Genomic DNA, 57,671 nt, shown 5'->3' with positions numbered 1-57,671 from the left:
TTACGAGGAGGTCGGCCACGGCGCGGCGTACTTGCCTCCGGCCATCCGTGAGCTCATTGCGGTCGATATGGGGGCGATGGGCGACGATCTGAGCTGTACGGAGACGGACGTGTCCATCTGCGCCAAAGATTCCTCCGGTCCATACGACTACGGGATGACGACGAGACTGATCGAGCTGGCGAAGCGCGAGGGTATCGCACATGCCGTCGATATTTATCCGCACTATGGCTCAGACGCTTCGGCGGCGCTAAAGGGCGGCAGCAATATTCGCGCGGCGCTTATCGGCCCGGGCGTGCACGCTTCCCACGGGATGGAGCGGACGCACGAGCTGGCGATCGCCGGTACGGCGGCATTGCTTCTGGCGTACGTGCTGGACTCGTAGCGGTCCGTTTGGAAGCCAATGTACAAAGGGGAATATGCATCAGGCGAGGAGAACAGGAGGGGAGCGGTAGAGATCGCTCCTCTTTTTGTTGTCGCGCGCAAGTCAGCAAAGGCGCGATCATACCGCCGAAGGCGGAAAAAGCAAGCGCCGCCGCGAAAATTAGTCGTAAAACAGGGCCCAATCGGAGAGCGGCTGAATATGCTGATAGCAAAAGGGACGTTTACGATCGGAGGCTGGTTTCATGAAGCGGGAACTCGTTTATTTGGCGTTGGGGGATTCGTTGACGGCGGGCAATGGAGCGCCCCCGGAAAGCAGCTTTGTGAGCCAGTACAGCCGGCTTGCCGAATCGCAGCTGGGCTTGTCCGTGCTGACCGAAAATGCGGGCAAGAGCGGGGCGACGACAACAGAAATTTTGCAGCTTGTTTTAACGGACGAGCAAGTGCGCGACGCGGTCGTTCGATCCGAGTTCATCACGCTCACCGCCGGGGGCAACGACCTGATTCAGGCGGCCAAACGGTTTTTTTTCGATAGCGACAAGCGGCATCTGACGTTGGCTTTGAAGCAGTACCAGCGCAATATGTCGCATATTTTGGACGCCATTCGCGGCTTGAAGGCGGGGAGCGGGGATTACGCCGTGCGGGTGCTCGGGCTGTACAATCCGCTCCCCGAATTCGAGGAAGCCGTCTTCTGGGTTCACAAGTTCAACGAGCATCTGCATGCGCTCCATGCCGGTCCGGTCCACGTCGTCGACGTATACGACTCGTTCCTGGGTAGGGAGGACGATCTGTTGAGCGAGGACCGGTTTCATCCGAATGCGGAAGGCTACCGCCTCATGGCGGAGCGGGTCCATACCCTTGGCTACTTGTTTAACGGGATGCCGGGAGACGCCTGATTTCCTCGGTCAGCAAAGGGACGACCTCGAACAAATCGCCGACGATGCCGTAATCGGCGATTTTGAATATGGGCGCCTCCGGATCTTTGTTGATCGCGACGATGACGCGCGAACCGCTCATGCCCGCTACATGCTGGATCGCCCCGCTGATGCCGCAGGCGATGTACAGCTCGGGCGTCACGACCTTGCCGGTCTGCCCGATCTGCAGCGAATAATCGCAGTAGCCGGCGTCGCAGGCTCCGCGCGAGGCACCCACCGCGCCGTTCAATGCCTCTGCCAGCTCGGCCAGCGGCTTGAAGCCGTCCGCCCCGCGCACGCCCCGCCCGCCGGAGACGATCACCTTCGCCTCGGCGAGATCGGTCTTTCCGGCGGCGCGCTTCATCACCCCGCGCACGACCGTGCGTAAGTCGGGTTTCCCCGCAGTAGCCAGCAGGGCCGCTTCTCCTGCTGCGACGTCGGCGGAAGCGGCACCGGCGCGCGCGAGCGGCGGGAAATTGTTCGGACGAATCGTGACGACCCATGGCGTCTCCGTGAACATGCGTTTCTCGAACGCCTTGCCGGCGTAGATCGGTCGGGTGAAGGCGAACGATTCGCCGTCCGGTTCGATGGCGATGACGTCGGCGATTTGTCCGGCATTCAGCCGGGCGGCCAGCCGCGGGGCGATATCTTTGCCCAGCGCGGTATGGCCGAGCACGATTGCGTCCGGGCGAAGCTGCCCGACCGCCTCGGCCGCGGCCTGCAAAGCCCGTTCGGTATGGGCCGGGCCGATATCGTCGCGCTCCGGCGTATGGACGACGCGGTCCGCTCCGGCGGCCAGCAGCGCCTGCCCGTGCGAATCGGGCGGCCCGGCCAGCAGCGCGGAGACCGTCCCGCTCGCTCCGGCGAGCAGGCGGGCGGCAGCCACCGCCTCCAAGCTCACCTGGCGCAGCACTCCTTCCCGCAGCTCGGCGACGACCAGAATATGTCGGCTCATCGATTGTACCTCCTCGCGCAAGCTTTATCGTTCACAGCAGCTTCGCCTCCTCGCGCAGCGACTTCACGAGCGCGCGGGCCCGTTCGGCCGGACTTCCGCCCTCGATCAGCCGGCCAGCCTGCCGCGGCGCCGGCGGATACAGAGCGGTTGCGCGCGTCAGCGGCGCCAGCTCCGCTGCAGTCAAGCCCAAGTCCTCCGCCGTCAGGCGGGAAAGCGGCTTTTTTTTGGCTTTCATAATGCCCGGCAACGTCGGATATCGCGGTTCGTTCAGCCCTTGCTGCGCAGTAAAACAGGCGGGAAGCGGCGTCTCCACGGAAGCCTCGTCGCCCTCCATATCGCGGACGGCAACGGCGATCCCCGCCGCCTCGTCGGCCTCGATCCGTATTACCGTCGCCACGTGCGGGATATCGAGCAGCTCGGCGACGCGGAGGGCGACTTGGCCGCCGCCGCGGTCGACAGAGACATGTCCGGCGAGCACGATGTCGAACGGCTGCGAACGGATATAGGCGGCCAGCAAGCGGGACAAGACCGCCTCGTCCGCGCCTTCCGGCGGCTCCTCCAGCAGCACCGCTTCGTCCGCTCCCATCGCCAGAGCGGTGCGCAGCGCCTCGGCGCAGCGCTCCGGTCCGACGGAGACGACGACGACGTGTCCGCCATGCCGTTCCCTCAGCCGCAGCGCCTCCTCGACGGCATATTCGTCATACGGGTTAATGACGAACTTCACGCCATCCTCCTCGAAAGCTCCGCCGCGTATCCTCACCTTTTCCTCCGTATCGAACGTCTGCTTCAGCAATGCCACAATACGCATCGGCTATCTCCTTTCTGAGCCGGGACTGGACGGGAATATAGGTATGGGACCAGCCCGGTCGGTAATACAATGCAAGTAACGCGAAATGAAACGTGCCGCAGCCAAGCAGGCGTACTGATGTATATGACGCGGGCGGCGGGAATAAACCGGCGGTCCGGGTGCCGGGCATAAAAAGGAGCGGATCGCCATGGCGGGCTTCGTCGTCAATCTCGTTCTGTTCATCTGCGCGACCGGCTGCGCCATTTGCGGTTTTGCATTGGCGGTCAGCCGCCGCGCTGCATACATCCGCCTCGGACGGACCGAGGAGCGAGCCCGCTTCGACCGCGCCCGGCTGCGCGAATGGGCGGCTCAGACGTTCGGGCACCGCAAGCTGCTGCGCGACCGGAAAAGCGGTTGGATGCATGCGGCGATCTTTTACGGCTTTATCGTCGTTCAATTGGGGGCGCTCGATATTGTGCTGAAAGGCTTGTTCGGCGTTCATATCCCGGTCCCGGCTTACGACTGGTTCGTGCTTTCCCAGGAAGTTGTAGTCGTCGTTATCGTTCTGGCTATCGGCTATGCCGGGTACCGGAGATACGGCGAGAGGCTGAAGCGGTTGAAGCGGGGCTGGAAGCCGAGCCTGGTGCTGTTTTTTATCGGCGGGCTGATGCTTTCGGTGCTGCTCGTATCCGCCTTCGAGCGGATTTGGCGCGGCGAGCCGTTCTCCCTGCTTGCTCCGATCGCTTCGTCTCTCGCGGCCGCCTTCCAAGGCATCGTGGGGCCGGTACTCGGGAAAGCGCTTTATTATGCGTGCTGGTGGGCGCATTTGCTGATCTTGCTCGCTTTTCTCGTCTATGTGCCGCAATCCAAGCATTTTCATCTGATCACGGCCCCGGTCAATCTGGCATTGGCTCGTCAAAGTCCGCCGGGCAAGCTGCGTACGCTCGATCTGGAGGACGAGGACGCCGAGTCGTTCGGCGTCGGTGCCGTGGAGCAATTCACCCGCAAGCAACTGCTCGACCTGTACGCTTGCGTCGAATGCGGGCGCTGCACGAACGTATGCCCGGCGGCTGGAACCGGCAAGCTGCTGTCGCCGATGCACCTGATCGTCAAGCTGCGAGACCATCTGACCGAAAGAGGGGCGGCGATTACGTCGAAGACGCCGTGGATACCGGCGTTCGCCTTTGCCGGCCAGTCCGAAGCCCCGACCGTATTCGACCCGGAAGACGAATCGGTCCGGCAGCGCTGGCAGGGCGAGGGGGTGACGGATATCGGTCCGACGATGGAGTGGCAAAAGCACGGCTGGGGCCGCAGGAGCAGTGCTGCGAACGCGCAGAGGACGGCCGGAGCCGGAACGGAGCGAGACGGGGGTGTCCGGTCTGCTGGCGGTCCGGGGGCGGGCGTGGACGAGACCGATGAGACGGCTCTGATCGGCGGAGTCATTACCGAGGAGGAGCTGTGGGCGTGCACGACATGCCGCAACTGCGAGGATCAGTGTCCGGTCGGCAACGAGCATGTGGATAAAATTATCGACATGCGCCGCTATCTCGTTCTGACCGAAGGCCGACTGCCGGTCGACGGGCAGCGCGCGCTCCAGCAGATCGAGCGGCAGGGCAATCCGTGGGGGATCAGCAGGGCGGATCGGACCGGCTGGCTGGACGAATTGGATGGGGTCCGCGTGCCGACGGTGCGGGAGCAGCCGGATTTCGACTATTTGCTGTTCGTCGGCTCCATGGGCTCTTACGATAATCGGACCCGCAAAGTAACGATCGCCGCCGTCCGGCTGCTCGCCCGGGCCGGCGTTCGCTTCGCCATTCTCGGCAACGAGGAGCGAAGCTCCGGCGACACCGCGCGTCGCATGGGCAACGAGCTGCTGTTCCGGCAATGCTGCGACGACAATATCGCGTTATTCCGCCGGTATAACGTCCGTAAAATCGTGACGGCGTGTCCGCATACTTACAACACGCTGAAAAACGAATACCCCGATTTCGGGCTGGGGGCGGAGGTGGTCCATCATACCGAGCTGCTGGCGCAGCTGCTCCGCGAAGGGAGGCTGGCCCCGCGGCACCCGGTGCGGGAGAGGGCCGTATTCCACGACTCCTGTTATCTTGGCCGGTACAACGGCGCTTACGATCCACCCCGGGCGATATTGCGCGCCATTCCCGGCCTGGAGCTGGCCGAGATGGAGCGGTCGGGCGCCGACGCGATGTGCTGCGGCGCGGGGGGCGGGCTGATGTGGCTGGAGGAGAGGGCGGGCAAACGAATCAACGCGGCCCGGGTGGAACAGGCGTTGGCCGTCGCACCGACGGTGATCGCGAGTGCCTGCCCGTACTGCCTGACCATGATGGAGGACGGCACGAAGCTGCTCGGCGCGGAAGGGCGCACCGGCGCGAAAGATGTTGCGGAGCTGCTTGCCGCGGCCGTATTCGGGCCTGACGGTCCATCCGACGAAGGAGGATGAAGCGATGAGAACGATCCGTACGGCGGCGGTAATCGGCTCGGGCGTCATGGGCGCCGGCATTGCCGCGCATCTGGCGAATGCGGGCGTCCGGGTCCGGCTGCTCGACCGCGTGCCCGAACGTTTGACTGCGCAGGAGGAAGCCGCCGGCCGAAGTCTGGAGCATCCGGATGTCCGCAACCGGCTGGCGGCCGATGCGCTGGCGCGTCTATCCCGGACGAATCCGGCGCCTTTCTATGACGAACGCTACGCGTCCCGCATCGAGCCGGGAAACGTCGAGGACGAATGGGAACGGCTGGCGGAGGCGGACTGGATCATCGAGGCGATCACCGAGCGGCTGGAGCTGAAGCAGGCGCTTCTGGCCCGACTCGAAGCCGTATGGACGCCTGGCGCCGTCGTCAGCTCCAATACGTCGGGCATCTCGATCGAGGCGATGGCGCAATCGGTCGGCGAGCCGATGCGGCGCCACTTTCTGGGTACGCATTTTTTCAATCCGCCGCGCTATATGCCGCTCGTCGAGCTTATTCCGGGCGCAGCGACGGAAGCGGGCATCGTGGCCGAGATGAAGGAATGGCTCGAAATCCGGCTCGGCAAAGGGGTCGTAGTGGCCAAGGATACGCCGAATTTCATCGCCAACCGGATCGGTACGTTCGGCCTGCTTGCGACGCTCTCGCTCATGGCGGAGAAGGGCTATTCGGTTGAGGAGATCGACGCCGTCACCGGGCCGGCGCTCGGCCGCCCGAAGAGCGCGACGTTTCGCACGCTCGATCTGGTCGGTCTGGACACGTTCGTGCATGTGGCGGACAACGTGGCCGGCCGGGCGGTTGATCCGGAGGAGAGGCGGGCTTTTGCCGTCCCGGCGATTTTGACCGATCTCGTAAGTCGGGGATGGCTCGGGGAGAAGAGCGGGCAGGGCTATTACAAAAAAGTGAAATCGGACCAGGGCAGTCGTATCCTCGCCCTCGATCCGGCCGCGATGGACTACCGCCCGGCGCAGACGATCCGTTCGGCTTCGCTCGACGCGGCGAAGGCGGCCAATGGCGCCGCCGCCAAATGCAGGGCGCTGCTGTCCGGCGGCGACCGGTATTCGCAGCTCGCTTGGGACGTGCTCAAGCGGACGCTGGCGTACGCCGCCGACAAGGCGTTCGAGATCGCGGATTCGATCGCCGACGTAGACAAAGCGATGCGGCTCGGCTTCAATTGGGAGCTCGGTCCGTTCGAATTGTGGGACGCGATCGGGCTGCGGCAATCGGCGGCGAGGATGGACGCCGAAGGCGTGGCGCTTCCGGAATGGGTAACAAACTGGCTGGCGGAGGGCAACGAGACGTTCTATTCGCGTCGAGAAGGGGCGCTGCTTTACGCTCATAACGGCGACCGGGCAGTATGGCGCGAGCCGCCGGAGCACCTATCGCTGCGCGCGCTCAAGTCCGCGGGCCGTACCGTCCTGTCCAACGGAGGAGCGAGTCTCGTCGATATCGGGGAGGAGGTCGCCTGCCTGGAGTTCCATTCGCCGAACAATGCGATCGGAGCGGACATTCTCGGCTTGATCCGCAGCAGCGTCGAGGAGGTCAGGCGCAATTACCGGGGGCTCGTCATCGCCAACGAAGGGCGCAACTTCTGCGTCGGCGCGAATCTGATGCTGCTGCTGATGGAAGCGCAGGAAGAGGAATGGGACGAAGTGGACCGCATCATCCGGCTGTTCCAGACGGCGATGCTGGAATTGAAAAGGCTGGAGAAGCCGGTCGTAGCCGCGCCGCACCGGATGACGCTCGGCGGCGGGGTCGAGGCATGCATGGCGGCGGACCGGGTCGTCGCCCATGCCGAGACGTATTACGGGCTCGTGGAGGCGGGCGTCGGCCTGATTCCGGCCGGTGGCGGCACGAAAGAGATGGCGCTGCGCGCCGCGTTGTCGGCCGGCGCGGACGGGGAGCTGCAAACGGCCGTGAACCGGGCGTTTGAGACGATCGGGATGGCGAAGGTGTCTGGCAGCGCCCCCGATGCGCAGTGGCTCGGGCTGCTGCGGGGGACGGACCGCTCGGTCATGAGCCGGGACCGGCAGCTGTATGAAGCGAGGCGCGCTGTGCTGGAGCTGGAGCGGGACGGCTTGGACGCCCCCGGGGACAGCTTGATCCGGGTCGTCGGCCGCGAAGGCAAGGCGGTACTGCAACTGGCGGCTTTGACGATGCGGGAGGGCGGGTATATCAGCGAGCACGATTGCAAAATCGCCGGCAAGCTGGCCCATGTGCTGTCCGGCGGGGATGTCCCCGCGGGGGCTGCCGTATCCGAACGGTATTTGCTCGATCTGGAGCGCGAGGCGTTCCTGAGCTTGTGCGGCGAGCCGAAGACAAGGGCGCGGATGCAGCATATGCTGGCCAAGGGCAAGCCGCTGCGCAATTAAAGCCGGACTGTCGGAGCGGCGGTTCGCGCCAGGGCGGGATTGTCATACGTATCCCCGGAACTTCGACGGGGATACCGTAAGCTACGGGGCGGCCGGCAGTCGCCAATAGCTGCCGCTACCGTTCCCGGGCGCGGGAGAGGAGGCGATGCGTGATGGAAGAAGCGGTCATCGTGTCGGCGGCGCGGACCGCCGTCGGACGGGGAAAGCGGGGCGCGCTGGCGCATACGCGGGCTGAGGATTTGGGCAAATGCGTGCTGGAGGCGGCGATCGAGAGGACTCCGGGACTCGGGAAGGAGCAGATCGACGATATCGTTATCGGCTGCGCCATGCCGGAGGGCGAGCAGGGGCTCAATTTCGCCCGGACAATGGCGCTCTACGCCGGCTTTCCGGTTGCGGTCCCGGCGATTACGGTCAACCGGTTTTGCTCCTCCGGCTTGCAGGCGATCGCCTATGCGGCGGAGCGGATCATGCTCGGTTATGCGGAGGCCGTCATTGCCGGCGGGGTGGAGAGCATGAGCCATATTCCAATGACCGGCTTCAAGCTGTCCCCACATCCGGATCTTGTCGAGCGGATGCCGGAAGTGTACATGAGTATGGGGCATACGGCCGAGAAGGTTGCGACGCGCTACGGCATCACCCGCGAAGAGCAGGACCGGTTCGCTCTGGAAAGCCACCGCAAAGCGCACGCGGCGCAGGCTGCCGGGAAATTCGCCGCAGAGATCGTGCCGGTACGGACGAAGATTGACGGCTACGATGCGGAGGCGGGCGCGTGGACCAAGCCGATCGTCTTCGAGGCGGACGAATGCATCCGGCCGGAGACGACGCTTGACGCTTTGTCCCGGCTCAAGCCGGCATTCTCGGCCGGGGGGACGGTTACGGCCGGCAACGCCTCGCCGGTCAGTGACGGGGCGGCCGCGCTGACCGTGATGAGCCGCAGCGGGGCGGAACGGCTCGGCTTGAGGCCGCTTGCGGCTTTTCGCGGCTTTGCGGTAGCGGGGGTGGAGCCGGAGGTGATGGGCATCGGTCCGGTGGAGGCGATTCCGAAAGCATTGAAGCTGGTGGGACTCGGCAAGGACGATATCGCCTTGTACGAAATCAACGAGGCGTTTGCCTCGCAATGCATCCAGGTGATTCGCCAGCTCGAGCTCGATCCGGAGAAGGTCAACGTGAACGGCGGGGCGATCGCGCTCGGCCATCCGCTCGGCTGCACGGGCGCCAAGCTGGCCGCCACGCTGATCGGCGAGCTGGGGCGGCGGGGAGGCGGCTACGGCGTGGTGTCGATGTGTATCGGCGGCGGGATGGGCGCGGCCGGCGTATTCGAAGTATACGGCGAATGAGGGGAGGCTGACGGGATGACGGCGTGGGTGAAGGGCGGCAGCTTTGTTGTGGAATCGATCTCATGGGAGTCGACCATGACGCCGGAGGATTTGAGCGAGGAGCAGGTCATGATTGCGGACGCGGCCGAGCATTTTATCGACAGCGAGGTGCTGCCGCGCGACGGTGAGCTGGAGAAGCTCGATTACAAGTTGACCGTGGAGCTGATCGGCAAGGCGGGGTCCTTGGGGTTGCTCGGCGTGGACGTTCCCGAACGGTACGGGGGGCTCGGTCTCGATAAAGTCAGCTCGACGCTCATCAGCGAGAAGCTGGCCAAAGGCTCGTCGTTCGCCTTATCGGTCGGCGCCCACGTCGGCATCGGCACGCTGCCGATCGTGTTTTTCGGAACGCCCGAGCAGAAGCGGACCTATTTGCCGGACTTGGCCGACGGCACGAAGATTGCCGCCTATTGTCTGACCGAGCCTTCCTCCGGTTCCGACGCGCTCGGCGCGAAGACGACGGCAACGCTGTCTGCCGACCGGACGCATTATGTGCTGAATGGGGCGAAGCAGTTTATTACGAACGCCGGTTTTGCCGATCTGTTTATTGTCTATGCGAAAATCGACGGCAAGCAGTTTTCCGCCTTTATCGTCGAACGAACGATGGAAGGGGTGAGCATCGGGCCGGAAGAGAAGAAGATGGGCATTAAAGGCTCGTCCACCTGCCCGCTCATTCTCGATCAGGTGCGCGTCCCGGCGGCCAATCTGCTGGGAGAGCCGGGCAAGGGACACGTTATCGCTTTCAATATATTGAATATCGGACGGTTCAAGCTGGCGGCGGGCTGTCTCGGGGCGGCCAAGGAGGCGATCGGGCTTAGCGCCGCATATGCCGCGGAACGGACGCAATTCGGCAAGCCGATCGCTTCCTTCCCGCTGATCGGGGAGAAGCTGGCGGATATGAACATTGCCGCTTATGTGCTGGAGAGCATGGTGTACCGCACGGCGGGTCTGATCGATTCGGCGCTGCAAACGATCGATCACGACAGCGAGCAGGCCGGCATACAGTCGGCCAAAGGCATCGCCGAATATGCGCTGGAATGCTCGATCAACAAGGTGTTCGGCACGGAGGCGCTCGATTTCGTCGCCGACGAAGGCGTGCAAATTCACGGCGGCTACGGATACATTCAGGAATACAAAATCGAACGGATTTACCGCGATTCGCGCATTAACCGCATTTTCGAAGGGACGAACGAAATCAACCGGCTGCTCATCCCCGGAACGCTGCTGAAAAAAGCGATGAAGGGCGAGCTGCCGCTGATGGAGCATGCCGGGAAAGTTCAGGCCAAAATGCTCGAGCCGATGGAACGGGACGCATCAGGGGAGCGGTTTGCGGCCGAACGCCAGCTTCTCTCCACCGCCAAGCAAATCTTTTTGCTGGTCGGCGGGCAAGCGGTGCAGACGTACGGCTTGGCGCTGGAAGAGGAACAGGAGGTGCTCGCCCGCTTGTCGGATATGATGATCCGGCTGTACGCCATGGAGAGCGCCCTGCTCCGAGCGGAGAAAATATCGGCTCGCTCCGGGTCCGGAAAGGGTGAGCTGGCGGCCGCCATGGCGAGCGTCTACGCGCACGAAGCGTTTGCGCTGCTCGAGCTGGATGCCAGGCAGGCCGTGGCGGCGATGGCGGACGGGGATCTGCTTGCCCTTCAGCTATCCGTTCTGCGGAAATGGACCCGCCATACGCCGCCGGACACGATCCGGCTGAAGCGGCAAATCGCCGACAGGGTGAAGGACGCGGCGCGCTACGTCGTGCAATAGACTGGAAGTGACGCGGGAACCGGCCGCCACAAGGATGGGCGATCCGGCCGGGCCGGCGGCAATTGGAGGGAACGAAAAGCATGACGGACAGCGATCTGGAGCGATTCGTGAGCAGGCTGGCGCAAGCGGCAGCAGGCACGTTTTGGGAGGAGCTCGGCTGCGAGCTGGAGCATATCGAGCCCGGCAGGACGGTCATCGTTCTGGAGGCCGGGGCCCGTCATCTGAACGGTATCGGCATGCTGCATGGCGGAGTGCATGCATCCTTGCTGGACCAGGCGATGGGCATTACGGCCATGGCGGCCAGGCCGGACGACAAAGTCGTCACGAGCCATTTGAACATCCACTATTTGTTTCCCCTGGCACCGGGTAAAGTGACTGTTTCGGCTGAGCTGATCCATCAAACGCGGCGGATGCTGACCGTTTCCGGCAAAGTCGAGGATTGTCAAGGGCGGATTGGCTCGTGGGGCAGCGGCTCCTTCCGCGTATTGGCCGACGATGCGCCGAAGGACGGGAAAGGACCGCAAGTATAACCGTGACCGTGCCGTCGGCGCGGTTTTTTTCTATTTGACGGGACAAAGGCGGATAGGGGCAAAAAATGTTTCGCAATTCCAAGAATGTTGTTATATAATAATGATACAAATAATAATCTGTAATAGTACAATGCGAGGAAAGGTGTGAACGGCCCGATGCTGCCCAAGGTTAACCAATTTTTCGACACGCTCCCGCAGAAGCATTGCTGTAAATGCGGTTCCGCGATGGAGGAGCTGTCGGAGTGCTACACGCACATCTGTCAGGAATGCAGCAGGGATAGCGTCTACCCGCTGTCGTTCAAGCCGGACCCGAAGTATAGTCCGCAAGCAAGGTATACTTCCTGATCAAGCAGCGGAGGGACATTCGTTCCTTCGTTGTTTTTTTAATCCCTATTAAGTTGAACGAAGTAACTTCAAGGAAAGGGCGAGTGCAATGGAGAAAGGGAATGGCCTTGCAGCGAGTTTTGGCTTTCAACTCCAATCCGCTGAATCTTTTTCCATCCAGGAGTTGAAAACAACATGTCTGAGCAGCAAGGCCATCCCTTTCGGAATGTAACGGACTTCCAATCATGCGTTCGACTTAAATAGACCGGACGATCCGCATTTTTCTTGTTGCTCCGATGCCCGACATGTGTTACCATCGTTGTGCCCCTTATTAAATACATGTATAATACAGATTATAAACATGCCGGGGCGATAGCCGCTCGCATGCGTCGGTCAAATCGAGGAGGAGAAGAATGTCATGACATCGTTAGCGAAGATTGCCGTACTGTATGATCGGGAAGCCGTTTCGACGCTGCACCGGTTTGGTTTGAATGCGTTCGGACATTATGCGGGCGAGGTGTTGGCCCACGCGGGAATGAGTTATGCGGCGTACGAAGACATCGCTGAGGCAACGGCGAGCGATTGCGACGTGCTGCTTGTCGCGGCAGCCGCGGAAGACCGCCAGACGGTTGACTATTTAACCGCTTACATGGAACGTGGAGGGCTCGTATTCAACTGCGCGGGCTTGAACGCTCTGGGCGTCAAGCTCGGATACGGCAAAGCCGCGGAATTGTCCGCCGGATATGCCGGGGATGCGGGTGCGGCCGGCAGCGATGTGCCGCTGCGCTTTTTGCGGGCAGTTCCGTGGCAGCCGGTCCGGGACGATCGCACGCTTCCAATTGCCGAGAAAGGTGTCATAACCCGCTTCTCCCCCGACGGAGCGCAGGCCGGAGCGGCGCTTCAATCGTTCCCGGTCGGAGCCGGCAAGCTGTACCGCTGGTCCGTCGATATCTGGGATACGATCGTACGGATGCAGCAGGGTAAAGGCCCGGTGCTCGAGGACGGAGAGCCGGCGCCGGACGGCACCGGGGCGGTGAACGACGATATTCTCAAGGCTGACGATCAGGCGGCGATGGATTGGGACTTGGACCGCCGGACGACGGAGACGGGGATGCTTTATTTTGCCCATCCGTATGCGGACCTATGGAGGGAAGCGTTCCTTGGGTCCCTGCTGGAAGCGATCGTGGCGACCGGAAAAACGCTGCCGTTCGTCGGCCCGTATCCGGACGGAATTACGCACGTGTTCATGATGTCCCACGATAGCGATATAAACCGGGACGAACATGCGCTCCAAACGCTGGAGCTGATGAAGGAACTGGATATGCGGACGACGTGGTGCATGCTGGAGCCTGGATATGGAAAACCTATCTACGATCTGGTGAAAGCGGCCGGTCACGAGCTGGCGTTTCACTATAACGGCCTGCAGGCCCAGCAGGGCGTCTGGTCCGAGGAAGCGTTCGCGCGGCAGCTGCAATGGCTGAAGGAGGCGGCCGGACTGACGGAAGTGACCTCCAACAAAAACCATTATACTCGCTTCGAAGGCTGGGGCGAGCTGTTCGAATGGTGCGAGCGGCATGGCATCGCCGCCGACCAGACGCGCGGACCGAGCAAGAAGGGCAATGTCGGGTTTCTGTTCGGCACGTGCCATCCATACTTCCCGATCGCTTGGGCGAACGACGGCAACCGGATGTACGACGTGCTGGAGACGAGCTTTCTGACACAGGATCTGGAGCTGCCGACGTTATCCGACAATTCCGTCATCCGGCCGTTTCTGGAGCAGGTGAAGCGCGTAGGCGGGGTGGCTCACTTCCTTTACCACCAGGTGCATATCCATACCAGGGAAGCGGTGCGGGATTCGATCCGGCTTTTGGTGGGAGAAGCGCGTCAACTCGGTTTTGAATTTTGGACAGGGAAAAAAGTGAACGATTGGGAGCGGTACCGGAGAACGTTAAGCGCTACCATTTCCCAAGATGGAACCCTTCGTTTGGAAGGTCCTTCGTCCAGTCACGACATCGTCGTCTATATTCCCGCAGTTCCAGACGCCACAGGCGATTGCGGCGATGGGACGGTTGAGCTGCACGGCATCCCCTGCCACAAAAAGGTAATGCGGATATGAGTTCGCCAAGTTCGCAGCCCATGTCGTAATAAAGACCAATTAAAGACGTATTTTGCGTCATGCAAGTCTTGTAATCGGAAATCATTACGAATATCATTGTAAGTATGGGGTAGTCTTGTAAACGCTTAACCGTTTCGACATGAAATTACGACCAAAACAGGAGGAATGCAGGAGTGAAGACTGGTCATGTTGCAACAGGTAGCGCGGACAATGGCTTGAAACATCGTTTTCGACTTATAGGCAAGGCGCTGAATCGCTACAAATGGTTTTACCTGATGATGCTGCCCGGCGTGCTGTACTACATTATTTACCAGTACATCCCGATGGGCGGTCTGATGATCGCTTTTCAGAAGTACAATTTGAGCAAGGGCATTACGGGAAGCGATTGGGTCGGATTCGACAATTTCCGAACCGTTTTTTCGTCTCCGGATTTTTTCAGCATTATCCGCAATACGCTTCTGATCAGCTTGTACCGGATTTTATTCAATATGATTCCGGACGTGCTGCTGGCGCTTATCTTGAACGAAATCCGGCTGGAATGGTTTAAACGGGCGATTCAAACGATTACGTACGGTCCGTACTTCTTGTCGTGGATTATCGTATACGGTCTCGTATTCTCTTTCCTGGCTCCGGATGCCGGATTGATTAGCACCTGGTGGCGCGATCATACCGGCGAGACTCTGAACCTGCTGACCGATAAGGATTGGTTCAGACCGATTTTGATTTTGACCGATATTTGGAAAAGCACCGGCTACGGCGCCATCATTTATTTGGCAGCCCTCGCTACTATCAACAACGAGCTGTACGAGGCGGCCGTCGTGGATGGAGCGGGGCGTTGGCGGCAAATATGGCATATTACGCTGCCGGGCATCCGCGAAGTTTTCGTTCTTCTGCTGATTTTGCGCATCGGCCACATTTTGGACGCCGGCTTCGAGCAGGTGTACATTTTCTTGAACGCACGGGTGTACGAGGTTGGGGATATTATCGATACGTGGGTATTCCGACGCGGTATCGAGCAGCTCGACTTTAGCGTCGCTTCGGCAGTCGGCTTCTTCAAATCCGTCATCGGATTTGCATTGGTCGTTTCCGCGAACAAGATTTCCAAAAAACTCGGCGGGTCCGGAATCTGGTAGGAGGTCCAAAACAATGTCATTTATACTCAAAAAAACAAAATCCGACTATGTCGTCGATTTTCTCATCTATTTGGCCATGACTTTGTTCGGGCTTGCTACGCTGTTCCCGCTCTATTATGTATTCGTCATGTCCATTACGCCGATCGCGGAAGTGCTGCGCAACGGCGGGTTCGTCATCTGGCCCGAGCAAGTGACGATGGATGCGTACAAGTTCGTATTCAGCAGCAACCGGATTCCGACCGCTTTGTGGGTATCCATCCGGGTTACGCTGATCGGCACGTTCTGTAACTTGCTTATCACCACCTTTTTGGCTTATCCGTTGTCCAAACGGTTTCTGCCCGGACGGAATATCGTCCTGATGGGCATCGTCTTCACGATGCTGTTCTCCGGAGGACTGATTCCGCTTTATATCGTGGTGAAGGAGACCCATTTGCTGAATACGATCTGGGCGCTCATCATTCCGGGACTCGTCTCCTCCTTCAATATGCTCATCATGAAGACGTATTTCGAGAACTTGCCGGCCGAGATCGAGGAAGCCGCGAAGGTCGACGGCTGCAGCGACGTGCAGACGCTGTTCCGCATCGTGCTTCCGCTGTCGATGCCGATTATGGCTACGCTCGGCTTGTTCTACGGAGTCGGCCACTGGAACGCCTACTTCAACGGGATCATGTACTTGACCGACAAGGAATTGATGCCGATCCAGGTCGTGCTGCGGAATATGATCGTCTCGCCGAGCGTCAGCTCCGAGCTGAACGTCAACGCCAGCGAGATCAACCAACTGCCGCCGGAAACGATCAAGATGGCGACCGTGGTCGTGGCGATTTTGCCGATATTGATCGTGTATCCATTCCTGCAAAAGTATTTCGTCAAAGGAATGCTGCTTGGCTCCATTAAAGGATAAGGGAGTCGCCGCAAAGCCTGTTCGGTACCTTTTGGTGCCGACAGGCTTTTTTCTATTTAGAAAAAGTTTTTCTTGATGTGAAAGTTTCGCTGTGATACGATGATCGCGAAAAGCGTTATTCGACTCGAAACGAGCCGGAGCGCGTCAACCTATTGGGGAGTGGATCGAAGCCATGGAGCAGTGGGATACTCCATCCGTCCTGATCGATTTGGACGTCTTGGACCGCAATTTACGTGAAACGGCAAATGCGGCGGCTAGAGCGGGAGTGCGCTTGAGACCGCATACAAAGACGCATAAAAGCGTCTGGATTGCCAAGGAGCAGCTCCGTTACGGAGCCTGCGGCATTACGGTGGCGAAGCTCGGCGAAGCGGAAGTGATGGCCGAAGCCGGCATCGAGGACATTCTGATCGCGTTCCCGGTAATCGGCGCGCCGAAGCTGGAGCGGCTCGCCCGCCTGCTCGACAAAGCCAAGATTACGCTCAGCACCGACGATCTCGACGTGGCCCGGCAGCTTTCCTCGTTCGGCACGAGCATTAACCGCGACATTTTGCTGTACGTCGATGTGAACACCGGTCTGAACCGCTGTGGCAAGGAGCCCGGCGAGCAATCGGCGGAGCTGATCAAGCAGATCGCGCAGCTGCCGAACATCCGCGTAACGGGCCTGATGACCCACTCCGGACACGCTTACGGCTTTAACGACGACGCGGCTCTCCGCGAGATCGCCAAGCAGGAGGCGGAAAGCCTGCTGCTCACCAAGCGCAAGGCCGAGGAAGCCGGCATCGTCATCGAGGAGGTCAGCGTGGGGTCCACGCCGACGTCGAAATACGTAGCGGATGTTGCGGGCATGGGCGTTACGGAAATGCGTCCGGGCGCTTACGTGTTCGGCGACGGCACGCAGTGGACGATGGGCCTGATCGGGCAGGAGCAGCTGGCGATGACCATCGTTGCGACGGTCGTCGGACGTCCGCGTCCGGGCACGATCATCATCGACTCGGGCACGAAGACGCTCAGCAGCGACGTAAGCAAGTACCATGCCGGCTACGGACATATTCTCGGTCACGAGGATGCGATCATCGAGCGGCTGAGCGAAGAGCACGGCATCGTGACGGTCCCGGACAACAGCGTTTTCGAGATCGGGCAGCAGGTGCAGATCGTGCCGAACCATTGCTGTGTCGTCACCAACCTGCACGACCGTTTGCTCGGCGTGCGAGGCGGACGTTTCGAGAAATGGATGACCGTCGATGCAAGAGGACGGGTACGCTAATAACGCGCTTGTACGGAATAATATCAATTCATTACTTATACGACGAAGGGATGTTAACCTATCATGTCTATTGAAATCAAAGCTCCCAAAGCTCCGCAATTTCCGCTTCCGTTCTCGCACGCGCTGCGCGCCGGCGATTTCGTTTACGTCTCCGGCCAGGTCGGAGTCAATCCCGAGACGCTCGAAATCGTCGGTTCGACGATCGAGGAGCAGACGGTGCAATGCATCCGCAACTTGGAGACGATCCTGGAGGCGGCGGGTCTGACGCTGGATCATGTGATCAAGGCGAACGCCCACCTGTCCAACGGAGCCGACATTCCCGCCTACAATAAAGCGTACGAAACGATGTTCAGCAAGCCGTACCCGACAAGAACGACCGTCGTAAGCGGCATCGGCACTTATTTGATCGAGATCGACGTCATCGCTTACGCTCCAACCCGCAGAGGAGAAGGCTAACATGGACCGCAGCGCGATCTCTGCACGAATCGGGCAATGGATCGAGGGGCACAAGGCGGAATCCGCCGCCTTGGCCTCGCAGCTGGTCCGGATTCCGAGCGTGAATCACCCTCCAGTTGGAAATGAACTCGCTTACCAGTCTTTTTTTGCCGATCGATTGCGTGATCTTGGGGCGGACGTGACCATGTACGATCTGGCCGATATTGCCGGATTGACCGAGCATCCCGCTTATATGAAGGGGCGCGACTATACGAACCGTCCCAATGTGCACGGACAGTTCCCGGGCAGCGGGGAAGGACGTTCGCTCGTCTTCTCCGGTCATGGCGACACGGTATATGAGGGCACGGAGCCTTGGCAGGACGGCCCGTTCGAAGGGACGATCCGCGACGGCCGGTTGTACGGCCGTGGCTCTTACGATATGAAGGGCGGCATGGCGGCAGCGATGGAGGCGGTTCGCTGTCTGCAGGATGCCGGAATTCGGCTGAAGGGCGACGTCTTCATCGAGAGCGTCGTCGACGAGGAGCATGGCGGGGCGAACGGCACGCTGGCCGGACGACTGGCAGGCGTCAATCCCGACATGGCGATCATCCCCGAACCGACGAATCTCGTTCCGTATCCTGCTCATTTGGGCGGAGGCATATGGAAGGCCGAGTTTTCCGGAAAGAGCGGCATTGGCTTTAACGGCGAGGAACTGATCAGCGCGCTTGACGCCACGGTCGCTTTTGCCATGCTGCTGCAAAAGTTCGCCGCCAGACTGAACGAGCTGGTCGAGCCGCATCCGCTTTGGAGCGAATCGGGCCGGGCTCTGGAGGTCGTCGTCTTGTCGATCCTTTCCGGCGACACGAAGCGAGAGCTGCAGGAGAAGCTGCCGGCGGACGGCAAGCTCAATTTTTGGATCGAAGGCTACCCGGGCATGACCGAAGAGCAAATTCTTTCCATGCTGTGGGCGTATTACGAAAGCGAATTGCCAAATTACCCGATATTGGCCAAATGCCGTCCGCGCATAACGCCGCTCATCCGCTACTTGTCCGGCAGCGAGATGCCGGCCGGCGAGCCGACCGATACGTTTCTGGAGACGGTCAACCGGACGGGCACGACCGCTCTGGAGCGGGAACCGGCTCCGCGCAAAGGTTCGCCGTTCGCTTGCGACGGCTTTATGTTCAATCTGCACAGTCCGACTCCGGCGCTCGTTCTTGGTCCGTCCGGCTCCAATGCCCACGCCGCCGACGAGTACATGGAGCTGGACAGCTACTACAAGCTTATCCGCTGGTTTGCCGAGATCATGGTCGACTGGTGCGGAACGGAAGGGGAATGATCTTATGGCAGAGCGGTCTGCGAACGAAGTGGCCAAGATCGGCGTCATCGGCGTCGTTCACGAAACGAATACTTTTGCTCCCGGCTTGACCGGACTGGACGCCTTCCGGAAAGACTGGATCGTCGGCAAGGAAGCGTTCTGCGAGCGGTACACCGGTACGAAAACGTCGATGGGCGGCGTGATCGCCGCCTGTCAGGAGTTGGGTGCGGAGCTATTCCCCGGCTTTTATACGCAAGCGACGCCGAGCGGCTTGGTAACCGACGAGGCGTTCGGCGCGATCGTCGACGGCATGGTCGATTCGATCGAGCCCGGCATCGACGGCCTTGTCGTCATCCTGCACGGAGCGATGGTCGCCGCCTCGTATCCCGACGCTGAAGGCGAAATTTTGCGCAGAGTGCGCGAGAAGGTCGGCCGCGAGCTGCCGGTCGCCGTCACGCTCGATCTGCACGGCAACATCAGCCCGGAGATGGTCGGGTTTTCCGACCTGACCGTCATTTACGATACGTATCCGCACATCGATCCTTACGAACGGGCGGTCGAAGCGGTTTATTTACTGAACGGCACGGTCAAGGGAGCGATTCGTCCGGTGCAAAAGCTTGTGCATACGCGGATGCTTGTTGCGCCGCAGGCGATGCTGACGTCGTCCGGCGTCATGAAGGAAATGATGGATATCGCGTTCGAGATGGAGAAGGAGCCGGGCGTGCTGAATATCGGCGTTGCCGGCGGGTTTCCTTACAGCGACGTAGCGGATGCGGGGATGACGTTCGTCGTCGTCGTAGACAACGACGCCGCACTTGCCGATAGCTGCGGGAAGAGGCTGCGGGCCGCCGCCTGGGAGCGCCGCGAACGGTTCGTCGTCCGACAGGCCGAAGCCGCCGAAGCGGTGGAGCTTGCCGTACGCCATCCCGAAGGACCGGTTATCTTGATTGAAAGCTCGGACAACGTCGGGGGAGGCTCGCCCGCCGACGCCACGCACCTGCTGCCGCATTTGCTCGCCGCTCCGAAGAAAAGCCTTATTGTTATCCGCGATGAGGAGGCGGTTCGCCAAGCCGCCAAGCTTGGCATTGGCGCCGTGCTGGAGTATGCGATCGGCGGCAAGAGCGACGATGTGCACGGCGAGCCGGTCCTCGTGCGGGGCTTGATCCGCACATTGTTCGACGGCAACTACCGCCATATCGGCGCTTACATGACCGGCCAGTACGCCCGCATGGGACTGACCGCGGTTCTCGAATGCGGCAACGTCACCATCATTTTGACCGAGAAGCGGGTAGCCCCATGGGACCCCGGCCACGTGAAGTTTGTCGGGCTCATTCCGGAGCAGTTCCATATGATCGTGGTCAAGTCTGCGATCGCCTGGAGAACGGCATTCGGCGACATTGCCAAGCATACGATCGAGGTCGACACGCCCGGATGCTGCACGGCCAATCTGCATCGCTTCACGTACACGGCTCTTCAGCGCCCGATTTATCCGCTCGACGAAATTCAATAAACAGACAACGGAGAGGAGCATTTCCTTATGCCTACTTATGACAAATCCCGCGCCAAGCTTGCGGAAGCGAAGCAGGTGCTCGCCGGAGGGGTGGCCAGTACGCTGCGCGGCTCGATGAAGCCGACGCCGCTGTACGTCGAATCGGCTTCCGGCGTCATCGTCAAGGACGTGGACGGCAATGAATATATCGACTATCAGCTCGCTTACGGACCGCTTATTCTCGGTCATGCCCATGCGGGCTTCAACGAAAGAATCGCCAACGCGATGGCCAAAGGCATTACGTACGGCTTGCAGCACGACGGCGAAATCGAGCTGGCCCGCAGGCTGACCGAAGTGCTGCCTTGCGCCGACAAGGTCGTTCTTAGCGGCTCCGGCACCGAGGCGGTCATGCTGGCGCTGCGTCTGTCCCGGGCTTATACAGGCAAGCGGAAGGTCGTCCGCTTCCACGGTCATTACCACGGCTGGTCCGATTCCATCTTCACCTCGTTCCCGAGCCCCGACATGATGCAGAAGGCGACGTCCGCCGCGGCGGACAGCGTTCCTCCGGGCACGAAAGGGCAAAGCGAGCTGAGCTTGCAGGACGTTATCCTGCTGCCGTGGAACGAGCCCGAAGCGCTTGAAGCGGCGCTGCGCGCGAACGCAAGCGACATCGCCGCCGTCATCTCCGAGCCGGTCATGTGCAACTCCGGCTGCATTTTGCCGAAGCCGGGTTATCTGGAGAAAATCCGCGAGCTGACCCGCGAGTTGGGCATCGTCTTCATCATGGATGAAGTCATCACCGGCTTCCGTTTGGGCGCAGGCGGCGCTCACGGCCGCTTCGGCATTACGCCTGACCTCGTTACGGTCGGCAAGGCGCTCGGCGGCGGTATCGCGGTCAGCGCGGTAGGCGGCAGCAAAGAGATTTTCGAGCTGATCGATACGGAGCAAGTGAGCCACCTTGGCACGTTAAACGGCAACGGCGTAGCGACTGCGGCAGGCCTCGCCGTTCTGGAGCTGATGACCGAGAACGACGGCGCGGTTTATGGTACAATGGAAGACAATGCGCTGAAGCTCGTGGGAGGCATCCGTTCGCTCTTCGCCAAGCACGACATTCGCGGCGTGGTGAACCAGATTGGCCCGGTGTTCCATTTCATGTTCATCGACGAAGACGAAGTGAACCATTTCGACACGTTCCAAAAGCGCGATTCCGGCAAATACGCCAAATTCGCGCAGCTGATGCTTGAGGAGGGTGTGCTGGTTCGTCCGAACGGACTGTGGTACATCTCCGCGGTTCACGAGTCGTCCCATATCGACGCGACGCTGCAGGCGATCGACCGCGTCTTCGTGCGGCTGGCGGAGGGGAACTGACCATGAGGCTTTCCGGTAAAGTAGCGATAGTAACGGGCGGCTCGCACGGAATCGGCCAAGCGGTCGCCATCCGGTTTGCCCGCGAAGGGGCCAAAGTCGGCTTGTGCGGCAGAGGGAAGGCGGCGCTGGACGAGACCGTCGCGCTCATCCGCGAAGCGGGCGGCGAAGCGCTGGCGTTCGAGACGGACGTTTCGGACAAAGCGCAGGTCGACCGTCTGGTCGACGGCGTGCTTGGACAATGGGGGCGGCTGGATATTGCCGTCAACAACGCCGGTATTTGCGAAGTGTCCCCTTTCTTGGACATTACCGAGGACCAGTGGGACCGCCATATGAACATTAACCTGAAGGGCGCCTTCCTCGTCAGCCAACGGGCGGCGCGGGAAATGGTCCGTCAAGGCGAAGGCGGCTCGATTATTCAAATGTCGAGCGTCAACGGCATTCAGGCAGAAGCCGATCAGGTTCACTATAATACGACCAAGGGCGGCATGATCAACCTGTCGATGTCGATGGCGCTGGAATTGGCGCCGCACGGCATTCGCGTCAATGCGTTGTGCCCGGGCTTTATCGAGACCCGGCTGACGAAGCCGTTGATCGACAACCCGCCGGCGATCGCAGATTACTTGCGCACGGTCCCGATGAATCGCGTCGGTCAACCGGACGAGATCGCCGCTGCCGCATTGTTCCTGGCTTCGGACGAAGCTTCTTACGTAACCGGCACGACGATGGTCGTCGACGGCGGTCAAGTGATCAAGCTTTCTTGATCTTGACGAATACGGCGGTTGCCCGCGATCGGGGCCGCCCGAGCGACAAGCCGAACCATAGCGCCCGGAGAGGGGGATTCCAATGAAAGAAACCGACAAGCAAGTCGCCACCGTAAAATCAGCCGACCGGGTGCTGGACATATTCGAGCTGTTCGCCGAGCGGCACGATCCGATCAATCTGACCGAGCTGTCCCGGGAGCTGGATATGCCGGCCAGCAGCGCCCACAAGCTGCTGCAAAATTTGCTGGCCCGCGGATACTTGGAGTCCGACAAGCAGGGCAAGACGTTTCGTCTCGGCCATAAACTGTTCGAGATCGGCAGCAAATACGCCCAGCGCACCGACCTTTCCGGGGAATTCCAGCTGGCTGCGCAAAAAATGATCGACGAGCTGAACGAATCGGTTTTCCTGACGATCCGCAACGGCGAGATGGCGCTCTATATCGCCGAGAAGCAGAGCACCCATCCGGTGCGCTTCGTCTCGCATCTCGGCATGCAGCTCCCGCTGCACGCTACGGCGATGGGCAAAGTACTGCTGAGCGGCATGTCCGACGACGAGATCGGGAAGCTGTATCCCGACGGATTGCTCGGCAAGCTGACCGATACGACGATTACCGATTTTGCCGAGCTTATGCGGCAAATCCGCCAAATCCGCGTGGACGGCATCGGCTTCAGCGCGGGGGAATCGGTCCACGGCATCCGCTGTGTGGCCGCGCCGATCTTCGGAGCCCAAGGACAAATCTCCTCCTCGCTCGGCATATCGATGCCGGAATCGCGCTGGGAGCCCGAGATATGGGAGCGGATCAGCCGGGCGGTCGTCCAGGGAGCCAAAGAAATGAGCACGAAGCTGTCCTATATTCCGTAATTCCGACACAAAAAATCGGCAAATGTAGTTTACACGCCGCTTCGGTTCGGCTACGATAGAGGATGACCGGACGAACCGACTGGAGCTTGAAGGCCGGAACGCCGATGACGAACGGCTTGCATACACGTACAAGGACGACGGCCGCGGGCTGCCGGTCCTTGTGCGATTCGCGATCGCGACAGGTACGGCATAGCTCCCTTCATCGGAGTAGGCAGGCAAGATCGTATCCCGACGGGGCGACATTCGCCGGCAGCGAGCCGACGTCTGTCGTTTTTGGCACAAATCATGAAACCGGAAACAAGTACAAGCGCCCAATCGAGTCGTCTTGAAACGGGGGGCTGGCGGATCGAGCAACTGTCGGGCTAACCGCATTTGCCGGAACACGTTTGCATTCCCGGAGCAGCGGCGGCGGAACGTGCGCAAGAAGGACATTACAGGGAGGAACTCACGGTGAAACTCGTCACTATCCAAACCAATAATCAGGATCACCTGGGCGTCAAAACAGAACGCGGCATTTTGGACATTACGGCTGCGGCCCTTGCAGGCAAAGGCGGTTCGCTGCCGCAATCGATTCATGAGCTGATCGAAGGGGGAGCGGCAGCCCGCCAGGCGGTGGAATCGTTCGTAAGCGAAGCCGAAGCCGGTTCCGCCGAGTGGCTGGATGCGGCATCGGTCGTTTACGGCCCATGCGTAACCCGTCCGCAAAAAATCATTTGTGTCGGGCTGAACTACCGCAAGCATGCGGAAGAAACGAACGCCAAAATTCCCGAATACCCGATTTTGTTCAACAAGTTCAATAACGCCTTGACCGGCCATGGACACGACGTGGAGTTACCGGTAACCTCCAAGGAAGTCGACTACGAAGCCGAGCTGGCCATCGTTATCGGCCGCCGCACGAAGCACGTGACCGAAGAGCAGGCGCTCGACTACGTATTCGGCTATTGCAGCGCGAACGATTTGTCCGCCCGCGATTTGCAGCTGCGCACGAATCAATGGATGCTGGGCAAAGTCAGCGACGGCTTCGCGCCGATCGGACCGGAGCTGGTCACGGCGGATGAAGTGCCCGATCCGAACAACCTGCAGATCCGCTGCGAAGTAAACGGCGTACAACGTCAAAACTCCAATACGTCGGACATGATTTTCAACTGCAAAGAAATTATCAGCTACTTGTCCCGCCATCTGACGCTGGAGCCGGGCGATATTATTTTGACCGGAACGCCGGAAGGGGTCGTGCTCGGATACCCGCCGGAAAAACGCGTGTATTTGCAGCCGGGCGACGTCGTGACGGTAGAGATCGAGAAGCTCGGCCGCATTACGAACCGCATGGTCGCCGAGAACGTGTAACGCTAGTTCGCATAGCATGTGCAGGGAAGCGCCTTGTTGCAAGGCGCTTCTTGTCGTTGACCGACCCCTTGCCGTTAGGCGCTGACATGAACCCGTAATGGCAGCAGGATCGATGGAGCAAGCTGCAGGTCGAAAAAATACCGTTGGTTCGTGAACATTGGATGACACTTTCGCCGGACGGCTTCATAGAGTAGAGTAAGCCCGTATTCGAAGGTCCGGAAGGAGACGGTGTTGCGATGGTCACGTTCGTATTCGTCATGCTTGGCTGCTTCGTGTTTTTTGGCGCTGTGATCGCTCTCATTTACCGATGGATTCAGAACGACACGTACGCATACGACATGAGCTTCATATGGGATCGGCATGCGGTAACGCTGGAGCAGATGGAGTTTCAGAGGAAAACAACGACCCAATGACTGTAAGCGATTTCGCGATCACCGAAACTGTTCTCCCTGTCGAACCACTGACAAAGTTTGTTCGCCTTAGATGCAGAAAAGACCGTTTTAAGCCTGTCATGGCTTTAAACGGTCTTTCTTTAAGCCGGTTCCGCATCAAACCGCCGCGCCCGGCATCGGCAGCACATAGAACAGGATGGCGATAAAATGGCAGACGCTTCCGCCGATTACGAACGTATGCCAAATCGCATGATGGTACGGCACTTTGCGCCACACGTAGAAGACGGTTCCTACCGTGTACAGGATGCCGCCGCCGACCAGCCACAGCAAGCCGTTCCAGGGCAACTGCTCGTACAGCGGCTTGATGGCGAATACGATCAGCCAGCCCATGCCGATGTAGAACAGGGTGGACAGCATAATGAACTTATCGACGAAATACGCCTTGAACACGATCCCGGCAACCGCCAGCCCCCATACGATACCGAAAATCGTCCAGCCTAGCGGTCCGCGCAGCGTAACGAGCAGGAAGGGCGTGTACGTGCCGGCGATCAGCAGATAGATGGCCGAATGGTCGAGTATTTCGAAAATATGCTTGACCTTGCCTTCCCGGAAGCTGTGCAGCAGCGTCGAGCACGTATACAGCAGGACAAGCGTCGTTCCGAATATGCTGAAACTGACAATGTGCCAGACGTCGCCGTGCATGCAGGCGAACACGACCAGTATAGCCAAGGCGGCGGCGCTCAGCATGGCGCCGATTCCATGGCTGATCGCGTTGGCGATTTCCTCGCGAACGGAATACCTCATGCGAAACCTCCCCGATTGGTTCTGTTCTGTTCATTGTACCCGATCGGGGCGGAGAATGAAAGTTTACTGCGCGGCCAGCTTGCCCCTGCGGCTTACGCTTCGATGTGCTTCGCGCAGTCCCCGTCGGCGCCGTCAAGCAGCGGGGAAGGCTGTCCGACGTACAGCACCCACAAGTCGTGCAAGGCGCGCGTACAGCCGACATAGAGCAGCTTCGCATCGTGCTCGCCGCCCCCGTACCGCGTGTCGTCGGCATCGATAAGCACGACCGCGTCGAATTCCAAGCCTTTGGCAAGGTGCACGGGCACGACGGACAAACCGCCTTCATACTTGTGATGCTGCGCGTCGATCAAGGTGGCCGATATATCCGCATGGAGCAGCGCCGTATGCAGCTCCTTGCATTCCCGTTCCGTCCGGCCGATAACGGCGATCGTCGCGGACGGGCCGTCCTCCAGCTTGCGGATCGTCCGGACGATCGTCTCGATCCGCTTGTCCGCGTCGTGACGGACGACCTTCACTTTGTCGCCGCTGCGGAATACCGGGACCGCCTGCATCGCCTCCGGCAAGCCGTTGGCCAGAATGACGTTGGCGAACCGGATAATTTCCATCGTCGAGCGGTAGCTGCGCTCCATCTGATAGTAGGCGCGGGCTTCGGCGTCGAACAGGCCGAGAAACTCGTCCCAGGAGCGAATTCCCTTGTAGGCGTGTATGCCTTGGGACAAGTCGCCCAGAATGGTGAACGAACCGCTTTTCACGTGCCGGTGCAAGAGGGCGACCTGGAATGGGGAAAAGTCCTGCGCCTCGTCGATCACGACGTGATCGAACGTGCGTTCCCCTTCGGCGCCGTGCATGAACTCCCGGATCAGCATAAGCGGGGCGAGATCTTCGGGAAATAGTTTCTTTTTGGCAAAAGCCTTCAACGACTCCTCCGCGATAGCCGCGGGCATCGTCCAGCCATCCGGCATCGCTGCTGCCGACTTCGTGCCGGTCTCGTCCGGGAACAGCGACCTGTAGAAGGACAGGGGCGTTTCATCCGGCCACGACTTCCAGTACGTTTTCAGCTTCTGGGACGCCTTTTTCTTGCGATCCTTCCGGACGTTCGGGTCGCGCACGTCGTTCAGCGCCATTTCCAGCCAGCGCTTGATTCTCGACTCGAGACGCTCTTTGCGCTTCATTAAAGGATAGTGCCGGTATTCCTCGTAAAACCATTCGCGGACGGTGCCGGCCTGCAAGGTGCGGCCCGGCCATGCTTCGAAATCCGCCGCTTCCGGCACGAAAGTCCGCTCGTATTCGCGCAAGGCGGCTTCGATCGCCCGCATGAAGCTTACGGAACCTTTGAACCGCCCCGGCGCGGTGTCGTCGATTACCGGCTTTTCGGTCCCGTAGGCGAACCAGCGCTCGCGGCGTTCCGTTTCGTCGGCCAGCGTCACCCGTTCTCCAATGGCCTCCAGCGCCCAATCCTCGAACGTCGTCTGCTGAATGTGGCCGACCCCGAGCTCGGGCAGCACGGAGGAAATATAGTCAAGGAACATCCGGTTGGGCGCGAAAATAATCATCCGCTCGGCGCGGATTTGTTCCCGGTATTGATACAGCAAATAGGCGAGACGATGCAGCGCCACGGTCGTCTTGCCGCTACCGGCGACCCCTTGAATGACGAGCGCCGTATTTTTTGCCGAACGGATAATCCGGTCTTGCTCGGCCTGGATCGTCGAGACGATATCGCGCAGCTTGTTGTCCTTGTTCTCGCCGAGCCGGTACAGCAAAAACTCGTCGGTTACCGCCGGACTGCCGCTGCTGCGGTCGTACGTATCGACGACGCGCTGCAGGATCTGCTTGCGGACGACCAGGTTGCGCTTTAAATAAACGAGCCCTTCGATCACGCCTTCCGGCGCTTCATAAACGGCAGGGCCTTCGCCTCCGGTGAACGAATAGAAGAGGCTGGCCACGGGGGCGCGCCAGTCGATCACGAGCGGATCGCCGGTCGAGTCGTTCTCTACGCCGAATTTGCCGATGTAGAGCGGCCGTGCGGACCCTTCCCGTTGTTCCTGAAAATCGAGACGGCCGAAGTAAGGCTCGTCAGTGGCTCCGGCCAAGTTGCGCCGCGCCGTCTCGCGAATCGATTCGAGCACTTGCTCGGTCAGATTGTCTCCGAAATACCGCGGAACAGCTTGCAGGTCGCTCAGCTTCCGGTCGATCCAGGCCGACGTACGCTCCAGCTTTTCCAATTCCTCTTGATAGGCACTTTGAATCTCCAATTCAGTTACCTCCAACCGTTCGGCTTGACGTTCTTTTAAAAAACAGACCTTCATACTACCATACAGCGGGGAGAAAAGGAAATCCGACTTCCGGTATAGTCGTTTTTTCCGGCAGGAACAGCGGTGAGCGTCTGTTCTTTTCGGAAGTGCGGCAAAGTATCGCCTCCTTTATAAGGAAGAAAAGGAACAGTCCCGGAGAGCTTCCGGTGAAAAAAATGGCAGACAAACCGCCATGCTCCGGTTACAATGATAAAGGATAAAATCAATCGGAGGGATTAAACATGAAACTAGGAGTAAGCACTTATAGCTTGTCAAGGGCGATAGCGGCCAACGAATTCGATGTGCTTGGCGCTATCCAATGGATCGCCGACAACGGAGGCCAGCATGTCGAGATCGTACCGATCGGATTTTCGCTGGATAATGACACCGACCTGACCGACGCCATCGTCAACAAAGCGGCTGAAGTCGGAATCGACATTTCCAACTACGCGATCGGAGCCAAGTTCATTGATCTGGACGAAGCGGGCTACCGCGCCGAGATCGAGCGCATCAAAAAGCATGTCGACGTAGCCAACCGGCTCGGCGTCAAGCGGATGCGTCACGATGTGGCCAGCCGTCCGATTCCCGATACGACAACCGCGCAATTCGAAAAAGATTTCGATATCATCGTCAAGGCCAGCATAGAGCTCGCCGATTACGCCAGCCAATTCGGCATCGTCACCAGTATCGAAAACCACGGCTTCCTCGTTCAAGCGACCGAGCGGGTACACCGGGTGATCGAGGCGGTTAACCGTCCCAACTTCCGCCATACGATCGATATCGGCAATTTCTTGTGCGCGGACGAGAATCCGGTGTCGGCCGTCAAGAAAAGTTTGCCGTACGCTTCGATGGTCCATTTCAAAGACTTCTACGTGCGTCCGTCCTACCGCAACCCGGGCGACGGCTGGTTCCGTTCCGCAAGCGGCAACTATTTGCGCGGAGCGGTGGTCGGACAGGGCGATATCGACATGTACGAGGTGATCCGTCTCGTGAAGGAGTCGGGGTATGACGGCTATATCTCGATCGAATTCGAGGGCAAAGAGGAATGCAAATGGGGGACGAAAACGGCTCTGGACAATGCGTTCCGTATATGGAACGAAGTGTAAGCCGTTCGTGAAACGTCTATGAAACATGCGAAAATACCGGATCTGAACAATACGCTGCTGAAAATATCCAGCATTTATACGTCCTTGACGAAGTCGGAGCAAAAAGTCGCGGATGTCGTCATGAAAGAGCCCGAAGCTGCGGTATTCTACACGATTACCGATCTTTCGGAGAAGGCCGGCGTCGGCGAAACGTCGGTCATCCGGTTTTGCCGGAAGCTGGGGTTTAAAGGGTACCAGGAATTCAAGCTGTCCGTCGCCCAAAACTTGTCGACCCCGTCGCAAAACATCCATGGCGACATTCAGGACGAAGACGAGTTATCCGTTGTCGTGCAGAAAATCAGCGCCATGAACCGGCAAAACATCGAGAATACGACGACGCTGCTCGACGAGGAAAGCTTGCGCAAGGCGATCGCGATCATTCGCGAGGCGAAGAAGCTGTTTTTTTTCGGCGTCGGCTCCTCCGGCATCACCGCGCTTGACGGCAAATACCGGTTCATGCGGCTCGGGTACGAGTGCTCGGCCGAGAATGACGCCCATATTATCGCCATGAACGCGGCTCTGTTGAAGAAAGGCGACGTGGTGGTAGGCGTATCGACGTCCGGCAGCACGAAGGATCTGGTGGACGCGCTGGAAATCGCCAAGCGGAGAGGCGCACGCATTTTGTGCCTGACCAGCCATGCCCGTTCTCCTATTACGCAGTTTGCCGACGTGGTGCTGCTGACCGCTTCCAAGGAAAGCCCGCTTCAAGGAGGCTCGTTTTCTTCCAAAATGTCACAAATCCACGCGCTGGACGTACTGTCCACCGCCGTGGCGCTCGGCCAGAAGGAGCGGACGTACGAAGCTTTGGAGATGACGGCCAAAGCCGTTCTGGACAAGCTGTACTGAACACGCGCGATATCGCTATTGCATAAAAACGCTCACCCGGTTACGCTTTCGAGGCGTACCGGATGAGCGTTTTTTGTCGTTGATTCCTAAACGACCGACGAATCCGCGAGAGGAAGGCCTGCGCGAACCCCAATAGGAACCTCCCATCGGACGCTAAGGCTGCCGCGGGTCGCGGTCCGTTCGCATGGCGCTGCGGAATTCGCTGGCCGTCTGTCCGTACATCTCGCGGAAGGCGCGGGCGAACGTGCGGAACGAATCAAAGCCGGTGGCGGCGGCAATATCGGTTACATACATGTTGGTATGCAGCAGCAGGGTAGCCGCGCTTTCCATGCGCAGCTGCTTGACATAATCGTGGAACCTTTTTCCGGTATGCTCCTTGAACAAGCGGCTGATGTGGGGCACGCTGTAGCGGAACGTATGGGACAGATGCTCGAGCGTCAGCGTCTCGGAATAATGCGTATGCACATATTGCAAAAGGGGAGAAAGCTTCACCTTCTCCTCGGTCTCGCCGGACGTCGCTGCGGCGGGGGCGCGAGTACCGGCCCGAATAAACAGCAGCATCGCCTCGATCAGCTTGCAGCGGATCATTTGGCGTTTGCCGGGGCTGTCCGGGAGCGCGTATTCCTCGTGAAGCTGCTCCAGTGTCGTCAGCATCCGTTCGGCTGCGGTTCCTTCGAAGTCGGCGAAGGAGGACGAGGTCGTCCCGATACCGTACAGCAGCCGTGAAAACTCGGGGTCTTCGCGATCGCCGAACAGCAGCGGCAGGTCGAACATGCAGCGGTATTTGGTCATCGGCCGCTCGGAATCGCTTTCCAGCTTGTGCATATGATGCGGCAGCAGGAAGGAAACCGTGCCCGGCCGGATCCGGTGCACCGCCCCATTGATCGATTCGGTGCCGTTCCCTTCCACGAAATAAGACAGCTCGGCATAGTCGTGATGGTGCAGCGGCGTATAAACAACCTCGCCGACATTAATGAAGAAACGCTGCTGCCCGTCCGCGCTCATCGGCAGTCCGCCTATATGATCCTGGTATTCCGGATAGTTCGTCTTCGGCATGGCCGTCCCACCCCGTGAAAAAAATGACAGCTCGCAAGGACGTTTCTGTCATACGTCTCTGTTCCCTTTATTATATAGTTACCAGTGAGAAAGGAAAGCCCCTATTTGCTGCCTGGCAGAGGGCAAGGCATGTTCGTTCAATATGCGGTTCAGGGAGAGATTCGAGCATGAAAGTCATGGTCATGACGGACATGGAGGGCGTGGCGGGAATGATCAATCACGACGATTGGGTCGTGCCCGGAGCCCGCTATTACGAGGAAGGCAAGAAGCTGCTGACGCTGGAGACGAATGCGGCGATCGAAGGCTTGGCGGCCGGAGGCTTCACCGAATTTCTGGTCGTGGACGGGCACGGCTACGGAGGCGTCAACCATTTGCTGCTGGACCCGCGGGCGCAGTTCGCGCGCGGTCCCTACGACGGCAATCTGTACACGCTGCTGAACCCGTCGTTCGACGCGATCGTCTGGGTCGGTCAGCATGCGAAAGCGGGTACGCCTTACGCGCAGATGGCCCATACGGGCTGGTTTAACGTCATCGACTGCACGATCAATGGCGTGTCCGTCGGCGAATTCGGCCAAGTGGCTTTATGCGCAGCGTCCTATGGCGTCCGTTCGATTTTCGGCGCGGGGGACGAGGCGTTCGCCAAAGAAGCGGCCGAACTTGTTCCGGGCATCGAGACGGTCTCCGTCAAGCGCGGGCTAGTCCCGGGCAGCGGCGACGAATTCAATACGGAAGGGTACAAGGAGCGCAATAACGGGGCCATCCATCTTCACCCGGAGGTTGCCCGGGCCCACATACGCGAAGGCGCGGAAAAAGCGGCCAGAAGATTTGCCGACAACCGCGAACCATTCACTTTGTTGAAGACGGAAGCCCCGTTCCGGCGGGAAATCCGCTACCGCAGCGACGGCACAACCGCAGCCTATACGCGCCGCGACGAGTACGACAACATCATCAGTCTGTTAGGCGGAAAACCATACAAAAATCAGGAGTGAGCGAATATGATCGGAACGGAAAAGCTTTCTTTGTTAGGCGGACCGAAGGCGGTGCGCGAATCGCACGAGCCGATGTTCAAATGGCCGATTATTACCGAAGAGGACGAGGCTGCGGCTTTGCAGGTTCTGCGAGACGGAGCGATGTCCGGCACGAACATTACGAAACAATTCGAGCAGGAATTCGCCGAATGGCTGAACATGGACTACGCGCTCGCTTTCAACAACGGCACGAACTCGCTTTTGGGCGCGTTTTACGGCTGCGGGGTCGGGATCGGCGACGAGGTCATCTGTCCGAGCGTGACCTATTGGGCGACGGCATTGCCGGCTTATGCGCTGGGCGCCTCCATCGTGTTCGCGGAGATCGATCCGGTCACGCTTTGCCTCGATCCGAACGACATCGAGCGGCATATCAGCGAGAAGACGAAAGCGATCGTGGTCGTCCATTATTTGGGCCATCCGGCGGATATGGACCCGATTATGGAGATCGCCAGAAAGCATAACCTGAAGGTGATCGAGGACGTGTCCCATGCCCAGGGCGGCTTTTACAAAGGACGCCGGGTCGGCACGATCGGCGACGTCGGGGCGATGTCGCTCATGGCGGGCAAATCGTTCGCCATCGGCGAGGGCGGCATCTTCGTCACGAACGACCGTGAAATTTATGAGCGGGCGATCGCTTTGGGCCATTACGAGCGGTACAACGAGGAGATCAAGACGCCGTATCTCCAGCCGCATGCCGGTCTGCCTCTGGGCGGCTACAAATTCCGCATGCACCAGATCAGCTCGGCCGTCGGCCGCGTGCAGCTGAAATATTACGACGAGCGGATCAACGAGATCGACAAGGCGATGAACTATTTCTGGGACCGTCTCGAGGGAGTGCCGGGCTTGCGAGCGCATCGGCCGGCTCCCGGCTCGGGCAGCACGATGGGCGGCTGGTACGCGACCCACGGCCACTATGTGCCCGAAGAACTGGGCGGTCTGTCGGTCACCCGTTTCTGCGAAGCGGTGCGCTCCGAAGGCGTGCCGATCGGACCGGGCTGCAACCTGCCGCTGCACCTGCATTCGCTGCAGCACGACGCCGACGTATACGGCCATGGCAAACCGACGATTATCGCCAACGCTTCCCGCGACCTGCGCCAGCCGAAGGGCAGCTTGCCGGTGTCCGAGGGCATCGCGGCTCGTGTGTATTCCATTCCGTGGTTCAAGCATTACGAGCCGGCCATTATCGACCAGTACGTGGAGGCGTTCCGCAAAGCGGCGCTGCAATACAACGATTTGCTGGCAGGCGATTCGGGCAATCCCGAGAAGCTCGGCGGCTGGAACTTTTTCCGGCAAAAGGCCGACTGACCGGTCTAGTCCGGCTAAGCGGCTCCTTCCCGAAGCGGGGGAGCCGCTTAGCGTGCGTTTGTATCCTATGCGTCGTTTGTTCCGCCTCTCCGGCGGTGTGAGCGTCTGCCATTTTCCGATCCCCGTGCGCTTATCGCCGCGGGGCTTTTTTGGCTGCGCCCGTCCGCATGGCGTTGGCTTCGATGCGGCATTTTAGGTACAATAAAGGAGTGTCCCATTATATGGATGAAACGAGGTTTTCGACATGAACATTACGTATTACGGCCACTCCTGCTTGTATGTGGAGAACGGCGGAACGAAAGTGATTATCGACCCTTTTTTGTCCGGCAATCCGGCCTCCGGCATATCGCCAGACGAGATCGAAGCAGACGCGGTGCTGCTCACGCATGCGCATGACGACCATTTCGGAGACAGTATCGAGATCGCCAAGCGCAACGACTGTCCGATCGTGGCGGTATTCGAGCTGGCTATGCACTGTATCCGTCTGGGGGCGAAGGCGCATGCGATGAATATTGGCGGCAGCTATTCATTTGACGGTTTCCGCGTCAAATTTACGCAGGCGTTTCACGGATCTTCCTTGCGCGAAGGGGATCAGTATTTGTATGCCGGGCAGCCGGCGGGCATCCTGCTGACGATGGGCGACAAGACGATTTTCCATGCTGGCGATACGTCCCTGTACAGCGACATGAAGCTGATCGGCGAGATGAACCCGATTGCTCTGGCGGCGCTGCCGATCGGCGACAACTTTACGATGGGGCCGGAGGAAGCGGTGTACGCTGCCCGCTGGCTGTGCGCCAAGCAGGTGATTCCGCTTCATTACAATACGTTTCCGCCGATACGCCAGGACGCTGGCAAGTTCGCCGCCATGCTGGCCGAGCACGATATTGCTTGCCACGTCATGTCCAGTAAAGAAACGATCACTCTCTGATAACCCATCAGGTAAGCCAAAAAGCAGCCAAGCAGGCTGCTTTTTTTCTTGGGCGCCAGCTAAGCGCGCTACGCCAAGTATCTTAAATCGATTTCACGGGGAAGGGGAGATTGAAAACTCCACATCTGGTTCATAAAATAACTATTCAGGTGATTTTGATCTATAAAAAAGGGTTTGACAAAGGTATTTTATGGCATTAATATGAAATGAAGTTAATATATTATTAGTATGAATCTATTGATTCATAAAAAATTTATTTATATGAATCAAAAAAGAAATTCATATAGAAACTACTATAAAAAGGGGGGTGATATTCTGAAAAACGTATACGTCAGCTTTGCTGAGAAGTCGTTCCGACAGCGGTTCGTCTATCGAGCCAACTCCTATTTTTATATCATCAGTTCGATCTTGCGCCTGTCCATTTTGATCAGCCTGTGGACGGCGCTGCTGGGCGAGGGGCAGGTCGTCAAAGGAACGACGCTGGAGGACATGACGGCGTTTGTGGTAATCAATATGGTTGTGCTGTCCATGACGCGCTCCAATATCGGCAACAAATTGGCCCAGCGCTTCGAGGACGGGACAATCGCCACCGATTTTATCCGGCCGGTCAGCCTGAAGTATTATTTGATTTCGGAGCAGATGGGTGAAAATCTGTACAGCGCGGTTTTTCATATTATTCCGGTTTGTGTAATCAGTGTGCTGTTCTTGCAGTTTCGTTGGCCGGACGAGCCGTGGCAATGGGCGATGTTTGCGCTTACGCTGCTGTTCGGGATGTGGCTCGTTTATCAAATTCATTATGTAGTCGGTTTATTAGTGTTTTGGCTGAAAACTTCGATGTATACGAACTGGATGCTGAGCGCCTTGATGGAACTGTTCGCCGGTTCCGTCGTGCCGCTGTGGTTTTACCCCGATCTGTTGTACAAGCTGGCGATGCTGCTGCCCTTTCGCTTTATCTCCTTCGAGCCGCTTGCTATCTTTCTGGGCAAGACGACGCTTGCGGCGAGTGTACAGGTGGCCGCTATGCAATTGGTCTGGATTTTTGTCTTGCTGCTTCTGGAGAAAGCGGTATGGCGGCAAGTGCAGAAGAAAGTCATTATTCAGGGAGGGTGAAGCCGTTTGGCGCTGTATGCTGCCTTTGTTCGCCTTAAGATGAAGGCGATGCTGGAATACCGGGGCGCCTTTTTTTTGCAGGGCATCTGTCAGGCTGCTTCCTACATGGCGGAGTTTGTCGTGCTGTGGATAGTGATCAGCCAGTTTCAGACGATCAACGGCTGGCTGCCCTATGAGGTGTTGTTCTTATATGCTTTGAATTTGCTTTCTTACTCGATCGCCGGCAGCTTTGTATACAGCACGGCATTCCAACTGCCGAGCATGGTGCAGAGCGGGAGCTTTGACGAAGTGCTGACCAAACCGATGAATCCGCTGCTGTATATGATCGGTCATCGTTTCGCTTACCAGTATGCCAGTCATATTGCCGTGTCGATCTTCATCCTCGTGCTGTGCTATCAACGGCTGGATCTTACATTTACATGGGTGAGCGCTTGTTATCTGGTGCTTGTCGTCGCCGGCGGAGCGATGATTCAGGCTTCGGCTTTTCTGTACACGTCGGTTCCGGTATTCTGGATGGTGCAAAATCAGGCGATTAGCGGCTTTGTGTTCGATCTGCGGGGGTTTATCCGCTACCCGATTTCCATCTACCACGCGGGCGTGCAGGTGGTGTTGACGCTGGTGCTCCCTTATGCGTTTGTCAATTTTTACCCGGCTCAATATTTCCTCGGCAAATCGGACTTTTTATTTTTTCATCCGGTCTTTCAGTATTTGACGCCGGTCGTGGGGCTGGTGCTCCTTATCGGCGCTTACGGGTTTTGGCAGCTGGGGATAAGGCACTACAAGAGTACAGGCTCGTAGAGTGGGGGAAACAAAGTGGCGTTTATCGAGGTGAAGCAAGTCTCGAAGGAGTTTGTCGTCTACAACAAAGCTAAAGGATTCCTGCCTTCGCTCAAATCGCTAGTCAGACGGGAGCAGTCGATCAAACAGGCGGTGCAGGATGTTAATTTTACAATCGGCCAAGGGGAGCTTGTTGCCTATATCGGACCGAACGGAGCGGGCAAATCGACGACGATCAAGATGCTTTCCGGTATTTTGCAGCCGACCGGCGGTACGATCGAGGTGGGCGGCATCGTACCGTACCGCGAGCGCAGGCGCAATGCGATGCGCATGGGCGTCGTATTCGGACAGCGCTCCCAGCTGTACTGGGATTTGGCGATGGAGGATACGTTTGATCTGTACAAGAAAATGTATAAGATCGAGGAGCGCCGCTACAAACATAATGTCGATTTTTACGTGGAACTGCTGGAAATGCAGGAGTTTCTGACCCGGCCCGTCCGCCAACTGAGTCTGGGACAAAAGATGAGGGCCAACTTGGCCGTCGCCCTGCTGCATGATCCGCAAGTCGTCTATCTGGACGAGCCGACGATCGGTCTGGACATTATCGCCAAAACGAAAATCCGCACGTTCATCCGCGAGATCAACAAAGAGAAAAACATTACGTTGATGCTCACGACCCACGATATGGACGATATCGAGCAGATTTGCAACCGGATCATCATGATCGATCACGGCCGCATCATTTATGACGGCTCGCTCGCGGCTTTCAAACAGGAGCACACCGGCGGCCATCTCATTACGGTCGATCTGGAGACGGAGGCGTTTCAGCTCGACGATCCCCGACTGACGCTGTACAAGGACGAGGGTATTCGCAAGACGGTGTTGTTCCAAAAAGAAGCGATTCCGGTCACCGAGGTTATTCAGAAGCTGACCGAGAAAAACCGCGTAATCGATCTCCAGATCAAGGAACCGAGTATCGAGGAAATTGTGAAGGGCATTTATGAGCAGCGGAAGTAGGATGGAGTATTGTTCAATTCTAATAGTTCCCATTTCATAGAGGAACTGATCCGGTTTCCTGATCGCGAATTCAGGGATTCCTTTAATAGAAGAAGCGCTCACGGAATGCATGCCATTTTCACCATAATGATCGCTGGATATGCGTCAAATTAGCCGTCCGTCCCTTAAGGGGGCGGGCGGTTTTGCTTATGGCTCTGACAAACTTCTGCTTGGGGACAGCAGCTGCGGCATTTGTTGCCGCGCGCACCGTCAGTGTCCTTTTTTGCGGATGCGCATATGCCGGTTCTCGCCCCATTCCTTGGCTTGGGCAGTGGCGATCGAGATGGCCCGGCTTTCCCCGTAGCCGTCCTCGAGCAGGGCGTTGGCGATCTCGATCGCCTTGTGACGGATCGGGGCCATAAAGTGCTTTAGCGAATCGGGATAATCGTCCTTGGTCCAAGGCATAGCGGTTCCTCCTTTAGACTGTTGTATTTATGCATCTTTACCCGTAAAGGGAGCCGTCTAATCGGCTTTCGGCGCAAAAGTGCGAAAGCGCTGCCGGTTTCGTTTCCGCAGGCGCTTTTCTTTGCTATGATAGAGGCGGAGGGAGTGCGCGCATGGAGGATCATCATCGGAACGACAATGGGGAGGAACACGCTCGCCTGCTTCTTGACAGCTACCGGAAGACGACGGGGCGCGAGCTGCTGGCGGTCGTGCCGGACGAGCCGCTGGCGGAGCAGCTGGACGAAGCGCCGTTCGTCATTTTGTCGCACGGGACGGAGAGCGACCCGGTGCTCAACTACGGAAACAGGCTGGCGCTTGCCTTATGGGAAACCGACCGGGACACGTTTACGTCGATGCCGTCGCGGCTGACGGCGGAGCCGATGCTGCGCGAGGGGCGGGAACGGCTGCTGGAGCAGGTTCGCCTGCATGGCTATTCGGATCGCTATGCAGGGGTTCGCATTGCCCTTACGGGCCGGCGGTTCCGCATCGAGAATGCGACGGTCTGGAATTTGACCGACGCAGAGGGGCGATACGCCGGACAAGCGGCAACATTCTCCGGCTGGACCGGACTTGATGAAGCCAATCATGGTATAATAGACGGGAAATGCCTTCATCCGGCAAACGAACGGCAGTCGCCGAGGCAAAAGGAGTCCTGATACGGGAATGATCATCGTACGCAACTTAACGAAAACATTGATCGACGGTCAAACGATACTGTCCAAGGTAAGCTTTCAGGTCGATAAAGGCGAGTTCGTCGTATTGATCGGGGCGAGCGGGAGCGGGAAGTCGACGCTGCTGAGCTGCATGGCGCTCCAGCAAAAGTGGACCGAAGGGCAGCTTATTATCGATGGGACGGAGCTGTCCGGCTCCAAATGGTCGGACAAGTTCAGTCTGCGCAAAGATTGGGCGTTCATGGAGGAACGGCCTGCGCTGAATCCGCGCAAAAATGCGCTCAAAAACGTGTTCAGCGGCCGTTTTTACCAACTGCCGCTGTGGCGCAAGCTGACGGGAACGATATCGACGGACGAGCATATACGGGCGATGGACTATCTGGAACGGGTCGGCCTGCTGGACAAGGCGAAGATGCTGCCCGCCGAGAAGCTGAGCGGCGGCGAGCAGCAGCGCGTAGCGATTGCGAGAGCGCTGGCTCAGGGCGCCAAGGTCATCCTCGCGGACGAGCCTACGAAGGGGCTGGACCCCGAGTCGGCCACGAAGGTGCTGCAGGATTTGCGCGCCCTGTGCAAGGAGCAGGACATGATCGTCATCGCAGCCATGCAAAATTTGGAGATGGCCGAGCGAAACGCTTCGCGGATATGGGGATTGGCCGGAGGCAGACTTGTGCTGGACATTCCGGCGCGCAAGCTGACGCAGCAGGAAAAAAATACGATCTTTTAGGAGCGGAGCGATATGGACTTGCAGCTGCATGACCGGACGGTCATCGTAACCGCAGGCAGCAAAGGCTTGGGCAAGGCGAGCGCTGTCGAATTTGCGCGCGAAGGGGCCAACGTGGTCATCGCCAGCCGCGATGCCGGGCATCTGGAGCAGGCGAAGGCGGATATCGCCAGTCTGACGGGAAAGGAAGCGCTGACCGTGCAAGCCGACGTCAGCCGCAAGGAAGATACCGCACGGGTGATCCGCGCGGCGGTCGGTTGGACCGGTCGTCTCGACGTGCTCGTCACGAATGCCGGCGGACCGCCGGGAGGCGGCTTCGACCAGTTCGGAGACGACGCATGGGAGGCGGCCTTCCAGCAAAACCTGATGAGCGTCGTCCGTCTGATCCGCGAGGCGCTGCCTCATATGCGGCTGCAGGGGGGCGGACGGATCGTCAATCTGACCTCGGTATCGGTCAAGCAGCCTATTCCCGATCTGATTTTGTCGAACGTCTTTCGCGCAGGCGTTTATGCGCTGACCAAGAGCTTGTCCGCGGAGCTGGGCAAGGACGCGATCCTGGTCAACACGGTTGGTCCCGGCTGCATCGAGACGGACCGCATCCGCGAACTGGACAGCCGCGCGGCGGAGCAGACGGGCTCGACCGAGGAGCAGGTGCGCTCGCGGCTTGCGGCGCAAATTCCGCTCGGACGGTATGGCACGGCCGAGGAATTCGCCAAGACGATCGTTTACCTCGGCTCGTTCGCCAATACGTACGTCACCGGGCAGGCGGTTTTGGTCGACGGGGGCATGGTGCGTGCCTTGTAGTCAGTCGTCGACGATAGGGACAGGCGGTGCCCGCTGGACGGGGCGCCGCCTGTTTGTCTTGTGCCGGGCGCGAGCCGCATCTGATTCGGCGGGAAGGTCCATAAAGGCGCTATGCTATACTGGAGCCAAAACGGAAATGGAGAGGGGATGGACGGGATGGAGCAAACGATAAGCCTCGTGCAGCGGCTGGCGGAGCGGAGACCGCTTCAGCGGCTGAAGCCCGTCGGCGGCGTATGGAGCGCGGAGCTCGACGACGCCATCGCACAGGCCAGGGCTGCCGTAGGGCGGTCCGGCACGGCGAAGGGAAAGAGGGGCGACGAGGCGCTGGCTTTTTGGGCGGGCCTGCATTTGTGGAACGACAGCCTGGACGTCTCGCATGCGATCTCGCAGCATATCGAGACGCCCACGGGCAGCTTGTGGCACGGCATCATGCACCGGATGGAGGGCGACTACGGAAACGCGAAATACTGGTTCGCCCGCGCCGGCGACCATCCGCTCTATGCTGACCTGCACCGGATCGCGGTCGGGCTATTGAAAAGCTCGGCGGAAACGGCGCTGCCCGGAGGAGCCGTCCGCAGTCGGGACGAGCTGACCGCGCTTGCGGAGGCGCGCGCATGGGACCCGCGCCGGTTTGTGGACGCCGTGGAGCGGCAAGTAACGCGAGAACGGGACCCGCAGGCTGTAAGTCTGCTGGAGCGGCTTCAATGGCACGAGACGGCGCTGCTGCTCGCTTACGGCTACCGCGAAGCGACGGGCGGGAACGAGCTGCCCGTGCCCGGCCTTTCGGCGAACGGATAAACAGGTATACGGTCCCCCCGCCATGCAGCCGAACCGGGCGCGCACCGGGCGCATATACATAGGCAAGGCGGTAATTCGCCCCCATTATACGCGGGGAGAGTGTCCCACATGCTGTTCATGACACGATTGGAAGAGGCGCTGGCGAGCCTGCGACGGCCCGATATGCGCGATTTGAAGGAGACGCTGTCTGCGGTCGGCTGTACGCCCCGTCAGGCGGAGCCTCATGTCGCGCAGCCCGACCGGCTGCCCTACGGACGGACGGTGCTGTTCCGCAATACCGAGGTCGAAGCGATTCTGGTGCACTTGCCGGCGCGGACCGGGACGTTCATCCACGACCATGGCGACTCGCTCGGCTGTGCCATCGTGGTGGAAGGAGAGCTTATCAATACGGTATTCCGCACGGATGGGCGCGGAGATGCAATATACGCTTCGGAGGAGCGCGTCCGTTCCGGACAATGCTTGTCTGCGCCGGCCGGACTCATTCACCGGATGCGCAATCCGGGCGCGGGGCGGACCGTGTCCCTGCACCTGTACGCCCCTCCTTTGACCGGGACGAAGACGTACGCGGAAGCCGATGAATATGTGCTCGATTACGTCATTTGAACGGCCGTTTTCCGGCCAAAACCCCCCACCGGAAAAATTTGGGGGGCTCTTTTTACGCACACTTTGAAAATAGTCGGGCTCATTTTCATTTTGGCCCGGGAAGGCAGACAGGGAGCGCGTTCGCAAAAAGTCAACCCCGTTTGCTAGAAAAATAGGCACCTCCCCGCATTGACATGCACAACATCTTGATATAAATTATTAAATACAAACTACATATTGTTGTGACGGTGACTTTTTCGTCTAGCAGCCAGCTGGACGCAAAACACGAGGCAGGAAGCGCGGCGCACGTAGCCGGCACGGTCTGTTGCAAAAATATGAACCCTACAGTCGATAGGAAAGCGTCCGCGTCATTGTGATGATGGCAGACGTTGTCTTTGGGCTGCGCGCGTACATATAGTCGCGCCGGGGATGTCGAGAGGAGATGCCACTAGATGTTGATTGTATACGATTCAAAGACAGGGAATGTGCGCCGGTTCGTCGGCAAACTGAATATGCCGGTTGTACCGATCGAAAGCGACATGACCATCGACGAGCCGTTTGTGCTCGTTACCTATACGACCGGGTTCGGCCAGGCGCCGGAGAAGACGTTGTCTTTTCTGAAGCGCAATTATGCCAAATTGGTCGGGGTGTCTGCGAGCGGCAATCGCAACTGGGGCGAAGGGTTCGCGAAAAGCGCGGACCGCATAGCGAATATGTACGACGTGCCGATTCTGAGCAAGTTCGAGCTGGCCGGCACGACGAACGATGTGGAACGATTCATGCGGGAGGTGAACGCAGTTGCGGCATATTGAGCTGAATAACATGCTGATGCAGCGTAATGAGGACGGATTTTTTCAACTGGACAAAGATCGGGAAGCGGTAGAAGCGTTCATGGAAGAAGTGGCTCGCAAGAGCGTTCGTTTTGCCGATACGGCGGAGAAAATCCGCTACATGATCGATCAGGACTTTTATGAGAACGTGCTCGAGCAGTACACGCTGGAGCAGGTGGAATACATATATGGCATCACTCACGGGTACAAGTTCGAGTTCCCTTCGTACATGGCGGCCTCGAAGTTTTACACCGACTATGCCGTCAAGAGCAACGACCGGTCGCTCTATCTGGAGCATTACGCCGACCGCGTGGCGATCGTGGCGCTTCATCTGGCGCGCGGCGATATGGACTCGGCCCGCTCGCTCGCCGAATCGATGATGGAGCGCCGGCTGCAGCCGGCCACCCCGACGTTCCTGAACGCGGGCAAGAGCAGAAGGGGCGAGATGGTATCCTGCTTCTTGCTGGAGCTGGACGATTCGCTGAATTCGATCAACTACGGCATCGGCACATGCATGCAGCTGTCGAAGATCGGCGGCGGAGTGGCGGTCAACCTGTCCAAGCTGCGCGGTCGCGGCGAGCCGATCAAGGGCGTCGAAGGCGCGGCCAAAGGCATCATGCCGGTGCTCAAGCTGATGGAGGACGCGTTCTCCTACGCCGACCAGATGGGGCAGCGCAAAGGATCGGGCGCAGGCTATTACAACATCTTCGGCTGGGACGTCATGGAGTTTCTCGATAGCAAAAAGATTAACGCCGACGAGAAGACGCGGCTCAAGACGCTTTCGATCGGGCTGATCGTGCCGAACAAATTTTACGAGCTGGCCGAGCGCAGCGAGCCGCTTCACGTGTTCGCGCCTTATTCCGTGTATGCCGCCTACGGCGAGCATCTCGACGATATGGACATGGAAGCGATGTACGACACGCTGCTCGCGGACAGCCGCGTACGCAAGAAGGTCGTCATGAGCGCTCGCGATATGCTGGTCAAAATCGCCACGATTCAGCTCGAATCCGGTTATCCGTATATCATGAACCGCAGCAACGCCAACCGCGTCCATGCGCTCAAAGATATCGGCGCGATCAAAATGTCCAATCTATGCACGGAAATATTCCAGCTGCAGGAAACGTCGGAGATCGGCGACTACGGTCAGGCGGATATCATCCGCCGCGACATCAGCTGCAACCTGGCTTCGCTCAACATCGCCAACGTGATGGAACACCGCAAAATCCGCGAATCGGTGCACGAAGGCATGATCGCCTTGACCGCCGTGAGCGACATGACCCACATTCTCAACGCGCCAGGCGTCGCCAAGGCGAACCGCGAGCTGCATTCGGTCGGACTCGGCGCGATGAACCTGCACGGCTATTTGGCCAAAAACTGCATTGCTTACGACAGCGTAGAAGCGATTCAGTTCGCACGGGCGTTCTTCATGGCGATGAACTTCTATTCGCTGGAAAAGAGCATGGATATCGCCCGCTCGCGCGGCGTCGTATTCGACGGGTTCGAACGGTCCGAATATGCCAAGGGCACGTACTTCGAGCGCTACGAGCGCGATGATTACCGTCCGGTATCCGAGAAAGTTCAGGAGCTGTTCGAAGGGATCGACCTGCCGACGCCGGAGGATTGGACCCGCTTGAAGGGACTCGTGCAGCAGCATGGCCTGTATCATGCCTACCGTCTGGCGATCGCGCCGACGCAAAGCATTTCGTATATTCAAAACGCAACCTCGAGCGTCATGCCGATCGTGGAACAGATCGAAACCCGGACGTATGCGAACTCGACGACTTATTACCCAATGCCTTACTTGAGCCGCGACAACTTCTTCTACTACAAATCGGCTTACAATATGGACCAGTTCAAGGTGCTCGATCTGATCGCCGAAATTCAATCCCATGTCGATCAAGGCATCTCGACCGTTCTGCACGTAAACAGCGACGTCACGACGCGCCAGCTGGCCCGTTATTACATCTATGCGGCCAAAAAAGGGCTGAAGTCGCTTTATTACACCCGGACGAACCGGCTGTCCGTCGAAGAATGCATCAGCTGTTCGGTGTAACGGCTCTCGACGCAGCTGGGCGAAAAAGGAGAACGCAACTATATGAATACGAACGGCAAAGGGCCGATGAAAGCCGTCAACTGGAATCGCCCTGACGACGACTTCACGAATACGTTCTGGAGTCAAAATATTATGCAGTTTTGGACGGACGAGGAAATTCCGTTGTCCGACGACAAAATGTCGTGGATGACGTTAACCGATAGCGAGCGCGAGCTCTACATGAAGGTGCTTGGCGGCCTGACCTTGCTTGACACGGTGCAGGGCGGCGTCGGGATGCCGAAGATCATGGAGCATGTCGACGGGCTTCAACGCAAAGCCGTGCTCGGCTTTATGGGCATGATGGAGCAGATTCACGCCAAATCGTACAGCAGCATCTTCACGACGCTGGCGACGACCGAGGAAATCGACGACGTGTTCCGCTGGGTGGAGAACAATCGCTGCCTGCAGACGAAGGCGGAGACGATCGCTCAATATTACCGCTCGATCGAGACGCGCAAGGACCTGTATTTGGCGATGGCGGCTTCCGTGCTGCTGGAAAGCTACTTGTTCTACAGCGGCTTTTTCTATCCGCTGTACTTGGCCGGTCAGGGCAAGATGACGAGCAGCGGCGAGATCATCGATCTTATTTTGCGCGACGAAAGCATTCACGGGTTGTATGTAGGCGTCTTGGCCCAAGAGGTGTACGCCGAATTGGAGCCCGACGAGCAGAAGGACGCGCTGGAAATTTTCAATGGCCTGCTGCAATATTTGCACCGCAACGAGGAGCAGTATACCGAGGAGCTGTATTCGTCTCTAGGCCTCGTGGACGAAGTGAAGAAATTCGTAGGCTACAACGCCAACAAGGCGCTCATGAACTTGGGGCTTGATCCGATTTTCCCCGATGAGGAAGTCAATCCGATCGTGCTCAACGGGATCAGCACGCGGACGAAGCAGCACGACTTTTTCTCCAAAAAAGGGAACGGCTACGTACGGACGACCAACGTGGAGCATCTGACTGACGACGATTTCCGGTTTTAACGAACAAAGACAAAGCCGCGACCCTCCGGGGATCGCGGCTTTGCTGTTTCTTGCCGTTATTGCTTCGCTGCCGCAGTAAACAGCTGCGAGGCGCAGTATTCGATAATGTCGCTGCGGCGGACGATCCCGATAAAGTGCTGGCGGTCGTCCGTGACCGGAACGAAGTTTTGCGCTTTGGCTTTGGAGATCAGATCGTTCATATTGGCGTCGATATGAACCGGCGCGTTATGCATTCTCATCGGTACGGACGAGAGCAGGTGGCGGTGGGCGTTTTCGAACGTGACGTCGGGCGTGTTTTTGAAAAACCAGAGCAGGTCTCCCTCCGTAATCGTGCCGAGATAATGGCCCTCGTCGGAGAGGACCGGCACGGCTGTGTAACGGTGGAATTCCATGCGCTCCAAAGCTTGCCGTAGCGTCGACTGCGAAGTGAGGCAGATCACTTCGTGTTTCGGTATAAGAAAAAAGGCTATATTCATCCGGTTACCCCTTACCCTAATTTGGTCTCTGTTCTATTATACAGGGAAATGGGTCTTCTGACTAATGTACAAGGGGATGGAAACTTTAAAACATCCGCAGCATCACGGGGCATCGCAAAAATCAAGGCAGACTTACGAGGGTTATCCGTACTCGGCGAAAAGGCCATGTTTTCGGCGATATGTCCCTGATCGGTTTTCATTTTCTCGATCATGTCTCGCAATTGTTCGGCGGTTCCGGTGGATGTCAGACCGATGTTCAACGTACCTTTCAGTTCGTTGACATGCAGCTCCTGAATTTTGTAGGTAATATTCGGGGGCGTTGTTTGCTGAAGAGATTTGTACGATTTTTCACACAAGTGGTCTCCAAAGCGAATCCAATTCATGCCTGTTGTGCGAAAAATCGTACAAAAAGCAAGACGCGGCATACAAAAAGCGAAAATTTGTACGATATTTCATATAAAACACTCGGCATTGCCTGGAAAAAATCGTTTCCTGTGTGAAATATCGTACAAAGCGGCGGCCTTCCTTCCAACGACCTTCTCTCCCTGCGCGCTCCAGTCAACATCATCTTGGGTCAAGCACTGATTTCGGTTTTGAGCCGAAAATCCTTCCGAAAATTTTTTTCTATGAGCGACGGAACAATCGTAAGCGATCTGAAGCTTCCAAAGTTTGCCGGGACGGACATGGAGGGCAGGATGGAGAACGTAACGGCGAGCATGAGGGAAATCGGGATATGATTCCTCGTCTTATCGAACGGAAAAAGGACGACCGGTACCGCATCGGCCGTCCTTTTCTTCGAGTTCAGACCATCGCTGTCCCACGCCTGCAAAGCGGAGTGCGGGCGATGTGCGGTCGGAGCGCCTGACCGTTACCCGGACCGGCCGACAGGCGCAGTACCCGGGGCGGGGAGCTCGCTTTCCCCCCATTGCCGCAGCTTGGATTCGACCAGCCGGAGAATCGTTCCGGTCATCTCGTAATGCTGATCCTTGCTCGGCTTCAACGTAACGGACAACGCAAAGTCCGGCTGTACGACGAGCTCGCCCACCGCCCGGGCAATCGCCTGGCGCGTTTCCACATGCTTGTCTCCGATACGGAACAAGGCCGTCAAGGAAAAGGTGAAAAACTGAAAGTAATACTCCTCGTCACTATTAATAAATTCGACGTCGGTCGAGACGTTGGCGAACGAGTCGCGGTCTGACAAAATATTCAGCAGCTCTGGCACGATCTCGGCATCGGCCAGTCTGCCCAGCAAGTAGATGGCGGCATAGCCGCGAACCTGGTTGTATTTGCGGCTCGTGCGGGGCACGTAGCTGTCGCGTTCCCGGACCATCTGCCGCAGTAGCGGAACGGCGGCCCGATCTTCTTGCAGCGCCAGAGCGATGGCGCTGTGGCGCCGTAGCTGCTCGTCCGATTCGCCGCTCAGCAGCCATTGTCTCAGCTCGTCGTTGATGCGGGCGCCCAGCCGCTTGGCGGACCAGATGGCGATGCCCGGCCGATCGCTGGCCAAAGCCAGGCGGATCGCCGGAATCTCCGCCAGCCAGCGCGGATCCGTGCCGAGATCGTTTTTGGCCGGATCGGGCAGACGGAGGCCGACATGATTGCGCTCGTCCAGACAGCCGGTGCTGCGCAGCAGAGCGGACAGGGCGGCATGCGGGACGCCGCGCAGCGGCACATCCAGCTCGATCGCCAGGGAGGCCGCGATGCCTGCCGCTTCGCCGCATTTTTGCATATCCCGCTTCATCCGCACCAAGGTGGCCATATCGTGGTCGAGGGCGATGCACCGTCCGGCAACCAGCATGCCGTCCATCTGCCGCGGAATCAACGCTCCGAGCGGAACCGGGACGGATACGTTCAGCCCCCACAGGCTGGCGGCGACGATCCAGTCCTGGTACGACTCGCTTTCCAGCGCGACGTCCTTGCTATGGTTATCGAGGTTCGAATAGGCATAGAAGACGGGCTGATCGCTTAACCGGTCCTGGAGGAAATCGTCCAGCGTTATGTTGTATTCCCCGTCGATAAATCGGCCTTCGCGAATGCCAAGCTGCGGGGCTACGTAAATCAAACGGTCCTTGGCTTCGTAGCGGTCCTTCAAATGCGTCGTGCGCAAGGCGGAATCGATAATCGCCTGCGAGATGCTGTCCCCGTCAGTCGGGTCGACATAGCCGGAATCGGTGTAAAACTGATGCACGCCATACCCGGTCACCTGCTTGATGACGTTGGAGAACGGCTGGCATTGCCCGTCGGACGATCTGCCCATGCGGAAAGCGCCTCCGGCCGTCACGCACACCTCGGCGTCCCCGGTGCAGTCGATAATGACCCGGGCGCCGGCTTCGCATAAGCCATCCGGACCGAGCCAGCGCAAGCCGACTGTTTTTTCTCCGTCCATGTATACTCCGATTACCGAGCATTCGTAAAGAACGGTGACACCGGCTTCGGAGGCATGCTTTTCCAGCACCGCCTTTTTCAGCTCGCCGTTGACCCCGCCCGTTTTCGTAAAGCCGTGATGCCCGAGCGCCGCCACCTCCTCGTCCAGCGCCTCGTACAGCCCGCCTCTGGACCCGAAATAATAGCCCTGCACCGTGCCGGCGGTGCCTGTTCCGCCCATGCAGTTCAGCCTCTCGATGCCGAGCACCCGATGTCCGCGCCGGGCGGCGGATATGGCGGCAAGGGCTCCCGCCGTGCCGAGTCCGACGACCGCGATATCATATGCTTCCGGAAACGAATGGCCCGCGGGGACCGGCTGTTCCATTCCTTGTTTATCAAGCCGATACAGTAGTTTCATGGAGCAAACACCCTTTCGTATAGCCGGCGTCGTAAGCTTCCAGCAGATTGGCGTAGGAGGACGAAGGGAACCAGCTCCAGCGATCGGCGATGTCCCGGTCGAGCTCGGTCGTGCGGATGTCGAAGGCATCGGCCAAAGCGGCTATTGTCCACGGGGCGAAGGCCGTATAATGGTCGGCCCAGTAACGGTGCAGCTTCTCGCGCGCCGTAAGCCAGCCGTCCCCGGCATCCAGTTCAAGGCGAAGGATGCGTTCCCCGGGGTACAGTCCGTCCAGCAGGGAGACGCGTCCGTCAAGCGGCTCCGGCAGCGGAGAGGGCGGTAACTCCGCCGTTCCCGGCGCATGCAGCATGGCGTTGATGCTTTTGGCGATGGGCGTCATGCGGCGGGCCCCCAATGACGAGCAAAGCGGGGTCGTGTCGATCAGCCGTCCGGCCGTCACCCGGGTCAATCCGGAGGCATTCAGCAGGGTGACCGCGTACCCGTTCCGGTCCGGGACGACCTCCACGATTTCCGTCATCATTTGCACATGCAGGCAGTGTTGGCGGATTAGCCGGAACAGCACGGGCGCGATGGCCGGCAGGTGAACGCGGCCTTCCGGCGTCAACAGCCCTCGCTCGAGCAGCTCGGTGCGCAGCAGCTCGGCTGCGGCGGAGTCGAGCCGCCGCTCCCAACGGTGACCGGGGTTATAGGCGGCGACGAATTCGTGCCCGACGAGCGAGGAACGCTCGACCAGCAGGGTTCCTGCCGGGGCGGCGACTGTCAAGCCGAGGCCGGCCGACGTCGCTCCGTAGACAAGCAGCGGGTAGTGGGGATGCGTCATATGGCATTCCTTCTTTCTGCAAAGGTGGGCGAGCCTCCGAGGCTTACATATTCCGGTAAGCCCGCGGAGAGACGCCGATTTCGTGCGTGAACACTTTGGCGAAGTAAAGCGGGTCCTGGTAACCGACTTCGCGGGCCACTTCGGAGATGGACAACGATTTGCGGCGCAGCAGCAGCTTGGCCTGATCGAGACGGATTTTCGTAATGTACTGAACCGGCGAGCAACCGGCGTGCTTTTTGAACAGGACGGAGAAATAGCTGCTGGACAGGGAAGCCTGCCGGGCCAGCGTTTCCCGTTCCAGGGGCTCGCGGTAATGGTTGCGGATGTAGTCCATGGACTGCACGATCGATTGCGATGCGGCGTCGTTTTGCTCGTGCTGCTGCTCCCCTACGCGCTGAAGGATATTCAGGAATGCGAGCTTCGTCTCCCATTCGTAGCCCGTTTTTTTGCCGTTCCACAAGCCGTGCAGGTTTTGCATATCGCGCAGCATCGTTTCCTTATCCGGCATCGGAACGACGCAGTCGAACGGAAACACCTGATCCTCCGGCTCGCTGCAGCGGATCGATGTGCCCTCCCATTCAATGAATTTGTAATCGTGCCTGACCGTGAAATAACAGAACGGCTGCTCCCGCGAGCTGTGGATGACCAGGCTTTGGTTCAGCGGGAAGTGGAACACGCAGCCGGGGTAAAGCGAATACGCGACACCGTCCAGCTCCATCTTGGCCATGCCGTCGTAGGCATACAGAAAGCTGCGTACGTGCGTGGAGCGGCTGCGGATTTCGTATCCCATCGTTTCGGCGTACGTGCAGTCCCGCTGCAGAACGTCGATAATGCGCAGATGCAGGCGGTCAAGGAAAGCGTGCAGCAGTTCGGGTACCCCCTTTTCGGAGATATGGGATTTTGGTGGATTGCTAAGTTTAATTATATTTGAACCAAACCAGGAGTAAATGGACCATCGTTCGAAACATATGGAAAAATAGTTGATTGTTGAAGATCGATCAATATTCCATATTGTTCGATCTTTTTTCTATTTACGCCGTAGCCAATTTTCCTCAATACTGAAAGGGAGGCTGCGATCCAGTTCTCATTATCGAAGTAAATAGGGGGCTTGGACATTCATGATTAAGCGCTTACATGAAAGCTTGGAATTTCCAAACGGCTGGTGGAAGGGGGCGCTTGCTTCGGCGGCGATAACCGTACTGCTGCTAGGCTGCGGGGGCGAGGGGAAGACGCCGGAAGCGAAAGGAGCGGATCAGGGGGTTGCCGAGTCGAACGAGCCGGCCGAGCTTTCCTTCTACGCGGCCAGCACCTCGATGACGAAGCCGCTGTTTGACGAGAAAATCGGCAAGCCGGTGCAGCAAAAGTATCCGCATTATACGGTCCAGTACATCGCGCCCAACTCCAAAATAAGCGATCTGATCGCAACGGGCACCGTACCGGACATCTATTGGCTCACGCTGACGGAAATGCGCTCGACGCTGCTTCAATACCGGCTGCAGTCGGACATTTCGGACCTTATCGCGAAAAACAAATACGATTTGAGCCGGTTCGATCCGGCAGCAGTGCAGACGATTAAGAACGTATCCGGGGACGGTAAACTGTTCGGCTTGCCCGATTCGTTCAATCCGATTGTCCTGTTTTACAACAAAGACATCTTCGACCGCTTCGGCGTCCCGTATCCGGTTAACGGGATGACCTGGGACGCGGTTTACGAGCTTTCCCGCAAAATGACGCGTACGGAAAGCGGAGTTTCCTACCGCGGGATGGGGATGTTTTACAGGCTCGTGTTCAACGGCAATCAGCTTTCGCTGCCTTTGATCGACACGGTAAGCGCTAAACCGCTGGCCTCCGCCACTCCAGGCTGGAAGCGAATACTGGACAATGTCAAACGCTTCTATGAAATAGAAGGCAATCTGAGCGGTTTCAAACCCGGCACCGATGGAGGAAACTCCGATCTGAACGCCTTCCTGACGGAAAATACGATGGCTATGCTTATGTCCCCGTTGTCCTCATACAACCGCGATGGGTTCCAGAAGGTGAACTGGGATATGGTATCTGCCCCGACATTTGCGGATATGCCGCAGACCGGCTTTCAGGCCGAGCCGCGCATTTATTTTATATCGGGCGGCAAGAACAGGGAGCAGGCGTTCAAGGCAGTCGCTCATCTGCTATCCGACGAGGTACAGGTCAAGAATAACAAGGAAGGCCAATTGACCAGTCTGAAGGACACGGAAGTGCGCAAAACGTTCGGCCAGCAAACCGCGGCGTTGTCCGGCAAAAATACGTCGGCGGTCTACTTCAACCAATTCGCTCCGACTCCGGCCCTCAATTCGGCCGTTTCCACCGACCCGGCGACGATTCTGGCCCGCGAGTTCAATGACGTCATCATCGGCAAGCAGGATGTCAACACGGCGCTGCGCAATACCGACGAAAAGGTGAAGAAGGCGATCGAGGAGGAGGCGGCCAAATAGCACCGCCATCTTCAACGAGTGCAGAAGTACCCCTAGCAAAACAATAGATGCCGTATAAGCCGGGAAACGGTTGGATACCTTATTCATGAGGTGATCCAAACGATGGCCAGAAGACGAAGCCGACGTTCGTTAGTCGTACCCGGGGCCGGGCAAAGCCTGGACTCGTTCAAGGCGACGGTTATGCAGCAAGCGGGTTATGCCGTCAATCCGGCGGAACCGAATAACGTCAAGTTCGAGGTGGCCCGATCCATGGGGATTTCGTTGACTCCCGGGAACAACGGCCAGCTCACGACCGAGGAAGCCGGCAAAATCGGCGGCGAAATCGGCGGAACGATGGTTCGCGAAATGATCCGGATGGCCCAGCAACAACTGGCGGACAATTACAACCGCATCTGAGCATGCGTTTCTCAGCCGCTTTGCGCGCACCCTGTCACAGGGTCGCCCGCAGGGCGGTTTTTAGTTGTTCCTTGACATAGAATGTCCGGTCCAGTGCAGAATATGGCATTCGGCCTCTCCTCCTCTGTTGTACGCTGGATGCGTAATGTGCTGGTACAAAGACCAGAACAGTCTGCACAGAAGGGGAGCGAGGAAGATGGAGAAGCTGGCAATCGACGGAGGAACGCCCACACGGACGACGCCGTTCGCGTCATGGCCGATAGCGGGGGAGCTGGAGCTGGAGCTGTTGAAGGAAGTGCTGGAATCGGGCAAGTGGGGGGGCGCCGCAGGCGCGGCAAAAGCCGGCTACGAGCCGAAGCTGCCTGCGCTGGAGCGGAAATTTGCCGAGCTGCAGGATGCGGCTTACGCTGTCAGCGTCGTGAACGGCACGGTGGCGATCACGGTTGCTTTGCAGGCGGCCGGCTTGAAGCCGGGCGACGAGGTGATCGTGCCTCCATATACGTTTATCGCCACCGCCTCGGCGGCGCTCGCCTTCGGCATCATTCCCGTCTTTGCCGATATTGAGGCGGATACGCTGCTGATCGATCCCGAGAAGATCGAGGAACGGATTACGCCGAGGACGAAAGGGATTATTGCCGTTCATTTGGCGGGAGCTCCGGCGAATATGACGCGGTTGCAGGAAATTGCCGACAAGCACGGGCTGGCGCTGATTGAGGATGCCGCGCAGGCGGTCGGGGCGACCTGGGAAGGGCGGGGAGTCGGCTCAATCGGCGACATCGGGACGTTCAGCCTGCAATCGAGCAAAAACTTGAATGCAGGGGAAGGCGGCATTCTAACGACAAACAATCGCGACTATTGGGAGAACGCCTGGTCCATCTGCAACGTCGGCCGCATTCCGGACGGAGGCTGGTATCAGCATGAAAGATTCGGTCAAAACTACCGGATGACGGAGTTTCAGGCGGCGATCGCGTTGGCCCAGATGACCCGCCTTGAAGAACAGATGGGCAGGCGAGAGCGCCATGCCGCACTGCTGAACGAGCTGCTGGACGGGGTCAAGGGCATTCGTCTGCTGCGGCAAGACCCGCGTATAACCCGGCACGCCTATCATTTGTATATGTTCAAGCTGGACCCGATAGTGACGGACAAGAATGAATTTATACGCAGGGCGAATGCCGAAGGGGTGCCGCTCGCGTCCGGATATATTCCGCTCAACCGCAACGTATCCGTGATCGAGACCACCCGCATGTGGACCGGCGAGGACCGCATCTATGAATGCCCGGTCTGCGAGTCGATGTGCGAGAAGGAGGCCGTCTGGCTGTCGCAAAACGTGCTGCTCTCCGACGAGCAGGCCGTTCGCGAGGTAGCAGATGCGCTGCATAAAGTAAGCCGCTCGTTCGGCGGCTCGTAAAAACCGATATCGTTTCGGAAAAGACGGTCCGCCTCCCCATACCGGGAGGGCGGGCCTGTTCTGGATTGGAGCGCCCGTGCGAGGACCGCACGAGGTTTGCGCCGACCGGCTCGCAAACTGGAAGCAGCCTTCGGAAAACCGCAAACTGCGGCGTGACTTCTTCCCCCCTTTTCTAGTACAATGGAGATTAGGTTCTGCATGGAATGAAATTGTGGAAGCTTTTGCCGAAGCCGGCGGGTACCGCCCGTCCGGAGGGCAAATCCAAGAATGAAGGAGAGATTCCGGTTGAAATTGACGAACAAGATCGGCGTCATCGTTGACAGCTTCGGCATCGGCGTGCGCGAAGGGTTGAAGAAGGCCAAAGAGGTAGGGGCGCAAGGCGTGCAAATCTACGCCGTCAAGGGCGAAATGGACCCGGATAACTTGTCCCCGGCGGCGCGCCGCGAGCTGAAATCATATATCGAATCGCTCGGTTTGGAAATATCCGCATTGTGCGGCGACCTCGGGGGCCACGGCTTCCAGGACAGAGCGGCCAACGCCGCCAAGGTAGAGAAGTCCAAGCGGATTCTCGATCTGGCCAAGGACCTCGGCACAAGCATCGTCACGACGCATATTGGCATCGTGCCGCACGACCATAGCGGCGAAGTGTTCGACGCCATGCAGGGCGCCTGTGAAGAGCTGAGCCAATACGCCAGCAGCATGCAGGGCTATTTCGCGATCGAGACCGGTCCGGAGACGTCGGCGCATCTGAAGGGCTTCCTCGATACGCTGTCGAGCAAAGGCGTATCCGTCAACTTCGACCCCGCGAACATGGTCATGGTCACCGGGGACGATCCGGTTCAAGGCGTACATACCTTGAAGGATTATATCGTCCATACGCACGTGAAGGACGGCATTCGCTACAAGGAAGTCGATCCGCGGGAAATTTACGGGGCGCTTGGCTACGAGCCGATGGATCACGGCAAAATCGCCGAGATGGTCCGTTCCGGAGAAATCTTCAAGGAAGTTCCGCTCGGCGAAGGCAAGGTCGATTTCGACGCTTACTTCCAGGCGCTTGTCGATATCGGCTTTACCGGCTATCTGACGATCGAGCGCGAAGTCGGCGACCAGCCCGAGATCGATATCCGCAAAGCCGTGGACTTTATTAACCGCTACAAGTAAAAACTTGTCGTCCGTTTGACGGGCGGCTGGCCGCATACCGGGTATTTCCGGTGTGCGGTCTTTTTGTTGAGCGGCCGGAGGTTGGCGGCAAGGCAGGAAATCGGCGGTCCGTTGTTGAAATTTTTAATGGGGAAAGCCAACTAAAGGAATCGCTTTTTAAAGAAAGGAAGAGGCCCGTTGTCGATGTTAACTGTGCTGGACCAAGGATATGTCAGGCTTGTCAATCATATGGGGTCGGACCTGACGGTGGTCAATGCCGCTCGCGTCTCGTACGCCAAGGAATCCAAAGAGCTGAGCGAAAGGGATATCAAGCTGATTCGGTTTCTGGCCCGCGAAGGGCATACGTCTCCGTTTCGCCATGTCATGCTTCAGTTCGAGATTTACGCTCCGCTCATGGTAGCGAGGCAGTGGTGGAAATATGTAATCGGCTCCTCCCATATGGAAGGCACCGGGGACAGTCTGGATGCGTGGAACGAATCGAGCCGCCGCTACATTACCGAGGAGCCGGCTTTTTACGTGCCGGGCGCCGGGCAATGGCGGGGCAAGCCGGAAAATTCGAAGCAGGGCAGCGGGGATGCGCTCGAATGGGAAATCGGGCAGAAGCATACCGACGAGCTGATGCGCTATATCGAGGAGGGGCTGCGGAAGTACGAGGCCGCCCTCGCCGACGGCGTATGCGCCGAGCAGGCGAGGCTGTTCCTTCCGTCTTACGGCATGTATGTGCGCTGGTATTGGACGTCGTCGCTGCAAGCGGTATGCCATTTTCTCGACCAGCGGTTGGAGCACGACGCCCAGCGGGAAATCCAGGAGTACGCCAAGGCGATCCTGGAGCTTAGCGAGCCGCTGTTCCCGCATTCGATCGGCGAGCTGCGCCGCCCGAACGGGGAAGCGTAGAATCGTTTTCGTGGGCGCCGGGGCGGTTTTATGGAATCGGACCGAAATACTCTGTCTTGTCCTTCGGCTCCGCGGGTCCAAAGCGTCCCGCAGCCGGTCGCCCAACAAATTGACGATGTGCACAGCTTCGTCCAAGTCCAGCTTGGAGACGCCCAAGCGCATCATCTCCTTTTTGAGCCAAGTGCGGCAAATTTTCGTTAGGCAATAGTAGATCGAGGGTATACCGACTAAACTTGTCCGATGCGGGCGCTTTTTTCCGTGTTCCTTTTTGAAAAAAATCTCGGCAGGCGTGTAACAAAAACGCTCTCCGTCCGTTATACCACTCAGGGAAGGGGGCGGCAGGTGAAGAACGAAACCTATGCGGAGCTGTTCCGATCGTATCATCAGGCTCTATACCGCTACCTGTACCGAATGTGCGGCTCCAAGGAAACGGCGGAGGAGCTGCTGCAGGAAACCTTTTACCGTTCCATGCTTTCGCTTCGCACCGAGCATCTGAATATGGCGCGGGCTTGGCTCTATAAGGTGGCGCGCCATTTGTACATCGATTGGTACCGCAGGCATCATACGGAGCAGCAGGCTATGCAAAAGCTCGAGAAGCAGGCAAGCGGGATCAGCAGCTTGGGGTCCCCCGAGAAAGCATTGGAGGAAAAGGAGCAGCTTCAACGGATGGAGCGCGTTCTGCTTTGTCTGCCGGAGCAGTACCGGACCATCGTCTACCTCCGGGAGGTGGACGGCTTCTCTTACGCCGAGCTTGCGGAGCTGCTCGGACTAAGCGTCGATCAGGTAAAGGTCAATTTGCACCGGGGGCGCAAAAAATTCAGGGAAATCGCGGCCAAACTGGAGGAGGGCAGCCGGAATGGATGAACGAGACGGACAAGGAAACAGGGATGACCGGGCAATCGAACAGGACGTCGAGCGGGAAATTTCGTTGAATTTAAAAGCCTGGGAGAGCGTGGACACGGACGATAACCGGCAGCTGAAATTAAATGAGAAGCATTTTAAAAGAATGATTTGGCGGACAAGGTTTGCGGTGGTCCGCAGCGTCGTGGCGACCGGTTTGCTGCTGTTCTTTTTGTATTCCCTCTACATGATGGGAGTCTCCTTGACTTATCATGGAACCAATGGGGATAAGAAGTTGGCGCGCTACGCGATCACGATGACAAATACGCATATGCAAGGGCTGCGGGCGGATGTCTCGGCTAATACCTGGGCAGACATAACCGGCTGGTTCACCCAACGAGTCGACCTGAAGCTGTATCGGACGGTTGGCGATTGGAAGGTGAAGGCCGGCGAGGTGAAGGGCAGGAAGACGCTGCTGAACGGTTATACTTACAGTGTCGTCAAGGATTCGAAATATATAGACGGAAACGACAGCTTCAACTTCGTCGTTCCGCCAAGCTTGCTGCAGGGCAATCCGTCCGCCTCGACCGCCGCGCGGCCCTCTAACGGCGTGTGGGAGCAGATGGCTCATTTCCCGGACGGCTATGTCGCCGAGATGGGTTTCTCTACGAGAAGAGGCATGAAGCCGGAGGAGCTGCTCGCGCTGCTGGAAGGGTATGACCTGAGGCTGCTCAGCATGCCGGTTTATGCCGGCGAAGTGCGCGAGTTCCGGCCGAACTTCTCCAGCTCGGCCGGCGGCGATCTGAACTGGGTGGAGCATTTGACGCTGCAGCCCCCAATGAAGTTTGCCAACGATCATTCGGTATCAGGCTATTCCTCTTCTCTGATCCGGGAAAACATTGCGG

The 57,671-nt window shown here is 58.5% G+C and carries 54 protein-coding genes (2 of these 54 cut by a window edge); 43 read left to right on the top strand and 11 right to left on the bottom strand.

The window, feature by feature from the left end; all coding sequences use genetic code 11:
• Together ABD796_RS11925 and ABD796_RS11920 are read left to right on the top strand one after the other, a co-directional pair.
• Window positions 1-382: the final stretch of a M42 family metallopeptidase gene (locus ABD796_RS11925; protein ID WP_344907878.1), read on the top strand. 650 nt of this gene lie to the left of the window's left edge; the window shows 382 of its 1,032 coding nt (coding positions 651-1,032); the start codon falls outside the window, past its left edge; it ends in the stop codon at window positions 380-382.
• A gap of 241 nt (window positions 383-623) precedes the next feature.
• Window positions 624-1,274 carry a GDSL-type esterase/lipase family protein gene (locus tag ABD796_RS11920; RefSeq protein WP_344907875.1) on the top strand — a complete coding sequence of 217 codons (651 nt, stop codon included), beginning with the start codon at window positions 624-626 and terminating at the stop codon, window positions 1,272-1,274.
• Here ABD796_RS11920 and ABD796_RS11915 read toward each other — a convergent pair.
• Both ABD796_RS11915 and ABD796_RS11910 read right to left on the bottom strand, forming a co-directional pair.
• Window positions 1,249-2,247 carry an electron transfer flavoprotein subunit alpha/FixB family protein gene (locus ABD796_RS11915; RefSeq protein WP_344907872.1) on the bottom strand — a complete coding sequence of 333 codons (999 nt, stop codon included), beginning with the start codon at window positions 2,245-2,247 and terminating at the stop codon, window positions 1,249-1,251. The genes ABD796_RS11920 and ABD796_RS11915 overlap by 26 nt on opposite strands.
• A gap of 31 nt (window positions 2,248-2,278) precedes the next feature.
• A complete protein-coding gene (locus ABD796_RS11910) occupies window positions 2,279-3,055 on the bottom strand; it encodes an electron transfer flavoprotein subunit beta/FixA family protein (protein WP_344907869.1) in 777 nt (258 codons plus the stop codon).
• Between the two features lie 187 nt (window positions 3,056-3,242).
• Between ABD796_RS11910 and ABD796_RS11905 the strand changes: the two genes are divergently transcribed.
• The 18 genes from ABD796_RS11905 to ABD796_RS11820 all read left to right on the top strand — a co-directional run bounded on the left by ABD796_RS11905 (window position 3,243) and on the right by ABD796_RS11820 (window position 25,273).
• Window positions 3,243-5,495: a (Fe-S)-binding protein gene (locus ABD796_RS11905; protein WP_344907866.1), complete on the top strand. Its 2,253-nt coding sequence runs from the start codon at window positions 3,243-3,245 to the stop codon at window positions 5,493-5,495.
• Between the two features lie 4 nt (window positions 5,496-5,499).
• Window positions 5,500-7,890, top strand: a complete 2,391-nt coding sequence (locus ABD796_RS11900) for a 3-hydroxyacyl-CoA dehydrogenase/enoyl-CoA hydratase family protein (RefSeq protein ID WP_344907863.1) — start codon at window positions 5,500-5,502, stop codon at window positions 7,888-7,890.
• Between the two features lie 152 nt (window positions 7,891-8,042).
• The gene (locus ABD796_RS11895; protein WP_344907860.1) at window positions 8,043-9,227 is read left to right on the top strand and encodes an acetyl-CoA C-acyltransferase; all 1,185 of its coding nucleotides are present in this window, start codon (window positions 8,043-8,045) and stop codon (window positions 9,225-9,227) included.
• Window positions 9,228-9,242: 15 nt separating this feature from the next.
• On the top strand, window positions 9,243-11,018 hold the full coding sequence (locus ABD796_RS11890) for an acyl-CoA dehydrogenase family protein (protein ID WP_344907857.1): 1,776 nt from the start codon (window positions 9,243-9,245) through the stop codon (window positions 11,016-11,018).
• 80 nt (window positions 11,019-11,098) lie between these two features.
• Window positions 11,099-11,548, top strand: a complete 450-nt coding sequence (locus ABD796_RS11885; RefSeq protein WP_344907854.1) for a PaaI family thioesterase — start codon at window positions 11,099-11,101, stop codon at window positions 11,546-11,548.
• Window positions 11,549-11,704: 156 nt separating this feature from the next.
• Window positions 11,705-11,893, top strand: a complete 189-nt coding sequence (yhfH, locus tag ABD796_RS11880; RefSeq protein WP_344908936.1) for a protein YhfH — start codon at window positions 11,705-11,707, stop codon at window positions 11,891-11,893.
• Between the two features lie 397 nt (window positions 11,894-12,290).
• Complete coding sequence (locus ABD796_RS11875; RefSeq protein WP_344907851.1) at window positions 12,291-13,988, top strand: polysaccharide deacetylase family protein; 1,698 nt, start codon at window positions 12,291-12,293, stop codon at window positions 13,986-13,988.
• Between the two features lie 275 nt (window positions 13,989-14,263).
• A complete protein-coding gene (locus tag ABD796_RS11870; protein ID WP_379120368.1) occupies window positions 14,264-15,121 on the top strand; it encodes an ABC transporter permease in 858 nt (285 codons plus the stop codon).
• Between the two features lie 13 nt (window positions 15,122-15,134).
• On the top strand, window positions 15,135-16,022 hold the full coding sequence (locus tag ABD796_RS11865; RefSeq protein WP_344907845.1) for a carbohydrate ABC transporter permease: 888 nt from the start codon (window positions 15,135-15,137) through the stop codon (window positions 16,020-16,022).
• A gap of 172 nt (window positions 16,023-16,194) precedes the next feature.
• The gene (locus tag ABD796_RS11860; protein ID WP_344907842.1) at window positions 16,195-17,286 is read left to right on the top strand and encodes an alanine racemase; all 1,092 of its coding nucleotides are present in this window, start codon (window positions 16,195-16,197) and stop codon (window positions 17,284-17,286) included.
• Between the two features lie 63 nt (window positions 17,287-17,349).
• Entirely contained in the window at window positions 17,350-17,742 is a 393-nt protein-coding gene (locus ABD796_RS11855; RefSeq protein ID WP_344907839.1) for a RidA family protein, read from the top strand.
• A gap of 1 nt (window position 17,743) precedes the next feature.
• The gene (locus ABD796_RS11850; protein ID WP_344907836.1) at window positions 17,744-19,057 is read left to right on the top strand and encodes a M20 family metallopeptidase; all 1,314 of its coding nucleotides are present in this window, start codon (window positions 17,744-17,746) and stop codon (window positions 19,055-19,057) included.
• A 4-nt stretch (window positions 19,058-19,061) separates the two neighbouring features.
• Window positions 19,062-20,546, top strand: a complete 1,485-nt coding sequence (locus ABD796_RS11845) for a M81 family metallopeptidase (protein ID WP_344907833.1) — start codon at window positions 19,062-19,064, stop codon at window positions 20,544-20,546.
• Between the two features lie 27 nt (window positions 20,547-20,573).
• Window positions 20,574-21,893, top strand: a complete 1,320-nt coding sequence (locus ABD796_RS11840; RefSeq protein WP_344907830.1) for an aspartate aminotransferase family protein — start codon at window positions 20,574-20,576, stop codon at window positions 21,891-21,893.
• A gap of 2 nt (window positions 21,894-21,895) precedes the next feature.
• Window positions 21,896-22,654 (top strand): SDR family NAD(P)-dependent oxidoreductase, encoded by a 759-nt coding sequence (locus tag ABD796_RS11835; protein WP_344907827.1) that lies wholly within the window; start codon window positions 21,896-21,898, stop codon window positions 22,652-22,654.
• An 82-nt stretch (window positions 22,655-22,736) separates the two neighbouring features.
• Window positions 22,737-23,516, top strand: a complete 780-nt coding sequence (locus ABD796_RS11830) for an IclR family transcriptional regulator (RefSeq protein WP_344907824.1) — start codon at window positions 22,737-22,739, stop codon at window positions 23,514-23,516.
• Between the two features lie 450 nt (window positions 23,517-23,966).
• A complete protein-coding gene (locus ABD796_RS11825; RefSeq protein ID WP_344907821.1) occupies window positions 23,967-24,860 on the top strand; it encodes a fumarylacetoacetate hydrolase family protein in 894 nt (297 codons plus the stop codon).
• Between the two features lie 236 nt (window positions 24,861-25,096).
• Complete coding sequence (locus tag ABD796_RS11820) at window positions 25,097-25,273, top strand: hypothetical protein (RefSeq protein WP_344907818.1); 177 nt, start codon at window positions 25,097-25,099, stop codon at window positions 25,271-25,273.
• Between the two features lie 135 nt (window positions 25,274-25,408).
• On the opposite strand, the gene trhA is transcribed toward ABD796_RS11820, so the two are convergent.
• Window positions 25,409-26,056, bottom strand: coding sequence for a PAQR family membrane homeostasis protein TrhA (gene trhA, locus ABD796_RS11815; protein ID WP_344907815.1), 648 nt, complete (start codon window positions 26,054-26,056; stop codon window positions 25,409-25,411).
• Between the two features lie 92 nt (window positions 26,057-26,148).
• A complete protein-coding gene (locus tag ABD796_RS11810; protein ID WP_379119909.1) occupies window positions 26,149-28,362 on the bottom strand; it encodes a HelD family protein in 2,214 nt (737 codons plus the stop codon).
• A gap of 227 nt (window positions 28,363-28,589) precedes the next feature.
• On the opposite strand from ABD796_RS11810, the gene ABD796_RS11805 reads away from it, so the two are divergent.
• Together ABD796_RS11805 and ABD796_RS11800 are read left to right on the top strand one after the other, a co-directional pair.
• Window positions 28,590-29,453, top strand: coding sequence for a sugar phosphate isomerase/epimerase family protein (locus ABD796_RS11805; protein WP_344907808.1), 864 nt, complete (start codon window positions 28,590-28,592; stop codon window positions 29,451-29,453).
• 18 nt (window positions 29,454-29,471) lie between these two features.
• Window positions 29,472-30,338, top strand: a complete 867-nt coding sequence (locus ABD796_RS11800) for a MurR/RpiR family transcriptional regulator (protein WP_344907805.1) — start codon at window positions 29,472-29,474, stop codon at window positions 30,336-30,338.
• 153 nt (window positions 30,339-30,491) lie between these two features.
• Here ABD796_RS11800 and ABD796_RS11795 read toward each other — a convergent pair whose 3' ends face one another.
• Window positions 30,492-31,394, bottom strand: a complete 903-nt coding sequence (locus tag ABD796_RS11795; RefSeq protein ID WP_344907802.1) for a helix-turn-helix transcriptional regulator — start codon at window positions 31,392-31,394, stop codon at window positions 30,492-30,494.
• Window positions 31,395-31,561: 167 nt separating this feature from the next.
• Between ABD796_RS11795 and ABD796_RS11790 the strand changes: the two genes are divergently transcribed.
• The 6 genes from ABD796_RS11790 (at window position 31,562) to ABD796_RS11765 (ending at window position 37,559) form a co-directional block, all read left to right on the top strand.
• Window positions 31,562-32,383 (top strand): M55 family metallopeptidase, encoded by an 822-nt coding sequence (locus ABD796_RS11790; protein WP_344907799.1) that lies wholly within the window; start codon window positions 31,562-31,564, stop codon window positions 32,381-32,383.
• A 6-nt stretch (window positions 32,384-32,389) separates the two neighbouring features.
• On the top strand, window positions 32,390-33,727 hold the full coding sequence (locus tag ABD796_RS11785; RefSeq protein WP_344907797.1) for a DegT/DnrJ/EryC1/StrS family aminotransferase: 1,338 nt from the start codon (window positions 32,390-32,392) through the stop codon (window positions 33,725-33,727).
• A gap of 244 nt (window positions 33,728-33,971) precedes the next feature.
• Window positions 33,972-34,655 (top strand): metal-dependent hydrolase, encoded by a 684-nt coding sequence (locus tag ABD796_RS11780; protein ID WP_344907794.1) that lies wholly within the window; start codon window positions 33,972-33,974, stop codon window positions 34,653-34,655.
• Window positions 34,656-34,916: 261 nt separating this feature from the next.
• Entirely contained in the window at window positions 34,917-35,765 is an 849-nt protein-coding gene (locus tag ABD796_RS11775; RefSeq protein WP_344907792.1) for an ABC transporter permease, read from the top strand.
• Between the two features lie 6 nt (window positions 35,766-35,771).
• Complete coding sequence (locus tag ABD796_RS11770) at window positions 35,772-36,563, top strand: ABC transporter permease (protein WP_344907789.1); 792 nt, start codon at window positions 35,772-35,774, stop codon at window positions 36,561-36,563.
• Between the two features lie 15 nt (window positions 36,564-36,578).
• Window positions 36,579-37,559 (top strand): ABC transporter ATP-binding protein, encoded by a 981-nt coding sequence (locus tag ABD796_RS11765; protein ID WP_344907786.1) that lies wholly within the window; start codon window positions 36,579-36,581, stop codon window positions 37,557-37,559.
• Window positions 37,560-37,808: 249 nt separating this feature from the next.
• Here ABD796_RS11765 and ABD796_RS11760 read toward each other — a convergent pair whose 3' ends face one another.
• Complete coding sequence (locus tag ABD796_RS11760) at window positions 37,809-38,003, bottom strand: DUF2188 domain-containing protein (protein WP_344907783.1); 195 nt, start codon at window positions 38,001-38,003, stop codon at window positions 37,809-37,811.
• A 152-nt stretch (window positions 38,004-38,155) separates the two neighbouring features.
• On the opposite strand from ABD796_RS11760, the gene ABD796_RS11755 reads away from it, so the two are divergent.
• From ABD796_RS11755 to nrdF, 8 genes are all read left to right on the top strand, one after another.
• Window positions 38,156-38,698 carry an MEKHLA domain-containing protein gene (locus ABD796_RS11755; protein WP_344907780.1) on the top strand — a complete coding sequence of 181 codons (543 nt, stop codon included), beginning with the start codon at window positions 38,156-38,158 and terminating at the stop codon, window positions 38,696-38,698.
• A 7-nt stretch (window positions 38,699-38,705) separates the two neighbouring features.
• Window positions 38,706-39,437 (top strand): phosphonate ABC transporter ATP-binding protein, encoded by a 732-nt coding sequence (locus tag ABD796_RS11750; RefSeq protein ID WP_344907777.1) that lies wholly within the window; start codon window positions 38,706-38,708, stop codon window positions 39,435-39,437.
• Between the two features lie 12 nt (window positions 39,438-39,449).
• Window positions 39,450-40,238 carry an SDR family oxidoreductase gene (locus ABD796_RS11745; protein ID WP_344907774.1) on the top strand — a complete coding sequence of 263 codons (789 nt, stop codon included), beginning with the start codon at window positions 39,450-39,452 and terminating at the stop codon, window positions 40,236-40,238.
• Between the two features lie 156 nt (window positions 40,239-40,394).
• The gene (locus ABD796_RS11740) at window positions 40,395-41,036 is read left to right on the top strand and encodes a hypothetical protein (RefSeq protein ID WP_344907772.1); all 642 of its coding nucleotides are present in this window, start codon (window positions 40,395-40,397) and stop codon (window positions 41,034-41,036) included.
• Between the two features lie 108 nt (window positions 41,037-41,144).
• Window positions 41,145-41,639, top strand: coding sequence for a cysteine dioxygenase (locus ABD796_RS11735; protein ID WP_344907769.1), 495 nt, complete (start codon window positions 41,145-41,147; stop codon window positions 41,637-41,639).
• Between the two features lie 431 nt (window positions 41,640-42,070).
• Entirely contained in the window at window positions 42,071-42,430 is a 360-nt protein-coding gene (gene nrdI, locus ABD796_RS11730) for a class Ib ribonucleoside-diphosphate reductase assembly flavoprotein NrdI (RefSeq protein ID WP_344907766.1), read from the top strand.
• A complete protein-coding gene (gene nrdE / locus ABD796_RS11725) occupies window positions 42,417-44,501 on the top strand; it encodes a class 1b ribonucleoside-diphosphate reductase subunit alpha (protein ID WP_344907763.1) in 2,085 nt (694 codons plus the stop codon). Before nrdI ends, nrdE begins: the two co-directional genes overlap by 14 nt.
• 66 nt (window positions 44,502-44,567) lie before the next feature.
• Complete coding sequence (nrdF, locus tag ABD796_RS11720) at window positions 44,568-45,518, top strand: class 1b ribonucleoside-diphosphate reductase subunit beta (RefSeq protein WP_344908935.1); 951 nt, start codon at window positions 44,568-44,570, stop codon at window positions 45,516-45,518.
• A 56-nt stretch (window positions 45,519-45,574) separates the two neighbouring features.
• On the opposite strand, the gene ABD796_RS11715 is transcribed toward nrdF, so the two are convergent.
• The 5 genes from ABD796_RS11715 to ABD796_RS11700 form a co-directional block, all read right to left on the bottom strand.
• Window positions 45,575-45,994 carry a CBS domain-containing protein gene (locus ABD796_RS11715; RefSeq protein WP_344907760.1) on the bottom strand — a complete coding sequence of 140 codons (420 nt, stop codon included), beginning with the start codon at window positions 45,992-45,994 and terminating at the stop codon, window positions 45,575-45,577.
• A gap of 11 nt (window positions 45,995-46,005) precedes the next feature.
• The gene (gene gerPC / locus ABD796_RS35650; RefSeq protein WP_379119895.1) at window positions 46,006-46,377 is read right to left on the bottom strand and encodes a spore germination protein GerPC; all 372 of its coding nucleotides are present in this window, start codon (window positions 46,375-46,377) and stop codon (window positions 46,006-46,008) included.
• 485 nt (window positions 46,378-46,862) lie between these two features.
• Window positions 46,863-48,776: an FAD-dependent oxidoreductase gene (locus tag ABD796_RS11710; RefSeq protein ID WP_344907758.1), complete on the bottom strand. Its 1,914-nt coding sequence runs from the start codon at window positions 48,774-48,776 to the stop codon at window positions 46,863-46,865.
• Window positions 48,754-49,596, bottom strand: coding sequence for an FAD-dependent oxidoreductase (locus ABD796_RS11705; protein WP_344907756.1), 843 nt, complete (start codon window positions 49,594-49,596; stop codon window positions 48,754-48,756). The genes ABD796_RS11710 and ABD796_RS11705 overlap by 23 nt, the downstream gene beginning before the upstream one ends.
• A gap of 43 nt (window positions 49,597-49,639) precedes the next feature.
• Window positions 49,640-50,386 (bottom strand): helix-turn-helix domain-containing protein, encoded by a 747-nt coding sequence (locus ABD796_RS11700; protein ID WP_344907752.1) that lies wholly within the window; start codon window positions 50,384-50,386, stop codon window positions 49,640-49,642.
• 328 nt (window positions 50,387-50,714) lie between these two features.
• On the opposite strand from ABD796_RS11700, the gene ABD796_RS11695 reads away from it, so the two are divergent.
• The 7 genes from ABD796_RS11695 to ABD796_RS11665 all read left to right on the top strand — a co-directional run.
• On the top strand, window positions 50,715-52,067 hold the full coding sequence (locus ABD796_RS11695; RefSeq protein WP_344907750.1) for an ABC transporter substrate-binding protein: 1,353 nt from the start codon (window positions 50,715-50,717) through the stop codon (window positions 52,065-52,067).
• A gap of 102 nt (window positions 52,068-52,169) precedes the next feature.
• Window positions 52,170-52,463 carry an alpha/beta-type small acid-soluble spore protein gene (locus tag ABD796_RS11690; protein ID WP_344907747.1) on the top strand — a complete coding sequence of 98 codons (294 nt, stop codon included), beginning with the start codon at window positions 52,170-52,172 and terminating at the stop codon, window positions 52,461-52,463.
• A 196-nt stretch (window positions 52,464-52,659) separates the two neighbouring features.
• Entirely contained in the window at window positions 52,660-53,871 is a 1,212-nt protein-coding gene (locus ABD796_RS11685) for a DegT/DnrJ/EryC1/StrS family aminotransferase (protein ID WP_344907744.1), read from the top strand.
• A gap of 267 nt (window positions 53,872-54,138) precedes the next feature.
• A complete protein-coding gene (locus ABD796_RS11680; protein WP_344907741.1) occupies window positions 54,139-55,032 on the top strand; it encodes a sugar phosphate isomerase/epimerase family protein in 894 nt (297 codons plus the stop codon).
• 183 nt (window positions 55,033-55,215) lie between these two features.
• Window positions 55,216-55,926, top strand: a complete 711-nt coding sequence (thyX, locus tag ABD796_RS11675) for an FAD-dependent thymidylate synthase (protein ID WP_379120364.1) — start codon at window positions 55,216-55,218, stop codon at window positions 55,924-55,926.
• 342 nt (window positions 55,927-56,268) lie between these two features.
• Window positions 56,269-56,790, top strand: coding sequence for an RNA polymerase sigma factor (locus tag ABD796_RS11670; RefSeq protein ID WP_344907736.1), 522 nt, complete (start codon window positions 56,269-56,271; stop codon window positions 56,788-56,790).
• On the top strand, window positions 56,783-57,671 hold the 5' portion of the coding sequence (locus tag ABD796_RS11665; RefSeq protein ID WP_344907734.1) for an anti sigma factor C-terminal domain-containing protein. The gene runs 224 nt beyond the window's last position; the window shows 889 of its 1,113 coding nt (coding positions 1-889); its start codon is at window positions 56,783-56,785; its stop codon lies beyond the right edge, outside the window. Before ABD796_RS11670 ends, ABD796_RS11665 begins: the two co-directional genes overlap by 8 nt.

The sequence above is a fragment of the Paenibacillus hodogayensis genome, assembly GCF_039536325.1.
Taxonomy (GTDB): Bacteria; Bacillota; Bacilli; order Paenibacillales; family NBRC-103111; genus Paenibacillus_AB; species Paenibacillus_AB hodogayensis.
This window is presented reverse-complemented; position numbering and strand designations above follow the sequence as displayed.

Coding starts and splice junctions, on each gene's coding strand:
- ABD796_RS11920 (WP_344907875.1), top strand. CDS start 624: ATGAAGCGGGAACTCGTTTATTTGGCGTTGGGGGATTCGTTGACGGCG.
- ABD796_RS11915 (WP_344907872.1), bottom strand. CDS start 2,247: ATGAGCCGACATATTCTGGTCGTCGCCGAGCTGCGGGAAGGAGTGCTG.
- ABD796_RS11910 (WP_344907869.1), bottom strand. CDS start 3,055: ATGCGTATTGTGGCATTGCTGAAGCAGACGTTCGATACGGAGGAAAAG.
- ABD796_RS11905 (WP_344907866.1), top strand. CDS start 3,243: ATGGCGGGCTTCGTCGTCAATCTCGTTCTGTTCATCTGCGCGACCGGC.
- ABD796_RS11900 (WP_344907863.1), top strand. CDS start 5,500: ATGAGAACGATCCGTACGGCGGCGGTAATCGGCTCGGGCGTCATGGGC.
- ABD796_RS11895 (WP_344907860.1), top strand. CDS start 8,043: ATGGAAGAAGCGGTCATCGTGTCGGCGGCGCGGACCGCCGTCGGACGG.
- ABD796_RS11890 (WP_344907857.1), top strand. CDS start 9,243: ATGACGGCGTGGGTGAAGGGCGGCAGCTTTGTTGTGGAATCGATCTCA.
- ABD796_RS11885 (WP_344907854.1), top strand. CDS start 11,099: ATGACGGACAGCGATCTGGAGCGATTCGTGAGCAGGCTGGCGCAAGCG.
- yhfH (WP_344908936.1), top strand. CDS start 11,705: ATGCTGCCCAAGGTTAACCAATTTTTCGACACGCTCCCGCAGAAGCAT.
- ABD796_RS11875 (WP_344907851.1), top strand. CDS start 12,291: ATGACATCGTTAGCGAAGATTGCCGTACTGTATGATCGGGAAGCCGTT.
- ABD796_RS11870 (WP_379120368.1), top strand. CDS start 14,264: ATGATGCTGCCCGGCGTGCTGTACTACATTATTTACCAGTACATCCCG.
- ABD796_RS11865 (WP_344907845.1), top strand. CDS start 15,135: ATGTCATTTATACTCAAAAAAACAAAATCCGACTATGTCGTCGATTTT.
- ABD796_RS11860 (WP_344907842.1), top strand. CDS start 16,195: ATGGAGCAGTGGGATACTCCATCCGTCCTGATCGATTTGGACGTCTTG.
- ABD796_RS11855 (WP_344907839.1), top strand. CDS start 17,350: ATGTCTATTGAAATCAAAGCTCCCAAAGCTCCGCAATTTCCGCTTCCG.
- ABD796_RS11850 (WP_344907836.1), top strand. CDS start 17,744: ATGGACCGCAGCGCGATCTCTGCACGAATCGGGCAATGGATCGAGGGG.
- ABD796_RS11845 (WP_344907833.1), top strand. CDS start 19,062: ATGGCAGAGCGGTCTGCGAACGAAGTGGCCAAGATCGGCGTCATCGGC.
- ABD796_RS11840 (WP_344907830.1), top strand. CDS start 20,574: ATGCCTACTTATGACAAATCCCGCGCCAAGCTTGCGGAAGCGAAGCAG.
- ABD796_RS11835 (WP_344907827.1), top strand. CDS start 21,896: ATGAGGCTTTCCGGTAAAGTAGCGATAGTAACGGGCGGCTCGCACGGA.
- ABD796_RS11830 (WP_344907824.1), top strand. CDS start 22,737: ATGAAAGAAACCGACAAGCAAGTCGCCACCGTAAAATCAGCCGACCGG.
- ABD796_RS11820 (WP_344907818.1), top strand. CDS start 25,097: ATGGTCACGTTCGTATTCGTCATGCTTGGCTGCTTCGTGTTTTTTGGC.
- trhA (WP_344907815.1), bottom strand. CDS start 26,056: ATGAGGTATTCCGTTCGCGAGGAAATCGCCAACGCGATCAGCCATGGA.
- ABD796_RS11810 (WP_379119909.1), bottom strand. CDS start 28,362: ATGAAGGTCTGTTTTTTAAAAGAACGTCAAGCCGAACGGTTGGAGGTA.
- ABD796_RS11805 (WP_344907808.1), top strand. CDS start 28,590: ATGAAACTAGGAGTAAGCACTTATAGCTTGTCAAGGGCGATAGCGGCC.
- ABD796_RS11800 (WP_344907805.1), top strand. CDS start 29,472: ATGAAACATGCGAAAATACCGGATCTGAACAATACGCTGCTGAAAATA.
- ABD796_RS11795 (WP_344907802.1), bottom strand. CDS start 31,394: ATGCCGAAGACGAACTATCCGGAATACCAGGATCATATAGGCGGACTG.
- ABD796_RS11790 (WP_344907799.1), top strand. CDS start 31,562: ATGAAAGTCATGGTCATGACGGACATGGAGGGCGTGGCGGGAATGATC.
- ABD796_RS11785 (WP_344907797.1), top strand. CDS start 32,390: ATGATCGGAACGGAAAAGCTTTCTTTGTTAGGCGGACCGAAGGCGGTG.
- ABD796_RS11780 (WP_344907794.1), top strand. CDS start 33,972: ATGAACATTACGTATTACGGCCACTCCTGCTTGTATGTGGAGAACGGC.
- ABD796_RS11775 (WP_344907792.1), top strand. CDS start 34,917: ATGAATCAAAAAAGAAATTCATATAGAAACTACTATAAAAAGGGGGGT.
- ABD796_RS11760 (WP_344907783.1), bottom strand. CDS start 38,003: ATGCCTTGGACCAAGGACGATTATCCCGATTCGCTAAAGCACTTTATG.
- ABD796_RS11755 (WP_344907780.1), top strand. CDS start 38,156: ATGGAGGATCATCATCGGAACGACAATGGGGAGGAACACGCTCGCCTG.
- ABD796_RS11750 (WP_344907777.1), top strand. CDS start 38,706: ATGATCATCGTACGCAACTTAACGAAAACATTGATCGACGGTCAAACG.
- ABD796_RS11745 (WP_344907774.1), top strand. CDS start 39,450: ATGGACTTGCAGCTGCATGACCGGACGGTCATCGTAACCGCAGGCAGC.
- ABD796_RS11740 (WP_344907772.1), top strand. CDS start 40,395: ATGGAGCAAACGATAAGCCTCGTGCAGCGGCTGGCGGAGCGGAGACCG.
- ABD796_RS11735 (WP_344907769.1), top strand. CDS start 41,145: ATGCTGTTCATGACACGATTGGAAGAGGCGCTGGCGAGCCTGCGACGG.
- nrdI (WP_344907766.1), top strand. CDS start 42,071: ATGTTGATTGTATACGATTCAAAGACAGGGAATGTGCGCCGGTTCGTC.
- nrdF (WP_344908935.1), top strand. CDS start 44,568: ATGAAAGCCGTCAACTGGAATCGCCCTGACGACGACTTCACGAATACG.
- ABD796_RS11715 (WP_344907760.1), bottom strand. CDS start 45,994: ATGAATATAGCCTTTTTTCTTATACCGAAACACGAAGTGATCTGCCTC.
- gerPC (WP_379119895.1), bottom strand. CDS start 46,377: ATGAATTGGATTCGCTTTGGAGACCACTTGTGTGAAAAATCGTACAAA.
- ABD796_RS11710 (WP_344907758.1), bottom strand. CDS start 48,776: ATGAAACTACTGTATCGGCTTGATAAACAAGGAATGGAACAGCCGGTC.
- ABD796_RS11705 (WP_344907756.1), bottom strand. CDS start 49,596: ATGACGCATCCCCACTACCCGCTGCTTGTCTACGGAGCGACGTCGGCC.
- ABD796_RS11700 (WP_344907752.1), bottom strand. CDS start 50,386: ATGGGATACGAAATCCGCAGCCGCTCCACGCACGTACGCAGCTTTCTG.
- ABD796_RS11695 (WP_344907750.1), top strand. CDS start 50,715: ATGATTAAGCGCTTACATGAAAGCTTGGAATTTCCAAACGGCTGGTGG.
- ABD796_RS11690 (WP_344907747.1), top strand. CDS start 52,170: ATGGCCAGAAGACGAAGCCGACGTTCGTTAGTCGTACCCGGGGCCGGG.
- ABD796_RS11685 (WP_344907744.1), top strand. CDS start 52,660: ATGGAGAAGCTGGCAATCGACGGAGGAACGCCCACACGGACGACGCCG.
- ABD796_RS11680 (WP_344907741.1), top strand. CDS start 54,139: ATGAAGGAGAGATTCCGGTTGAAATTGACGAACAAGATCGGCGTCATC.
- thyX (WP_379120364.1), top strand. CDS start 55,216: ATGTTAACTGTGCTGGACCAAGGATATGTCAGGCTTGTCAATCATATG.